Annotated in this window: 47 protein-coding genes and 1 pseudogene (1 of these 48 running past the window's edge); 41 read left to right on the top strand and 7 right to left on the bottom strand. The window is 58.6% G+C overall.

The window, feature by feature from the left end; genetic code table 11:
• Positions 1–172, bottom strand: partial view of a CBO0543 family protein gene (locus RWM61_RS06565; protein ID WP_313998718.1) — the 5' end (the start) only. 365 nt of this gene lie to the left of the window's left edge; only the first 172 of its 537 coding nucleotides appear in the window; it begins with the start codon at positions 170–172; its stop codon lies beyond the left edge, outside the window.
• A 193-nt stretch (positions 173–365) separates the two neighbouring features.
• Here RWM61_RS06565 and RWM61_RS06560 point away from each other — a divergent pair, with 193 nt between their 5' ends.
• The 9 genes from RWM61_RS06560 to RWM61_RS06520 all read left to right on the top strand — a co-directional run bounded on the left by RWM61_RS06560 (position 366) and on the right by RWM61_RS06520 (position 11825).
• Positions 366–2549 (top strand): hypothetical protein, encoded by a 2184-nt coding sequence (locus RWM61_RS06560; RefSeq protein ID WP_313998716.1) that lies wholly within the window; start codon positions 366–368, stop codon positions 2547–2549.
• Positions 2550–2658: 109 nt separating this feature from the next.
• The gene (locus RWM61_RS06555; RefSeq protein WP_313998714.1) at positions 2659–3963 is read left to right on the top strand and encodes an extracellular solute-binding protein; all 1305 of its coding nucleotides are present in this window, start codon (positions 2659–2661) and stop codon (positions 3961–3963) included.
• Positions 3964–4039: 76 nt separating this feature from the next.
• On the top strand, positions 4040–4912 hold the full coding sequence (locus RWM61_RS06550; RefSeq protein WP_313998712.1) for a sugar ABC transporter permease: 873 nt from the start codon (positions 4040–4042) through the stop codon (positions 4910–4912).
• Complete coding sequence (locus tag RWM61_RS06545) at positions 4909–5712, top strand: carbohydrate ABC transporter permease (RefSeq protein ID WP_313998710.1); 804 nt, start codon at positions 4909–4911, stop codon at positions 5710–5712. The genes RWM61_RS06550 and RWM61_RS06545 overlap by 4 nt, the downstream gene beginning before the upstream one ends.
• 35 nt (positions 5713–5747) lie before the next feature.
• Positions 5748–7340, top strand: coding sequence for a response regulator (locus RWM61_RS06540; protein ID WP_313998708.1), 1593 nt, complete (start codon positions 5748–5750; stop codon positions 7338–7340).
• Positions 7340–9049: a sensor histidine kinase gene (locus tag RWM61_RS06535; RefSeq protein ID WP_313998706.1), complete on the top strand. Its 1710-nt coding sequence runs from the start codon at positions 7340–7342 to the stop codon at positions 9047–9049. The genes RWM61_RS06540 and RWM61_RS06535 overlap by 1 nt, the downstream gene beginning before the upstream one ends.
• Positions 9050–9265: 216 nt before the next feature.
• Complete coding sequence (locus RWM61_RS06530) at positions 9266–9574, top strand: DivIVA domain-containing protein (RefSeq protein WP_313998704.1); 309 nt, start codon at positions 9266–9268, stop codon at positions 9572–9574.
• Positions 9575–9785: 211 nt separating this feature from the next.
• A complete protein-coding gene (locus RWM61_RS06525) occupies positions 9786–10916 on the top strand; it encodes a transglutaminase domain-containing protein (RefSeq protein ID WP_313998702.1) in 1131 nt (376 codons plus the stop codon).
• 108 nt (positions 10917–11024) lie between these two features.
• Positions 11025–11825 carry a DUF2935 domain-containing protein gene (locus RWM61_RS06520; protein WP_313998700.1) on the top strand — a complete coding sequence of 267 codons (801 nt, stop codon included), beginning with the start codon at positions 11025–11027 and terminating at the stop codon, positions 11823–11825.
• A 393-nt stretch (positions 11826–12218) separates the two neighbouring features.
• Here RWM61_RS06520 and RWM61_RS20230 read toward each other — a convergent pair.
• Positions 12219–13551, bottom strand: a pseudogene (locus tag RWM61_RS20230) (conserved virulence factor C family protein).
• A 285-nt stretch (positions 13552–13836) separates the two neighbouring features.
• On the opposite strand from RWM61_RS20230, the gene RWM61_RS06505 reads away from it, so the two are divergent.
• From RWM61_RS06505 to RWM61_RS06430, 16 genes are all read left to right on the top strand, one after another.
• A complete protein-coding gene (locus tag RWM61_RS06505; protein WP_313998698.1) occupies positions 13837–14883 on the top strand; it encodes an MBL fold metallo-hydrolase in 1047 nt (348 codons plus the stop codon).
• Between the two features lie 102 nt (positions 14884–14985).
• Positions 14986–16050 carry a Gfo/Idh/MocA family oxidoreductase gene (locus tag RWM61_RS06500; protein ID WP_313998696.1) on the top strand — a complete coding sequence of 355 codons (1065 nt, stop codon included), beginning with the start codon at positions 14986–14988 and terminating at the stop codon, positions 16048–16050.
• 242 nt (positions 16051–16292) lie between these two features.
• A complete protein-coding gene (locus RWM61_RS06495; protein ID WP_313998694.1) occupies positions 16293–17915 on the top strand; it encodes an ATP-binding cassette domain-containing protein in 1623 nt (540 codons plus the stop codon).
• 390 nt (positions 17916–18305) lie between these two features.
• Positions 18306–18833 carry a zinc ribbon domain-containing protein gene (locus RWM61_RS06490; RefSeq protein ID WP_313998692.1) on the top strand — a complete coding sequence of 176 codons (528 nt, stop codon included), beginning with the start codon at positions 18306–18308 and terminating at the stop codon, positions 18831–18833.
• A gap of 218 nt (positions 18834–19051) precedes the next feature.
• On the top strand, positions 19052–19945 hold the full coding sequence (locus RWM61_RS06485) for a cation diffusion facilitator family transporter (RefSeq protein WP_313998690.1): 894 nt from the start codon (positions 19052–19054) through the stop codon (positions 19943–19945).
• Positions 19946–20368: 423 nt separating this feature from the next.
• Positions 20369–21154: a C40 family peptidase gene (locus tag RWM61_RS06480; protein ID WP_313998688.1), complete on the top strand. Its 786-nt coding sequence runs from the start codon at positions 20369–20371 to the stop codon at positions 21152–21154.
• A gap of 269 nt (positions 21155–21423) precedes the next feature.
• Positions 21424–22122 (top strand): isochorismatase family cysteine hydrolase, encoded by a 699-nt coding sequence (locus RWM61_RS06475; RefSeq protein ID WP_313998686.1) that lies wholly within the window; start codon positions 21424–21426, stop codon positions 22120–22122.
• A 4-nt stretch (positions 22123–22126) separates the two neighbouring features.
• Complete coding sequence (atzF, locus tag RWM61_RS06470) at positions 22127–23878, top strand: allophanate hydrolase (protein WP_313998684.1); 1752 nt, start codon at positions 22127–22129, stop codon at positions 23876–23878.
• Positions 23879–24113: 235 nt separating this feature from the next.
• Positions 24114–25646 (top strand): ATP-binding cassette domain-containing protein, encoded by a 1533-nt coding sequence (locus tag RWM61_RS06465; protein ID WP_313998682.1) that lies wholly within the window; start codon positions 24114–24116, stop codon positions 25644–25646.
• On the top strand, positions 25643–26704 hold the full coding sequence (locus RWM61_RS06460) for an ABC transporter permease (RefSeq protein ID WP_313998680.1): 1062 nt from the start codon (positions 25643–25645) through the stop codon (positions 26702–26704). The genes RWM61_RS06465 and RWM61_RS06460 overlap by 4 nt, the downstream gene beginning before the upstream one ends.
• Entirely contained in the window at positions 26701–27612 is a 912-nt protein-coding gene (locus RWM61_RS06455; RefSeq protein ID WP_313998678.1) for an ABC transporter permease, read from the top strand. Before RWM61_RS06460 ends, RWM61_RS06455 begins: the two co-directional genes overlap by 4 nt.
• Positions 27613–27658: 46 nt before the next feature.
• Positions 27659–28834 (top strand): BMP family ABC transporter substrate-binding protein, encoded by a 1176-nt coding sequence (locus RWM61_RS06450; protein WP_313998676.1) that lies wholly within the window; start codon positions 27659–27661, stop codon positions 28832–28834.
• 25 nt (positions 28835–28859) lie between these two features.
• Positions 28860–29855: a formamidase gene (locus RWM61_RS06445; RefSeq protein WP_313998674.1), complete on the top strand. Its 996-nt coding sequence runs from the start codon at positions 28860–28862 to the stop codon at positions 29853–29855.
• Between the two features lie 4 nt (positions 29856–29859).
• Positions 29860–30306 (top strand): cupin domain-containing protein, encoded by a 447-nt coding sequence (locus RWM61_RS06440; RefSeq protein ID WP_313998672.1) that lies wholly within the window; start codon positions 29860–29862, stop codon positions 30304–30306.
• Between the two features lie 4 nt (positions 30307–30310).
• Positions 30311–30994 (top strand): isochorismatase family cysteine hydrolase, encoded by a 684-nt coding sequence (locus tag RWM61_RS06435; protein WP_313998670.1) that lies wholly within the window; start codon positions 30311–30313, stop codon positions 30992–30994.
• A gap of 33 nt (positions 30995–31027) precedes the next feature.
• Positions 31028–32650, top strand: coding sequence for a PucR family transcriptional regulator ligand-binding domain-containing protein (locus RWM61_RS06430; protein WP_313998667.1), 1623 nt, complete (start codon positions 31028–31030; stop codon positions 32648–32650).
• A gap of 77 nt (positions 32651–32727) precedes the next feature.
• Here RWM61_RS06430 and RWM61_RS06425 read toward each other — a convergent pair whose 3' ends face one another.
• On the bottom strand, positions 32728–33849 hold the full coding sequence (locus RWM61_RS06425; protein WP_313998665.1) for an MGDG synthase family glycosyltransferase: 1122 nt from the start codon (positions 33847–33849) through the stop codon (positions 32728–32730).
• Positions 33850–34021: 172 nt separating this feature from the next.
• Here RWM61_RS06425 and kapB point away from each other — a divergent pair, with 172 nt between their 5' ends.
• Positions 34022–34414, top strand: a complete 393-nt coding sequence (gene kapB, locus RWM61_RS06420; RefSeq protein WP_313998663.1) for a sporulation phosphorelay system protein KapB — start codon at positions 34022–34024, stop codon at positions 34412–34414.
• An 87-nt stretch (positions 34415–34501) separates the two neighbouring features.
• Here kapB and RWM61_RS06415 read toward each other — a convergent pair whose 3' ends face one another.
• A complete protein-coding gene (locus RWM61_RS06415; protein ID WP_313998661.1) occupies positions 34502–35845 on the bottom strand; it encodes a stalk domain-containing protein in 1344 nt (447 codons plus the stop codon).
• A gap of 318 nt (positions 35846–36163) precedes the next feature.
• Here RWM61_RS06415 and gltB point away from each other — a divergent pair, with 318 nt between their 5' ends.
• From gltB to RWM61_RS06375, 8 genes are all read left to right on the top strand, one after another.
• Positions 36164–40765 carry a glutamate synthase large subunit gene (gltB, locus tag RWM61_RS06410; RefSeq protein ID WP_313998659.1) on the top strand — a complete coding sequence of 1534 codons (4602 nt, stop codon included), beginning with the start codon at positions 36164–36166 and terminating at the stop codon, positions 40763–40765.
• Between the two features lie 295 nt (positions 40766–41060).
• Entirely contained in the window at positions 41061–41213 is a 153-nt protein-coding gene (locus RWM61_RS06405) for a hypothetical protein (protein WP_313998657.1), read from the top strand.
• Positions 41214–41459: 246 nt separating this feature from the next.
• A complete protein-coding gene (locus RWM61_RS06400) occupies positions 41460–41921 on the top strand; it encodes a PilZ domain-containing protein (RefSeq protein WP_313998654.1) in 462 nt (153 codons plus the stop codon).
• Between the two features lie 69 nt (positions 41922–41990).
• Positions 41991–43013 (top strand): NAD-dependent epimerase, encoded by a 1023-nt coding sequence (locus tag RWM61_RS06395; protein ID WP_313998652.1) that lies wholly within the window; start codon positions 41991–41993, stop codon positions 43011–43013.
• A 228-nt stretch (positions 43014–43241) separates the two neighbouring features.
• The gene (locus RWM61_RS06390; RefSeq protein ID WP_313998650.1) at positions 43242–43934 is read left to right on the top strand and encodes a sugar transferase; all 693 of its coding nucleotides are present in this window, start codon (positions 43242–43244) and stop codon (positions 43932–43934) included.
• A 12-nt stretch (positions 43935–43946) separates the two neighbouring features.
• The gene (gene galU / locus RWM61_RS06385) at positions 43947–44840 is read left to right on the top strand and encodes a UTP--glucose-1-phosphate uridylyltransferase GalU (protein ID WP_313998648.1); all 894 of its coding nucleotides are present in this window, start codon (positions 43947–43949) and stop codon (positions 44838–44840) included.
• Between the two features lie 5 nt (positions 44841–44845).
• A complete protein-coding gene (gene tuaD / locus RWM61_RS06380) occupies positions 44846–46186 on the top strand; it encodes a UDP-glucose 6-dehydrogenase TuaD (RefSeq protein WP_313998645.1) in 1341 nt (446 codons plus the stop codon).
• 85 nt (positions 46187–46271) lie between these two features.
• The gene (locus tag RWM61_RS06375; RefSeq protein ID WP_313998748.1) at positions 46272–47249 is read left to right on the top strand and encodes an NAD-dependent epimerase/dehydratase family protein; all 978 of its coding nucleotides are present in this window, start codon (positions 46272–46274) and stop codon (positions 47247–47249) included.
• A gap of 146 nt (positions 47250–47395) precedes the next feature.
• Here RWM61_RS06375 and RWM61_RS06370 read toward each other — a convergent pair whose 3' ends face one another.
• Positions 47396–47767 (bottom strand): helix-turn-helix transcriptional regulator, encoded by a 372-nt coding sequence (locus RWM61_RS06370; protein WP_313998643.1) that lies wholly within the window; start codon positions 47765–47767, stop codon positions 47396–47398.
• Positions 47768–48090: 323 nt separating this feature from the next.
• Between RWM61_RS06370 and RWM61_RS06365 the strand changes: the two genes are divergently transcribed.
• From RWM61_RS06365 to RWM61_RS06350, 4 genes are all read left to right on the top strand, one after another.
• Entirely contained in the window at positions 48091–49413 is a 1323-nt protein-coding gene (locus RWM61_RS06365; RefSeq protein WP_313998640.1) for a UDP-glucose/GDP-mannose dehydrogenase family protein, read from the top strand.
• A 298-nt stretch (positions 49414–49711) separates the two neighbouring features.
• On the top strand, positions 49712–49996 hold the full coding sequence (locus tag RWM61_RS06360) for a hypothetical protein (protein WP_313998638.1): 285 nt from the start codon (positions 49712–49714) through the stop codon (positions 49994–49996).
• Between the two features lie 210 nt (positions 49997–50206).
• Positions 50207–51157, top strand: coding sequence for an ABC transporter ATP-binding protein (locus RWM61_RS06355; protein WP_313998636.1), 951 nt, complete (start codon positions 50207–50209; stop codon positions 51155–51157).
• A complete protein-coding gene (locus RWM61_RS06350; RefSeq protein ID WP_313998634.1) occupies positions 51150–51932 on the top strand; it encodes a DUF2705 family protein in 783 nt (260 codons plus the stop codon). The genes RWM61_RS06355 and RWM61_RS06350 overlap by 8 nt, the downstream gene beginning before the upstream one ends.
• A 96-nt stretch (positions 51933–52028) precedes the next feature.
• Here RWM61_RS06350 and RWM61_RS06345 read toward each other — a convergent pair whose 3' ends face one another.
• Positions 52029–53354 carry a glutamate-1-semialdehyde 2,1-aminomutase gene (locus RWM61_RS06345; protein WP_313998632.1) on the bottom strand — a complete coding sequence of 442 codons (1326 nt, stop codon included), beginning with the start codon at positions 53352–53354 and terminating at the stop codon, positions 52029–52031.
• A 142-nt stretch (positions 53355–53496) separates the two neighbouring features.
• A complete protein-coding gene (locus RWM61_RS06340; protein WP_313998630.1) occupies positions 53497–54564 on the bottom strand; it encodes an LCP family protein in 1068 nt (355 codons plus the stop codon).
• 257 nt (positions 54565–54821) lie between these two features.
• On the opposite strand from RWM61_RS06340, the gene RWM61_RS06335 reads away from it, so the two are divergent.
• Genes RWM61_RS06335 through RWM61_RS06325 form a run of 3 tightly spaced genes read left to right on the top strand, consistent with a single transcriptional unit; the run spans position 54822 to position 57484 of the window.
• Positions 54822–55901, top strand: coding sequence for an ABC transporter ATP-binding protein (locus tag RWM61_RS06335; RefSeq protein ID WP_313998628.1), 1080 nt, complete (start codon positions 54822–54824; stop codon positions 55899–55901).
• Positions 55894–56688 (top strand): ABC-2 family transporter protein, encoded by a 795-nt coding sequence (locus RWM61_RS06330; RefSeq protein WP_313998626.1) that lies wholly within the window; start codon positions 55894–55896, stop codon positions 56686–56688. Before RWM61_RS06335 ends, RWM61_RS06330 begins: the two co-directional genes overlap by 8 nt.
• A 4-nt stretch (positions 56689–56692) precedes the next feature.
• The gene (locus RWM61_RS06325) at positions 56693–57484 is read left to right on the top strand and encodes an ABC-2 family transporter protein (RefSeq protein WP_313998624.1); all 792 of its coding nucleotides are present in this window, start codon (positions 56693–56695) and stop codon (positions 57482–57484) included.
• Positions 57485–57671: the final 187 nt, after the last annotated feature.

The raw sequence follows: 57671 nt of genomic DNA, 5'->3' as shown, positions 1-57671 counted from the left end.
CTCCCCAAAAAATCTCCTGGTACATCCACATCGGGCGATCATGAAACAGAACATTTTTTAACAGGTCGCCGACGATAAAGAATAAAACGGTGGGATAGTAAGCTCTCCAGTTCTTCCAATCTCCCCATTTCAGCGCGGCAAGAAGGAATAAGCCGTTGTAAATGAAATGCACGAATTTCCCTCCATTTCCTATTTAACCCACCTATAGTGCAAGTATTCCCAAATTTGCGCACTCATAATATTGCGGCGTAGCCGCTTGGGTTCACCATAAGCAGATTTTTATACATAAAAAGAGAGTTTAGTGAATCGACCGCCGTGCAGGGTTCCGTTACAGTAAACGTATTACTGCGGAATGAGGTGGCGGCATGGTCGAAATGACATTTATCGAAGGGCAAGGATATAGCCCGCAAATACGATGGGGGAACGCACCGTCGGAGAAGCTGATCGTTCATCAGCCCGTTACGGCTCACTATATGGATCGCTCGACAATCCGGATGAATTACGCGTCTGCCACACAGACGGAAGCTGCCCAATGGGTGGCGTCGGCGTCTTGGGAGCATGCGGGCTACCGGTTTGAAATCACGGACCGTTGGAACGCGGAGGAGAGCCGGGTCGTACTGCATCGCCATATCAAGGCGCAAGCGTATCGTCGCAACGAGGCCGGCGGCGGTGTCCAGTTTCAGCTGCAGGCCGGCATCTCGGCCGAGCCAGACGGTGAATGGCGCTTTTGCGCGCCGGCTACCCACTATTCGGAGCCGGGAACGCCGGACACATTTACGGAAGCAAAGGTGTATATGGAAGACCGCTTGACCTATCCGTTTATTCAAGGCTACCGGCCGGACAGCGGCCGTTCCGTCACATTGGGCCGCGTGAAGCTGCCGCACACGACGAATCCGCCCCGCCGGACCGAAGCCAAGGAGAACCGTTACATGCAAGAGACGGAAGCAGGCTCCGTTGGTTATGCCGTTCATAACGGGAACGAGGTCATCCTGCAAGCGTTCTGGCCTTATTACGAAGGCGAGCGAAGCGTCGCGCTGGACGCCGGGCGGACCCCGGTGTCGGCGTTTTATCCGCTCGACGGGCAATCGTTCGAAATGGAATTGGTCTATGACCTGCGCTTCGGCCATGGCGACACGTTTGCCGACGCGGTGTACGATGCTTTCCGGTCTTATGCCGATCTTCTGCCGCCCGAGCCGGTCGAGTTGCCGTTCACACTGGAGCAATCGATCGATTACCGGAACGTTTCCTTGCGCAAAAGCTACCGCGAGCTCGACAACGGCGGCGCCGGATTCTTTTTCCACTTCGATCCGAGACACGGCTACGGCTCCCAGCCTTCGGGCTTCGGCACGTCGTTTAACAACATTCCGCATGAATCGTACACGCGCATTCTCGAGTACGGCTTTACCGGGCGTCAAATCAACACAGCTTATACGCTGGCGAAATCGTACGGCGGCGAGTGGATCGAGAAAGGCCGCAAGGTCACGCAATTTTTCGTCGATCGGATGCCGATGCCGTCCGGATTTCTGTACTCGTTGTTCGATATCGAGAACGACAAGCCGTTCGCTTCGTTCGGTGAGGAAGGCGCGCCGAAGCTGCATTATATTTCGCACGGCAACATCCCGGGCAATTATTTGCGGACCATGGTCGAGCCGGCGTTCGACCTGCTGCTTAACTATCAGCTTTACGCTTCACTTGGGGTGGAACAGCCATCGTGGCGGGAAACGACGGAGAAATTCGCCCGCTTCCTGCTGCGGAACCAGAACGAAGACGGCTCATGGTACCGTGCTTACGAGCCGGACGGGACGCCGCTCAAAAACGCCGAAGGCTTCGGGAACGACGAATTTTCATCCAAGTCTGCGAGTTCGATCCCGATCCTGTATTTGATTGCGATGGGCCGGGCGGCCGAATCACACGGACAGCCGTTTTTCGATGCCGCCCGCATGGCAGGCGATTACGTGCTCGGCACCTATGTGCCGAAGGATCATTACCTGGGCGGCACGCTGGACAATCCGAATGTGATTGATAAAGAAGCCGCTCAGTACACCATGGCGGCTCTGTATGGGCTGTACAAGCTGACGGGCGATGAGCGCTATCTGCGGGGCTCCGTCCGGGCGGCCAAAATTTTTGTGACCTGGAACTATATCTGGAACGCTCCGCATTTTCCCGGTACGGACCTTGACCGTGTCGCCTTCAAGACCGTCGGAACCGGCGGCATTAATTCCATCTGGGGCGGCGGCGTTGTGGATATTTATTCGCTGTTCCATATCGAGGAGCTCGACCGCCTTGGCGCCGAAACCGGCGATTCGTTCTTCCGGGCTATGGCCGCATGGATCGCGATCGGCACACAGCAGCTGCTGTCGCATCCGGGCGATTCGATGGGCTTCACCGATCTGGGCATGCAGCCGGAAGGGTTCGGGATTTGCAGCCAGGGGAAGGATGAAGGCATGATCGCCAAGGGGGACATTTGGGGCACCCTCGGCTGGATTTATTCCGCCGGCATTTTCGGACTCGGTAAATATCTTGACAACCTTAAAAACGACGCAAAGTAAAACTGATAGATTTTCGCATGAAACCGGACAGATTCGTGAATATCGTAAAATGGCCGCATCCGGTACGCTGAAGATGCGAGGGAAACAACATCAAGGGAGGATCCTGGAGATGAAGAAAAAATGGCGCGTTATGACGACCGCACTGGTATTGGCATTATCTCTTGTCGCATCGGCATGCGGCTCCAACAATCAGGGCGGCGAAACGGCGGAAGAAGGAGAAGCCTCCGGCCGGAAGGCGGTCGAGCTGACGATGCTCAGCAGCTGGAGTACGGATACGGAGCGCGGCAAAGCGCTGCAGACGATCGTGGACAAGTTCAACCGGGAGAACGAAGGCAAAGTGAAGATGAACGTCGACATTAACCCGGACTGGCCTTCGCTCCAAGAGAAAGTGAAGACCATGATCGCTGCGGGGGAGACGCCGGATCTGTTCAACTATAATTTTAATCCGAACGATCTTTCCCGGCAGAAGTCCGGCAAGCTTCTCGATTTCACCCCTTTCATGGATGAAGCCTGGAAGTCCCGGTTTACCGAACAGGATCTGCAGGCGATGACGGTGGACGGGCAGCTGACATCGATTCCGTTCGAGAAAGCAGGCATACTGTTTTACTACAATAAAGATTTGTTCGCCAAGGCAGGCATCGAGTCTTTCCCGCAAACGTGGGATCAATTTTTTGAAGCGAGCGACAAGCTGAAGGCGGCGGGAATTACGCCGATTTCCCTGATGACGACCGATGATGCGTGGCATACGACGAACGCGTTCACGTACCTGGCGGCAAGCATCGCGGGAACCGGCGTGTTCGATCCGGGCAAATCGCTGGACACGCCCGAGGTCGCCAAAGCGGCCGAATATTTGAAAAAGCTGTTCGAGTACACGACGCCGGACGCGCTCGGCGGCAATTATTCGGTGAGCTCCAACAACTTCGTGATCGGCAACACGGCCATGATCATCGACGGACCTTGGTTGATCGGATCGATCCCGGAAGAAATGGTTCCGTCGATCGGCATCGCGGCAAGCCCGACGTTCGGAGACGGCAAGGCGCAGCCCGGCTTTACGGTAACGGATGCGTATACGCCTTGGTCTGCCGCAAAGCAGGAATCGAAGGAAAAAGAAGCGGCCGTCGTGGCGTTCCTGAAATTCATGACTTCCGAGGAAAGCTCCAAAACGTTCACGATGGACGGCCGCATTCTGCTCTCGACCAAGCTCAATCTCAGCGGGGAAGAGACGAATCAGGCAGGGCCGATTCTCGGCCAATATATCCAGACGAACAGCCGGGCGCCGGAAAGCATCGTCAACCTCGTTCGTATTCTCAAGCCTTCGGCGATCGCCAAGCTTCCATCGCTGATCGAAGGCCTTGTTCTCGACAAATATACGCCCGAGGAATTCGCCAAGCAGCTGCAGGCGGCGAACGGGTAAAGGACAGGGGAGGGGGAACCTCCCCTTTCCATTCCTTCAAGCCATGTAATCGGAAAGGGAAAGGGGCTGAAGCAAGATGACCGCCAGACAAATCTATTACTACCTGGCTCCGGCCTTGTTGTTTACGATCGTGTTTTTTATATTTCCGCTCATCTTCGTCGGGTATGTCGGCATGCGGGAGTGGAACGGAATCGGCGCCATGACCTATGTCGGGCTGGACAATTTCCGCTATCTGCTCAGCGATCCCGCGTTCAAGACGGCCATGACGAACACCGTTTACTGGATATTGGCCGGCATATTTCTGCATACGCCGCTGGGACTGCTTCTCGCGCTCATCCTGTTCAAAAAGCCTAAAGGCTGGAAGTGGTTCCGCACGCTGTTTTTCCTGCCCAACGTCATCTCCACGACCGCCCTTGCTTTCTTGTGGTACTTCGTGCTTCATGTCAGCCTCGGGCTGGTGAACAACTCGCTCAAAGCGGTCGGACTGGATTCGCTGGCACGCGCATGGCTCAGCGACCCGAGCACGGCGGTATTCAGCAGCATGCTGCCGTTTATTCTCTACGTCGGGTTTACGATGGTCATCTTCCTGACGCAGATGTCGACCATCTCCCCGGAGCTGTACGAGGCGGCGGAAATCGACGGAGCCACCGGCGTTCAAAAGGATTGGCACATCACCATTCCGATGGTGAAAAGCGCGATCGCGATCAACGTCATCTTCAATACCGCGTTCACTTTGCGCATGTTCGAATATCCGCTGCTCATGACGGGCGGCGGACCGGCCGATTCCACGCTGAACCTGTCGCTTTATATTTATCGTGAAATGATTACGGCTAACCGCTACGGCGTCTCCATGGCGGGAGGGCTGATGACCATCTTGCTCGGAACGATCGCCATGCTGCTCGTATTCGGCATTTTGCGCCTGTCGGAAAGGAGGGGGAGAAGGCTGTGAAAGGCTTCCGTTGGATCGTGATATCGCTATTCCTGCTGATTACCCTTGTCCCGTTCCTGTGGCTCATTCTCGCGTCGTTCAAGACGAGCCGTGAGCTGTTTTCTTCACCGTTCAAACTGCCCGATAAGTGGATGTGGCAAAATTATGAGAGCGTGCTGTCCAGCCATCCGATCCCGCAGTATTTTTTCAATTCGACCTTTATCGCCGTCGTGTCCACCCTGCTGGCGGTTATCGCGGCGACCTTGGTTTCCTATGCTTTCATGTACACCTTCAGGTTCAAGCCGGGCTTATTGCTTCTGATCACGTTCGGCATCTTTATTCCGACCAATGCGTTCATCGTTCCCTATTACTTTATCGTGAACTGGCTCGGCATGTACGACACGCTTGTCGGCGTAGCCCTCGTCTATGCCGGGGTATCGCTTCCGCTCAGCATCCTGATTGTAAAAACCTATATGGATTCGATCCAGAAGGAGCTGCTGGAGGCTTCTTTTATCGATGGGGCGAGCGTTCATCGGACGTTCTTGAGCGTCATCCTGCCGGTATCTTATCCGGGCATGACGACCGCGAGCATTTTCTTGATGATTACGGCATGGAACGAGCTGCTGTTCGCCTCGTTGCTTACCCAGAGCGAAGCGACCAGGACGCTTCAGGTGGCCATTCGCTTTTTCCTGACCACGTTCTCGGCGAATTATCCGGTTGCCTTCGCGGCCATGGTCATTGCGGTTTTGCCGACGATTGTCGTTTATTCCCTGCTCAGCGAGAAAATAATAGGTGGACTGACGGCCGGCGCCGTGAAATAATCGATTGAACGATCGAGTCCGGGAGGTAGAGCGGCATGAGAGTGCTGATTGTTGACGACGAATTGTTTATCCGGGACGGGCTGCGTACGTTGATCGATTGGCAAGAGGCCGGGTTTGACGAAGTGATGGATGCGAAGAATGCGATGGAAGCGATAAACGTCATCGAGCGGGCGAGGCCCGACTTGATTCTGACCGATATCTTTATGCCGGAAATGTCCGGACTGGATTTTGCCAAGAAGATTCGCGTACAGTACCCGTCCATTCGCTTCGTCATCCTGACGGGATATGAGAAGTTCGAATACGCCAGGGAAGCGATCGAGATCGGCGTGGCGAAATATTTGGTCAAGCCCGTTTTCCCGGATGAGTTGAAGGAAACGGTGGATGAACTGGTGCAAGAAATGACGCTTGAGCGCCGAAACCTGAATTGGAGCGAAATGGCGCAAAAGCGCCTGAATGAATATAAGCCCATTATCACCGAGAAGTTTTGGGGCGATGTGCTTGCGGGCGTGCTGACGGATCCGGCGGAGATGCGCCGTCGAGCGGCCGCCGCCGATATCCCCCCGACCGGCAATGAACTCCGTTGTCTTGCAGTTGAAATCCGCGGGCTGGAGAAGGTGTATGAAAGATATGGGGCAAGCGAGCTGCCGCTTGTCCGGTTTGCGATCCGGAACATGCTCGAGGAGCTGCATGCGGGCGCCATCGCGTATATCTATGACTATTCGGAAGCCGTTCTGCTGTGCTTGTTATCCGAACCTGCGGAGACGGACGATTGGAAGGCAACCGCCGAGGCGATCGAGTGCACGCTCAAGATTGACGTCGGCATCGGAATCGGGCACACCGTCGGCGATTTTTCAGTGATCCGCTCTTCCGCCCTGGAGGCGCTGGACAGCGTGAAATATTTGGCGATGCTGGAGCAGACGGGCGTTATGCGTTACGAGGATATCCCCGCATGGAAGAAGGACCACGTCGAGTATCCTTACGAGGAAGAGAAGAATCTGCTCGAGCTGCTTCGGTACCGCGACCGGATCGGCGAGCAGGCCATGGATGCGTTTATCCATCAAACGATGAGCCAGAATCCTTCGCCGAATATGAACCGTCTGGTCTTCGTCCAATTGCTTGGGGCCGTCTACCGGCTGGCCGACGAGTACGGGATTGAATCGATACCAGCCTTTCATCAAAGCGTTTCCCGGCTGGAGGAATCGCCCTCCTACGGGCAGGTCCGAAAGCTGTTTCTTGAGCTGTTCACGGAAATTGCGGCACGCCGAAGCTCGCATCATACCGGCTTCGTCAGCCAGCTGGTGGAAGGAGCGAAGCAAATCATCGACGGCCGGTATAGCGATCCGGATTTGAGCGTGGCCTCGATCGCGCAAACGCTTTGCATCTCGCCGAACTATTTGTCCCGCATTTTTCACCGGCAGACCGGGAAGACATGCGTCGAGCACATGACGGAACGGCGGCTTGAGGAAGCCGCAAAGCTGCTGCGCCTGACGACCCTCAAAAATTATGAAATCGCCGAGCAGGTCGGTTACGCCAACGCGCATTATTTCAGCTCCATATTCAAGAAAAATATCGGCTGCTCCCCCAGCGAATTTCGCGAGCGGGCCGGCGAGCGGCAGGAGCATTCCTGATGCGCTCGATCCGTACCCAAATGATGCTGTTCTTCTCCCTGCTCATCTTCGTTCCGATCGTCATCAGCAGCGCGAACGTGTATTACGCATTGGAAAACTATTTGGAGAAACAATACGTCAAACAGCAGGCGCAATCGATCGACAACCTGGCGTCTGAGCTGGGGGAGTGGCGCTTCAAGCTGCAGGATTTATCGCTGCGTTTGTTCGGCGATCGCCGTGTCCAGCAATTTTTGCGATATCCCAATACCGCCCAAACCGGCGAACAGCTCCAGCGGACGACGGACTTTCGCCAGGCTTTGCAAATCTACACGTCGACCAATAATGCCGAGGTTTCGATTTTCGTCGTCCGCGGCAACGGGACCATCTACGGCGATGGGCTGAGCGCGGCTTACAAAAGCTATATCGACTCCCGGATTGAGACGGCCAGGCGCGGCGCCGGTTTGCCGGTTTGGGAAAATGCGGGGGAGATCGGCCGAATTGCCTTGTTTCGCCAAATAAACGATAACGAGACCGATTTGAACCGTCCGATCGGTTATTTGTTTCTTCTGCTGGACAAAAGGGAAGTCGACAGGATCATCGGCAGGTACTCGGTGGACGCGGGCCAGCAGTATGCCGTATACGATGCGGCGGGCTCGCTGGAATTGTCGACGGACCCGGGCATATCCGGGGCGTTCCTGCGGCGGATCGGAAGCGAACCGCGCGTTTCGGCGCAAAGAACGATGCAGCTTGACGGCGAGTCGTATATCACGTTTGCCGAGAAGCGTTCCGATTGGACGCTGGTGTCGTGGATACCGGAGAAGGAGGTGCTGCAGCCCGCCAGAGAGCTGTTTTTCGGCATCCTTTTCATCACGGTCGCGCTTCTATGCTTCTCCGTATTCATGGTGTTGTTCCTGTCTCACCGGATTACGAAGCCGTTAAAGATGATCCAGCGGAAAATGAAGCAAATCGGGGAAGGGGTCTTCATCTTTAAAGTGCCGGTCGTCCGCAACGACGAAGTCGGCGAGCTTGCGTTCGCGATGAATCGGATGTCGGATGAAATCGTCAGCCTTATTCAGAAAAACCGCGAGGAGGAAGCGAAGCGCCGTCGCATCCAGCTGCAAACGCTGGAGTACCAGATCAACCCCCATTTTCTGTACAACACGCTGGATTCCGTCAACATGCTGGCGCGAAAGCATAAAGATCCGATCATAGCCGACATCGTCACCTATCTTTCTCGTTTGTTCCGGATCGGGCTGAACCAGGGCCGCGAGTTGATCACCGTTGCCGACGAAGTGCGGCACGTGACCTATTACTTGAAGATTCAGGAAATCCGGTTCAGCGGGCAGCTGTACTGGCAAATCCATATGGACGAAAGCATTGCGAATGTGAAAATGATCAAGTTCCTGCTGCAGCCGCTCGTGGAAAACAGTATTAACCATGGCATCCGCAAGCGCGACGAGCCCGGTCATATCGAGATTTGCGTCCGTGCGGAGCCGGATTTCATCGTGCTGGAGGTAAAGGATGACGGCGTCGGGATGAATCGGGAGCGGCTTGAACAGGTCCGTCAATCGTTGGCCGCCGGCAGCGACGATCAGGAGGCGGATCACGGATTCGGTCTGCGGAATGTCCATCAGCGGATCCAGCTTCATTACGGAGACCGTTACGGGCTGGAATTGGCAAGCGAAAGCGGACAAGGGACGACCGTTGCGATTCGGCTCCCGAATCGGTAAATGAAAACTATCAAAGCTGCAAGCTGGCGTCGGCAATCAATCGGCGCCGGCTTGTTTCGTTTTCGGATCGCAGGCGCCGTGGCCTGGTTGACAATCCGCGTGCACGCATCTTGTCGATTATGCTATTCTTAAAGCACTTCGAGCTTTATCAAATTCTACTCATATTGATGAGGTATCGTCATTTGCATTTTTTCATTGAAAGGAGAGCGATCATTCATGTTGAACCTGCAGCAATACGGACTTAAATTCAATGCGCAGGCGATCCATGCCAAAGAATTCAGAAAACGGTTTTTTCGCGGTTATGACCGGATGGAAGTGGATGAATACCTGGACGAAATCATTCAGGATTACACCCGCATGCAGGAGATCGTCGAGCGCCTTGACGAGGAGCTGGCAGGTATCCAGAGAGAATTCGCCCGCAGCGGGGAAGAGGCTTACGACAAATATATGACGAAACGCCGTCTGGAGGAGCTGGAGCTGGCCGTGTTCGGGGAGAAACGGGACAGGCTCCGGGCGCGCGTCTGACAGTCGAATTCGACAAAAAAAGGAACAGCCGCATGCGCAGGCGTGGCGGTTTGTTCCTTTTTTGTCCGGTCTGTTCATATTCCGAATCTATTTGTGCAAGCTTGTCTTGGGGGCACAGCGACCTGCATCATTCGGACGTGTGCGGAGCTTTTATACGGCAGGATAATAATGGCTATACTGTAGCTATTCGAGGTCGAGAGGAGGGACGCGGGTGGAAAGCCGTGCATTGAAATGGTTGTTGTCCGGCGCCGTTATGGTCCTGATCTGGACGTTCGGCAGCAGCGTCGATATGCAGCTGTTCACCACCGTTAAAGCCGAGGCTCGGCCTGCTTCCGGTTTATATCAGCTGGAATCGGAGATCGCGGCCGCGCTGCGAAGCAGAAACGAACAAGTGCAAATCGACTATACCGGCGACGCGAAGGAATTGTCGGACAGCATCAAAACGACAGTCAGGCAGGCAATCGCCCATGACGAGTATACCGCCTATATCGTCGACTCCTATTTTTATTCGATTCGTACCTGGAACGGCGTGTCGCGCATCAAGCTCTCGCTGCGCTATCGGGAGACTCCCGCGCAGACGGCGGAGGTGGACCGGCAGGTCGCGTCGGTTATCGGAACATTGATCGAGCCCGGCATGAACGATCATCAGAAGGTGAAAGCGATTCACGATTGGATCGTGCTGCGGCTGGCGTATGATGGGGCTTTGGCCAATTATACCGCTTACGAGGCGCTTCAGTCCGGCCGGGCCGTCTGTCAAGGCTATTCCCTGCTTGCCTACAAAATGTTGACGGCCGCCGGGATACCGTCCCGGATCGCCGAAGGCAAGGCGGCTTCCGGAGACCATGCGTGGAACCTCGTCTTGTTGGAAGGGAAGTGGTTTCACCTCGATACGACGTGGGACGATCCCGTGCCGGATGTGCAAGGCAGGGTGCGGTACGACTATTATTTGAAGACCGGCGCGGAGCTGCGCCGGGACCACAGTTGGACCCGCACTTATCCGGCGGCAACGACCGATTATGCGGGTGTAGTGTCGGCGGCGGCGCTGAACGATCCGGGAAAGGCGGCGTTCTACACCGGTTTGGAACGCGAGCTCGGGTTCGTTTGGCTGAAGCCCGAGCACACGTCGGCGTCCGCGGACGACTTGCGCGACAAGCTGCAGGCCGCCGTCTTGTCCGGCCAGACGACATTGAAGGTGCGGTATGTGGACGGAGACCGGGCGAAGGCGGATTTGCAGGAAGCTTTGGCCGGTATGGGGGAGTTTGGATTTACGTCGTATAAAGCCGCTTTCTCGCCTTTCGGAGCGGACGGCGCCGTTCTGCTGGATGTGACGCTGCAGAAATGAAGAAGACCGCGCAGCACAGGGTCGCAAGGGCCTTGCTTGCGCGGTCTTTTCTTAAGTCGTTCCGCATATACTCCTGACGTTGAAAATACGAAAGGAGTGTGAGCGGCTATGAGCGACCCGTTGTTCGAGCACCGGTTCTGGCTGCAAATCATGGGCGATCATGCGAGGATCATCCGCACCGCATTATCGCCCGCGGAGACGCGGGATGCGGCGGTTGCCGCGGATTTCATCGTGCGGTTCGACGCGGAGCTGGAAGAAGCGAGGGCATCGGGGGCGGAAATGAATTTGCCGGAGCTGAACCGGCAGGCGAGCGCCGTTGTTGCGGAATTCAAAGCATTCAAGCTGAGCTTGCTGGAACGATTGCTGCTGGGCAAGGTCGAGCTTCTGCTGACCCCCACGTTCCTCAATCATATGGTCAATGAGCTGGAGGAATATGAGCGCATTCTTGACGCGCTGGCGAACGGCCGGCCGGTGCCGGTATTTCATCCGCTTCACTACGATTTTGTCTGGCTGCTGGACGCTGCCGGGCACGCGGCGGCCATCGCGTCCGATCTGGATGCGACGGAGAAGCGCCGGATCGGGCAAAGCAAGGCTTTCCAGGAAGCGTTCGAGGCGCTTCATATAAAGGCAATCGAGATGGCTGGCTATATGCGCGCGAGCTTGTCCGAGTTTCCCGCCTTCCGCAGGTTCCACCGGGACATCGACCTGGAGATGAAGCTGTTCCAGCGGTTTCTTGCGGAGCTGGAGGAAATGCAGCTCAGCGCGGAGCTGCTGGACCGGATCAGCCCGCTCATTCCGGACCATATGTTTCGCGAGGAATGCTACTACTTGACCAAGCTGGCGCAGACGGGCATGGTCAACCTGCCGGGCTGCGATCCGGCCAAGCCGCGAGTGGAGAGAGTACGGTAGGGTAGGGTAGGGTAGGGTAGAGTATGGGCGGCAGTGGGAGGAAGCCGTAAGCGGCAGTCCATCGCTAAAGTGCGTGGCGACACTTACAGCTTCCGCAGAGCCCCGTCCTCAGCCGCCAAGGTGCGCTGCGGCACTTACAACTACCCGCCGACACTGCCCCCACGCCGAATGTCACGATGATCGCCATAGCCTGCATTTTGCAGCTTAATTGGTCGTCGGACGTCACTTTGAGTGCAATAGCCTGCTTTCTGCAGGTTATTTGCGCGTCTAACGTCACTTTGATCGCTGCAGCCTGCATATTGCAGGTTATTTGCATAGCGAGCCCGGCACCCACCAAAAAGCCGCAAAGCCGAGGCCCGCACAATGGCGGCTCCCGGCTTTGCGGCTTTTCGCTTATTCCTGCCCGGACGTGCCGCCAGCGCCGCCGCCTCGCAGCGCGGTCATCTGCTGCCAGACGGAGCCGGCGGCTTCCTCGCCGCGCTCGATCCGCTCGAGGGCGATCTGCGCCTGCAGCCGCACCTCGAATTCGTCGTCGCCGGCGGCGGCGCGCAGCGCCTCAAGCGCCGATTCGTTCCCCGCTTCGTACAGAAAGCGGGCCGCGCGCCAGCGAACCAGCTTGTTCGGGTCGCGCAGCGCCTCGATCATCGGCCCGATCGCGGCGGGATCGCCGAGATCGGACAGCGTGTCGCCGGCCGTCCGGCGCACGGCGGCCGTGCGATCCTTCAGCGCCGCGAACAGATGCGGCAGTGCCTCGGCACTGCGCAGATCGCCCAGATAGACCACCGCCAGCCTCCGGACGGAGGCGTTGTCGTCGGCCAGCGCCCGGGCGATCAGCGGCAGCATCGGCAATTCGGGCTGCGTCCGTTCGAGCGCCGCGTAGCGGACGCGCCAGTCCGGCGCGTCCAACGCTTCGGCGAGCTCCTCCGCCGTAAGCGGCCGCGGCCGGGCCGTCGGCACGGCCGCGGCCCCCCCCCCGCCCCGGCCCCCGGGCCGCGCCCCCCGCCCCCCCGACGCGGGCCGCGCCCCCGGGGTCGCCCGCCGCGCCCCCCCCCCGGGCCCCCCCCCCCCCCCCCGCGGGGGGGGGGGGGGGGGCCCGCCCCCCCCCCCCCCCGGCCCCGCTCTCGCCGGGCCCCATTGCCTTCGCCGCCGTCACCAGTTCGGCGAGCCGCTCCGCGGTGTACGCCGCCGCCAGCTCCTGAGCCACCTCTGCGGCGATTTCATCCGGCTCGCCGTAGCGCACGCCGTATTCTTCGAGCTTCCGCTCCATAATCATCGTCCCGCCGGCGGCTGCCCGAACCGCCGCCCCGAACGGCTCGGGCAGCGCGGCGCGCGCCTCGGTATCGTCCATGCGAACCCGCACCTGCATCGGAATGCCGCGGTACATCTGGACGAGCACGTGCGCTTCGCCGAAGCCGGCGCCCTCTCCGCCGACACCGCCGACACCGCCGGGGCCGGTCCCATCCGCCTCCGAGGCGTCGAACAGCCGCCTCGCCTCGCCCAGAATTCGCTGCCAGTCGGCGCCGGGCTTCCGGTCCAAGGCGATGAAGTCGGCCGTGCGGAACAGACCCCGCACCCCTTCAATCCCGAGCAGGCCCCGCAGCGGCTCGGGCGCCTCATCCCGGCGTTCAAGCGTATACGAGACGCGGCGCCCGGAAGGCCACCGCTCATCCACATTCAATTTCATCGAATTCGGACTGGGCGTCGGTTCGATCGACAACAATTTCATAGCCGTTACCTCCCACACATCTATTCTCGACACTTACGTCTGAGTGCCGCAACATCTGTACTCCGTCCGCCCTCACGTCTGTGCTTCCCCCGCGTCTTTACGCCGCATGTTTGTACGCCGCCCACATCCGTGCTTTCACACTTACTTCGTTACTCCACAGCCTCAGTGTAGCCGAACTCCGGCTGATTTCCAAATGTTTCATTGCCCCATATAACGGTTAACATTTGCGATGAAGGAGTTCAATTGGTATCTTAGAGCGTATAGAGATCTCAGGAGGGACTACAGATGCCGAAAGACCGGTTTGCCAACCTGGACTTCGTCTATACGGAGAAGGCGCTGAACCATTTCAAGCGTTGGCGCCAGGAGCGAGCCCGCAAGCTCCGGGAAAAAGATTACTCCTACATCGTTCCCACCGTGTCGCCCGACCTCACCTACCTTCACCACAATCGCACCGAGCCGACGATCACATGGATCGGGCATTCGACCTTTCTGCTGCAGCACTCCGGACTGAACATCGTGACCGACCCGGTATGGACCACCCAGATCGGCGTCCATAAGCGGATGAGCACGCCGGGCGTTCCGCTCGACGACATGCCGCCGGTCGACGTCGTGCTCGTCTCGCATTCGCATTACGATCACTTGAGCATTACGTCGCTGCGCCGCCTGCACGGACCGAAGACGCTGCTGGTCCCGGCCGGGCTGAGGCAGAAGCTGCAGCTGAAAGGCTTCATGCGCGTCAAAGAGCTGCATTGGTGGGAGTCGTGCGTCGTGCGCGGCGTGAAGTTCACGTTCGTGCCCGCCCAGCATTGGAGCCGCCGCACGCCGTGGGACATGAACCGCTCGCATTGGGGCGGCTGGGTCATCGAATCGACCGCGGCGCACGAGGCTGCCTTGCATGAGGCCGAACATGCGGTGCAGCATGCGACCGGGTATGTGCCGGACACACAGACCGAATCGCACGACGGCCGGCCCGTCGTTTCCCAAACCCACTCGCCCACCGTCTATTTTGCCGGGGACAGCGGTTATTTTCGCGGCTTCTGCGAAATCGGCAAACGGTTCTCGATCGACGTCGCGATGATGCCGATCGGCGCGTACGAGCCGGAGCATTTCATGGGTCCGCAGCATGTGACGCCCGAGCAGGCGCTGCAGGCTTTTCTCGATACGGGGGCCGATTGGTTCGTGCCGATGCACTACGGCGCGTTCAAGCTGGCCGACGACACGCCGCGCGAGGCGCTCGACCGGCTGGAGTCGGGCAGGCGCAGTCTCGGCATCGATCCGAAGCGCCTCGTCATGCTGCCTCACGGCGAAACGTGGAAGCTAAGCGGCAAATAAGCCAATTCGGCGCAAAAGGAAGCCAAAAGGCGACCTGGCGCGTGACCGGCTACAGCGCTATACTGTATGGGTAACGATTTTTAGGGGAGGCCTACTATACCCATGTCATCATCGATCCGTTTGGGCATTGTCGGGGCGGGAGGCATCGGCAACGTCCATATGAACACGTTCGGACGCATTCCGGGCGTATACCTCGCAGGCGTAACGGACGCCTATCTGCCGCAAGCCGAGCAGCGTGCCAAGGAGCATACGATCTCGGTCGTCTATCAAAGCCCGCAGCATATGTTTGAAGATCCGGCCATCGATGCGGTCGTCATCGGTGTTCCGAACAAATATCATGCGCCGCTTGCCATCGAAGCGTTGAAGCACGGCAAGCACGTCCTGCTGGAGAAGCCGATGGCGAACGACGCCGAATCGGCGAGAACGATTTTGCAGGCGAAGGAAGAGTCCGGCAAGGTGCTGATGATGGCGCATCAGATGCGCTGGAGCGGCATCGCCCGCGCGCTCAAGCATCACATCGACAAGGGAGAGCTCGGCCGGATTTACAACGCGAAGACCGGCTGGTTCCGCAAGAAAGGCATTCCGGGCTGGGGCTCCTGGTTTACCCGCATGGAGGAGTCCGGCGGCGGGCCGCTGATCGATATCGGCGTGCATATGCTGGACCTGACGCTGTACTTGATGGGCAACCCGAAGCCGGTGTCGGTGTTCGGCACGACCTACGCCGAGTTCGGCCCGCAGCGCAAAGGGATCGGCACATGGGGAACGCCGAACTGGGACGGTTATTACGACGTCGAGGATTTGGCGACCGCGCTGATCAAGATGGACAACGGCGCGACGCTGTCGCTCGAGGTAAGCTGGGCGGCGCATTCCGCCGGACTTCCGGAGGAGCCGTTCGTCAACCTGATGGGCACTGAGGCGGGCATCTCGCTGGTCGGCGAGAAGGCGACGTTCGCCACGCACGCGTTCGACCAGGTCATCGAGAGCGAGATCAAGCCGCTTGAAGGCGAGGAGGACCGGACGATGCTGAGCAAGCATTTTATCGAATGCATCCGAGAGAACAAGGAGCCGATTGCTTCCGCGCTGTCCGGCTATACGAACAACCGCATTCTGAGCGCCATCTACCAATCGTCTCGAACCGGCCATGAAGTGAAGCTGGACTGGAACTGACTTGACCGCGGCCGGCGCTCTCAAGGCGGATACGCACCGACACGTCAAGCACACCGAATGCCCGCCGTCTCCGGCGGGCGTTTTCTGCTGCCTGCGGGCCTGCGGAAACTTTCGATGCGAGCGGACTTGACCGTCCGGTCATGCTGGGAACAAGCTTGAAGCTTCCCGTCACTTTTTGGCGTCGGTATATGCTATAATGGAACGATGAGTGGAAATACGAGAATAAGGACGGGATTACGCACATGATCAGCACCAGCGGCGTTACGCTGCGCTACGGCAAGCGTGCGCTTTTTGAAGATGTGAACATCAAGTTCACGCCGGGCAACTGTTACGGCCTGATCGGCGCCAACGGCGCCGGCAAGTCGACGTTTCTGAAAATTTTATCCGGTGAGATCGAGCCGACGAACGGCGAGGTCCACATTACACCGGGCGAGCGGATTGCGGTCCTGAAGCAGAACCATTTCGAGTACGACGAATTCAAGGTGCTCGATACGGTCATCATGGGCTACAAAAAGCTGTACGACGTCATGAAGGAGAAGGAAGCCATCTACATGAAAGCGGACTTCACCGATGAAGACGGCATGCGCGCGGGCGAGCTGGAAGCCGAATTCGCCGAGATGAACGGCTGGGAGGCCGAGTCGGAAGCGGCCGCGATGCTGAACGGTCTCGGCATTCCGACGGAGATGCACGACCGCCTGATGAACGAGCTCGACGGCAACGAGAAGGTACGGGTGCTGCTGGCGCAAGCGCTGTTCGGCAACCCGCAAATCCTGCTGCTCGACGAGCCGACCAACCATCTCGATATGCAATCGATCGAATGGCTGGAAAATTTTCTGGCCGGCTACGAAGGAACCGTCGTCGTCGTATCCCACGACCGCCACTTCCTGAATACGGTTTGTACGCATATCGCGGACATCGACTTCGGCAAAATCCAGATGTACGTCGGCAACTACGACTTCTGGTACGAGTCGAGCCAGCTGGCGCTGCAGCTGATGCGCGACCAGAACAAGAAGAAGGAAGACAAGATCAAGGAGCTGCAGGCGTTCATCCAGCGCTTCAGCGCGAACAAGTCGAAGGCGAAGCAGGCGACGTCCCGCAAAAAGCTGCTCGATAAGATTACGCTCGACGATATCCGGCCTTCCAACCGCAAATATCCGTTCATCAACTTCAAGCCGGAGCGCGAGGCGGGCAAGCAGCTGCTGCTGATCGAGGGGCTGACGAAATCGATCGACGGCGAGAAGCTGATCGACAGCCTGACGCTGACCGTCAACAAGGGCGACAAGATCGCGCTTGTCGGTCCGAATACGCTGCCCAAGACAGTGCTGTTTCAGCTGCTCATGGGCGAAATCGAGCCGGATGCCGGCACGTTCCAGTGGGGCGTGACGACGACGCAGGCTTATTTTCCGAAGGATAACTCCGCTTATTTCGACGGGGTCGAATTGAACCTGGTCGATTGGCTGCGCCAGTACTCGAAGGATCAGGACGAATCGTTCATCCGCGGCTTCCTGGGCCGGATGCTGTTCTCGGGCGACGAGGCGCTGAAGAAAGCGAGCGTGCTGTCCGGCGGCGAGAAGGTCCGCTGCATGCTGTCCAAAATGATGCTGTCCGGCTCGAACGTGCTGCTCATGGACGAACCGACCAACCACCTGGATCTGGAGTCGATCACGGCGCTCAACAACGGGCTGATCGACTTCGACGGCACGCTGATCTTCACGTCGCACGACCATCAGTTCGTGCAGACGATCGCCAACCGGATCGTGGAAATTACGCCGACCGGAACGGTGATCGACCGGATGATGACGTATGACGAATATCTGCAGAGCGGCGAAATCAAGGAGCTGCGCGAAAGGGCGTACTCGGCCTGAGTAAGCGGGCAAGCGCCGGCTATAACCGCAGTAACGAGGGGCCGCGCTGGCGGCCCCTTTTTGATGGGGAATGCCGTTGGTTTATGATCCTCACGTGCTCTTGGATTTCATCCAATAAAAACCAAGCCACTCTCTTCCAAGCTTGATTTCACTGGATCTCATCCAATAAAATCAAGCATCCGGAGGGCCGCAGCGAGAAAACGGGGGTTTCACTGGAGCCTTTCCAACATAAGATCTCCTTCTAAACATAAATAAGCCGTTTGATTGGATGAAATCCACCCGAGCCTGATGCTTCCCGGCTGCTCACGGCGGCGCAACCGCGGCATTAATGAAACGTACCTTAAGTGGGTAAATAGATACATATATCGGATCTGGAAAAGGAGAATGCACATGTCAATATTCGAGCGAATGAAGCAGGGCGCCACGGAGGCCGCCCGCAAGGTGGAGCAGACGGTTGAGATATCGAAGCTGAAGTCGCAGATTTCCACGCGCGAGAAGGAGATCGACCGGCTGTACGCGCGCACCGGCAAGACGGTATACGATGCCTATTCCAGGGGCGACCTGTCACGGTCGGAGACGGAAGTGATGGACTATTGCGAGCAGCTGTCCGACCTGCATGAGGACATCAAGCTGATCCAGGAGAAAATCACGAACATCAAGCTGGAGAAAAGCTGTTCCGCCTGCGGCAAAATCGTGCCGGTCAATGCCCGGTTCTGCCCGGATTGCGGCAAAAAGTTCCCGGAGGACGACGAGAAGCCGCAGGAGTCCACCGTCGGCGAAATTCGCGTGCTGTGCGCCGTCTGCGGGACCGAGAACGACATCGGCGCCCGCTATTGCGTCGAGTGCGGCAATGAGCTGGCGCCCGCAGCCGGCGACCGTTCCAAACCGAATGATCCTGCGGGCGATCCGATCGTTTAGAGGGCTTGCCGCCCGCTGGAATATCCCGGATATATTCGCCGATTAAGGGTAGCCTAATCCTTCGCGGGCGTTCGTCCGCCTGTGTTGAGAACGGACAAACAAGTTGCGTCGGCGCATAAAAAACCGCATCGCGCCAACACTGTTTCTCTAGACCCACACGAAACGGATCGGGTATGATACCGTTATTGGTTTGAACCGGGTAAGCGGAGGTGCGGCAGTTGGATCAGTATCGGGACATCAAGGAAGGGGAGAAGGGCGCCTGGATCAGCATCGCGGCCTATCTGATTTTGTCGGGCGCCAAGCTGGCCGCGGGATACTGGTTTCTGTCGGATGCGCTTGTGGCGGACGGGTTCAATAACCTGACCGATATCGTCGCTTCGACGGCAGTGCTGATCGGGTTGAAAATATCGCAGAAGCCGCCGGATCAGGATCATCCCTACGGCCATTTCCGGGCCGAGACGATCGCGGCGCTCGTCGCCTCGTTCATTATGGCGTCAGTCGGGCTGCAGGTGCTGATCGGCGCCGTGCGTTCGCTCTACGAAGGAGATAGGGCGGTGCCGGACCTGACGTCGGCATGGGTGGCGCTTGCCGCGTCCGTTTGCATGTACGGCGTGTATGAGTATAACCGTCGCCTGGCGAAGAGGATCAGCAATCAGGCGCTGATGGCGGCGGCCAAGGACAACCTCTCCGACGTGCTGGTCGGCGTCGGCGCGGCGGTCGGCATCATCGGCTCGCAGTTCGGCCTTCCGTGGCTCGATCCGGTGGCCGCTCTCGCGGTCGGTTTGCTCATTTGCAAGACGGCATGGGAAATTTTCTACAGCTCGACCCATGCCTTGACGGACGGCTTTGACGCAAATCAGTTGAGTACGCTGCGCGGCACGATCGAGCGTACCAAGGGCGTGCGGTCGATCAAGGACATCAAGGCCCGCATACACGGCAGCAATGTGCTGATCGACGTCATCGTGCTGGTCGATCCGGGCTTGTCCCTGATCGAAAGCCACCGGATCAGCGACGAGATCGAGCGGTGCATGGAAGGCAAGCATAATATTATGAACATTCATGTTCATGTCGAGCCGTATGAGATCGAGACCATGCTGCGCCGCGACCGGTAGCGGATGCGACCTTGCGTCAAGCAGCCAAACGAGCGAAACGTCCGGAGAGGGCCATCCTCTTCGGGCGTTTTTGCGCTGCGCAATCAGAGGGGCAGGCTCTTCATGAGGGAAGGTGGTAAATTGCACCACGTCCCGGGTTTTGGACGGACGTTTGGAGCTAACGGACTAGAGGATCCCGGCGTGGTTTGGATAGGCAAGCAGAGAGGGGGCGCCCTGTTTTTCCCATAGGGGCGCGTTTTTTCGGGACCGGTCCTGGTTCGGACTGCATCGTATTGGGTATAGCGGGTACTTTTTACAGATCGGATTCCCGGCGGATATGGCGCCTGCTTTTTTGGGACCGACGATGGATGCATGCGGGTGCCTGTCCGATTAGAATGGGGGGGAGTCAGCGGAAAGTCATTATTCGACAATGGAGGTTGCATCATGAAAAAGTGGGCTGCGTTAGTTGTCGCGTCAGCGATGCTGGTTACCGCCGCGCTCCCGGGTTCGGCAGGAGCGGTCAGCAATGCCAAGCAGGCCGAGATCGTCGCCGGAGTAAGCTTCCGGGAAGCGCCTAGCACATCCGGCGGTTTTATTCGTTATCTGAAGAAGGGCGAGACCGTAACCGTCATCAGCCAACCGAACGCCTATTGGTATCAGGTGCGTTCCGAGAAGGGCGACATGGGCTATGTTTCGGCCCGAAAGAAATACATAAACGTCTCCGCGGGCGGCTCCGCGGGGTCCGGGCCTGCTCCGGCCGTGTCCAAGCCGGTCGGCGGCGCCGCGCCGTCGCAGCAGGCCGAACGGGTGATCGCGGCCGGCATGAAGTATCTCGGCACGCCGTATGAATTCGGCTCCGACCGCAGCACGACGACCACGTTCGACTGCTCCGATTTCGTCCGTCAAGCCTTTATCGACGGCGTCGGCTTGAAACTGCCGGCCGACTCCCGCAGTCAAGGGCAGTATCTGAAGAACAAGGGCGGCGTCATCACGGATTGGACCAAGCTGAAGCCCGGCGACGTCATGTTTTTCATGAGCTACAGAGGCTCGAAGCCGTCCGCATACGCCGGCGTCGACAAATCGACCGCCCGCATTACGCATAACGGCATTTATCTCGGCAACGGCAAAGTGCTGCACACTTACTCGAAGGAGGCCGGGGGGGTCAGAATCGATGACCTTGCCAACCGGCACTGGGAATACCGCTTCCTTTTCGGAGGCAGCGTCTTGTAAAGATAATAGATAACGGCACAACCGCGACCGCCGGAGAGCTTGCTCTCCGGCGGTTTTCTTCGTAGGCCGGGATTCCCGCTCATAGCGGCCGGAGATATCGATGCGGGTCGGTATCGCTGCTCCCAAGGCAAGCGGCTATTAAACAAGAACAACATAGTCTTTCATAATATGTGATCCTCTTACAATGACTCCCCCATAATGATGTTATATAATATAACAAAACCACAGCTTTCCTTACGTTCATCTAACATGATAAAGGGGTGACGGCTATGTTCATTCAAGGGAATCCGTATCCGTATCCATACAACGGAGAGTTAAAGGCGGAAAACACCGCCTTGGTCATTATCGACATGCAGACCGATTTTTGCGGGATCGGCGGGTATGTCGACCGGATGGGCTACGACATCTCCCTGACTCGCCGCGCCATCGAGCCGATCAAGCGATTGCTCGAGGCGGCCAGGGCCGTCCCGGGATTCACGATCATCCATACCCGGGAGGGCCACCGGCCGGATTTAACGGATCTTCCGGCCAATAAAAAGTGGCGCAGCAAGCAAATCGGGGCTGAAATCGGCTCCGTGGGGCCGGCCGGAAAAATTTTGGTCCGGGGTGAGCCGGGTTGGCAAATTATCGGGGAATTGTCCCCTATGCCGGGTGAGGTCATCATCGACAAGCCGGGCAAAGGAAGTTTTTATGCGACCGATCTGGACATGATTCTTCGGACCAAAGGAATTCAAAATTTGATCTTGACCGGGATTACGACGGATGTTTGCGTGCATACGACGATGCGGGAAGCCAACGACCGCGGCTATGAGTGCCTGATTCTGGAGGACTGCACGGGGGCTACGGACTTCGACAATCATCTTGCGGCGTTGAAGATGGTGACGATGCAGGGAGGGGTTTTCGGCAGCGTGTCCAGCTCCGGGCATGTACTTCCTGTCTTGCGGTCGCTTGCGGAAAGGCGGAATTGACAACATGGCAGACAAACATTTTCCACGCGCTTTGTCCATCCGATGGCTGCGGGATGCGTATTTGAAACATGAAGTTTCACCGGAAGACACGGTGCGCGAAATCGTCAACCGGGCGGAAGCGGACGCGGGCATGAACATCTGGATTACGCCGCCCCGGATGGAACGGATCCGGCCCTATTTGGACCGGCTGGCTTCGCTTGATCCGGCGGGTGCGCCGCTGTGGGGCATTCCTTTCGCGATGAAGGATAATATCGATTGGGCCGGCGTTCCGACGACCGCGGGATGTCCGGATTTCCAATACGTTCCGACGGAACACGCCGCGGTAGTCGCGCGCCTGATAGCCGCAGGGGCGATTCCGGTCGGCAAGACCAACATGGACCAATTCGCGACCGGATTGGTGGGGACGAGGAGTCCATATGGCGAGACGCATAATGCGCTTCGGGGCGACTTGATCAGCGGGGGATCCAGCTCCGGTTCCGCGGTGGCGGTGGCGCGCGGCCATGCGGCCTTCGCCCTCGGCACCGATACGGCGGGTTCCGGCCGTGTGCCCGCCGCCCTGAACGGGCTTGTCGGATTCAAACCGAGCCTTGGCGCCTGGCCGACCAAAGGGGTGGTTCACGCCTGTGCCAGCCTGGATTGCGTAACCGTCTTTACCCATGACCTGGCGGATGCGCTTGAGGTGGATCGCGCGGCGCGGGGCATCGACGATTTCGATCCCTGGTCGAAAAGCTTCCTTCCGCCAACCGCAGCCATTCCCGCGAAGCTGTGTTTGCCTAAAGAGCAGCTGCACTTTTTCGGGCCTTACGCGAAGGAATACGGCCGGGCGTGGCAGACGGCGGTCGAACGGCTCAACAGACTGGACATCGAAATCGAGTACGTCGATATCCGCTTATTTTCCCAAGCCGCCTCTTTGCTCTATGGAGGTCCGTTTGTTGAAGAAAGATGGGCGGGCTTGGGCGGTTTTATCGATGCGCACCCTGGCAGCGCTCTGCCCGTGACGGAACAAATACTGCGTTCGGGTGCGGCCGAGCAATACGACGCCGCTTCGTTGTTCAAGGCGATGCATACGCTGCAAATGCTTAAGCTCGAATCGGGCAAGCTTCTGAAAGATGCGGTGCTTGTGCTGCCGACGGCCGGGGGGACGTGGAGCCGGGATCAAGTGCGTGCGAATCCCGTTCAGACCAATAACGAAATGGGACGGTACACGAACCACTGCAATTTGCTGGATTTGTGCGCGGTGGCCGTGCCGTCCGACGCGGCGGCAATCGGCCTCCCGTTCGGCATTACGCTGTTTGCCCTGGCGGAGAACGAAGGCTTGCTGTGCGGCGCGGCGAAAGCGTTCCTGGGCGACCCGGGCGTGCATGCAACCGCGGTTTCCCGGCCAAATACGTTGGTGGCGGTTTGCGGATTGCATATGCGGGGGTATCCGTTGGAAAAGCAAATGCGGGCGTGCGGGGCGCGCTTTGTGCGGGAAGACCGGACAGCGGCGAAATACCGAATGGTCAGGCTGCCGACAACGCCATCCAAACCGGGATTGGTCAAACGACCGCAGGGGGGTTCCGCGATCGGTCTCGAAGTCTGGGAAATGCCCATGGAGGCATTCGGCCTGTTCGTCGCCTCCATTCCCGCCCCGCTGTGCATCGGCAAAGTCGAGCTGCGGGACGGAACGGAAATCCCGGGCTTCGTGTGCGAGGATTATGCGGCTGCGGAGGCGGAGGATATCACGGCTTTCGGCGGCTGGCGAACGGCAAAGTAGACGGCATGCATCAGGGGCTACCTGCAGGGTAGCCTTTTGCGTTGAACGGCAAGGGGTGCCGCGCCGATCACCATGTTAGATTTATGGAGATTTTATCTCCTGATCACAATAAATTTATTTCATTTATATGAATAACGAATAAAGATTATCGCAAAAAAGTGTATTATAATTGGATATGTAAACATTTATGATCTGTAGTGTTATTTTAATTGACATTAAAGGGGGCGGATCGATCATGCCGATGAGTATCGATAAGGTTTCCTGTCTTCTGCAGGCGAAAGGGCTGACGAAGCGTTTCGGTTCATTGACCGCAAATCAAGGGATCGATCTCGAAGTCAGGCCCGGGACGATCCATGCCATTCTCGGAGAGAACGGAGCGGGCAAGAGTACACTCATGAAAATGCTGTACGGCGTGTACGAACCGGACGAGGGGGCGGTTTATATGGAGGGCGAACCGGTAACCCTTCATCCTCCGACCAAGGCGCGAGCAAGAGGGATCGGCATGGTGTTTCAGGATTTCCGGCTCATTCCCGCCATGACCGTACTCGATAATATCGCGCTGGCCGTAGAGAGGGGGTGGCGGCTGCGGAGAAAAAGCCTCCGTCAACGCATAGTGGAGATTTCCGCCAAGTACGGCTTGTCGGTGGATCCCGATGCATACGTCTGGCAGCTCGATCTTGGACAGCGGCAGCGTTTGGAAATTGTGAAAGTGCTGCTCGTTCCGGAAACGCGGATCATTATTTTCGACGAGCCTACCAGCGTGCTTGTTCCCCAGGAAGTCGAGGCTTTCCTCCATATGCTGGTTCTGCTTCGCGAGGACCGATACGGCATTCTTCTCATTACCCATAAAATCAACGAAGTGCTTGCCTGTGCGGATCAAGTAACCGTCCTGCGGGCCGGACAAATCACCTACACGGCGAACCGCGAGGAGGGCTTGGAAGGGAATGCGCTGATTTCCGCCATGATAGGGGAGAAGTCCTTGACACCCGTCGTAAAGCCCGTCTCCGATTCGGAAAGGGAGCCGTCCGCGGTTTTGCAAATCGAACGGGGGACAATCGATGGGGATCATGGGGAAACGGTGCTCGCCGATGTGCGGCTGACGCTTCGGAAAGGCGAGATCGTCGGCGTTGCGGGGATATCCGGGAGCGGGCAGCGCGAGCTGGCCGAGGTGCTCTTCGGGCTGCGCGCGCTGTCGTCCGGGTCGCTGGCGATTGGCGGAAAAGAAATCAAGGGAGGCACCAAAGCGTTCATGGATGCCGGCGTCAGCTTCGTTTCCGAGGATCCCGTCAAGGAGTCCGTCATCCCCGGGTTTACCATCCTCGAGCATATGCTGTTGGACGGAATCCCTCTTCGGCCCAAAGGCGCGGGAATCGACTGGCGGCACATGAGAACCGAATTGGAGCAAAGCGCGGAGGCGAAGTCGCTCGCACTGGCGGGGGCGGACCGGAGAGCCGATCAATTGTCCGGAGGAAATATCCAGCGCATGGTGCTGTCCCGGGCGTTGATCCGAAAGCCGGAAATCCTCATCGTCAGCTATCCGAGCCGCGGGCTCGATATCGGAACCGCCCGCACGATCCAGCAGCACTTGATCGAGTTGGCTGAACAAGGCACGGCTGTCCTTTTGTTCTCGGAAGATCTGGATGAGCTGTTCAAGCTGTCCGACCGTCTGGTCGTTCTGTCCGGCAAGCGGTTGTTGGGACCGTACCGTCCTGCGGAAACCGATGTTGCGCAGATCGGCCGCCGCATGCTGAAAGGAGAATCCGCATGAAGCAGCCAGCGAGTGTTGCCGCGCTGCCGGCGGGGACGGTATCCTTTCGGGGCAGATTGAAGCCGTTCGGCATCCGGATGGGAATCCTGATGGCCCCCTTCGTGATTTACGGGGTGTTCCTGTTTTTCTACGGCGTGAATCCGTGGGAATTGTATGTGTCGATGGTGAAGTCGACCTTCGGCGATTTGTACGGCTTCGGGGAAGTTCTGCTCAAAGCCACGCCGATCGTTCTTACCGGTCTGGCCGCCGTGCTTCCCGCCAAAGCGGGTCTGGTCAATGTCGGGGGAGAGGGGCAGCTGGCCCTCGGAGCTTTGTTTTCCACATGGTTTGCCGTATTTTATCTGAACGGCCTGCCCGCTTGGCTCGGCATTCCGCTGATGCTGCTTGCCGGTGCGTTGGGCGGAGCCGTCTGGGCCGCATTAACCGCCTTCTTGAAGGTGAAAGGCCGCCTCAACGAGACGATCACGAGCGTGCTTCTCAATTATGTCGCCACTTTCATGATCGGATACTTCGTTCATGGAATCCTGAAGGATCCCGAATCGTTCAACTGGCCGTTCTCTCCTGAAATTGCCTGGACATTGAGACTGCCGATCCTTAACGGTACCCGGCTTCATATCGGTTTTGCCGTTGCGATTGCGATGACGGTTCTCGTGTGGTTTGCGTTGGCGAAAACGAGAGTCGGATTCCGCCTCCGCGTGCTCGGAAGCAACCGTTTGGCGGCGGAGCGGGCGGGCTTTGCCGTCAACAACATGTATTTCTGGGTTCTGATTGCCGGAGGGGCGCTTGCGGGTATTGCGGGGATGATCGAGATTGCCGGGATCGAGGGGCGGCTCCGTCCGACAACAGGCGCCAATTATGGTTACCTTGGCTTCCTGGCGGCGATGATGGCCTGGAATCATCCCCTTCGGCTCATCGTGACGGCATTTATTCTCGGCATGATCGGCGTAGCGGGCAATACGCTTGAAATCGACTCGGGCCTGCCTTCATCCTCGGTCCATATTCTGATGGCGCTTGTCCTGTTCTTCATCCTGGGCGGCGTAAGGAGGGGGAAACGATGATTGCGGATATATTGACGGGAGCTATCCGCTCGGGTACCTCCGTCATGCTGGCCAGCCAAGGGGAGCTGCTGTCGGAGAGGGCCGGCGTAATCAATCTCGGCACGGAAGGCTCCATGCTCGGCGGCGCGCTTGGCGGCTTCGCGGTGACGGCATGGACCGGCAATCCGTGGCTGGGCGTGCTCGCAGGCGGCTTGTGCGGATTGCTTATCGCGGCGATTCACGCTTTTCTCGTACTGACCTGCCGTGCGAATCAGTTGGCCACCGGGTTGACGATCATGTTTTTCGGAATGGGGATCACGTCCTTCTTCGGCCGCGGTTTCGTCAGCGAACAAATTGTCGGGTTCAACCCCGTGCCGATTCCCTTGTTGTCCGACATTCCGTTCGTCGGCGGCATTCTCTTCAATCATGATCCGCTGACGTACTTGTCGATTCTGGTTGTCCCTTGTTTGTGGTTCTTGCTGTTCCGCACCCGGATCGGCATCATGCTTCGGGCGGCCGGCGAGCGGGAAGAAGTGCTGTTCGCAAGCGGCATCAATCCGCAGCTGGTCCGATATTTGGCGGTGCTGGCGGGAGGATTTCTGGCGGGGGTAGGCGGGGCGCAGCTGTCTGTGGCCTACACGCACAGCTGGGTGGAGAATATGACGCAAGGCCGCGGCGTGGTCGCGGTGGCGCTTGTAATCTTCGCCTCATGGAAGCCGGCGAGGGCCATGATCGGGGCCTACCTGTTCGGCGCGGCCCAGGCGCTTCAGCTGACTGTTCAGCAGCAGGGGCTGCCGATCTCGCCGTTCTTCCTGTTCATGGTTCCGTACCTTCTGACGCTGGCGGCGCTGTTGGTTGTCGAGCTCAGAAAGCAAAGTCTGATCCCTGAAGCGCTAGGTAAAGCGTTCAGGGGAGACGGCGCCGGGTGAGAATCTGCGGCATCAAGCAACTCTAAATATAAGGAGAGAAACCGGTATGAGGAAAAAAGTGGAGAGAGTGGCCAAAAGGTTCGCGTTTCTGATGTTGGCTTCTGTGATTTTCATCGCCGCGTGCAGCCAGCCCGGTGTGACCCGGAAGAACGATTCCGGCGGCGCCGGGGGAACGGCCGGCTCCGGCAGCTCCGGGGCCCCGGGAACGGGCGGCACGGCGGTAGGATTCATCTTTGTCGGAACCAAGGACGATTACGGATACAACCAGGCCGCGTATCTCGGCAGCGAAGCGGTGGAAAAAGCATTCCCCGACCTGAAGGTGCTTCGGGCCGAGAACGTCCCGGAAACGGCGGAAGCCGAGCGTGTTATGGAGCAGATGATCAAAGACGGCGCAAAAATCATTTTCCCGACGTCCTACGGTCATCTCGATCCTGCGCTGAATGTCGCCAAGCGCTATCCGGACGTCGTCTTTTTCCACCAGGGCGGCTTGAAAACCGCGGACAATCTCGGCACGTATTTCGGCACCATCTGGGAGCCGGTTTATCTGGCCGGCGTTGCGGCGGGGAAAATGTCCAAGACAGGCAAGCTGGGCTATATCGTCTCGGTGCCGATTCCGCAGGTTCTGCTGAACGTCAATGCGTTTGAACTCGGGGCGAAATCCGTGAATCCGAACGCGACGACTTCCGTGGTCTTTACCGGAAGCTGGTGCGATCCGGGGCAGCAGGCGAATGCCGCGAACTCGCTGATCGACAGCGGGGTCGACGTATTAAGCCAGCACCAGGACTGCACGAAGACGGTTATTGAAACGGCCGAGCGGCGGGGCGCCATGTCGGTAGGCTACCACGCGGACGCTTCATCGCTCGCTCCGAAAGGCTGGATTGCCGGTTCCGTATGGAATTGGTCCGATCTGTACGTGGATATGGTAAGAACGGCGGTTGAAGGCAAATTCAAGGGCAGCGAGTACGACGGCAAATACCGCGGCACGCTCGCGGACAATGTCGTTCAGATGACCGGCTTCGGCGCGGGTGTGCCGGACGATGTGAAACAGTTCGTGGAACAGAAAAAGGAAGAGCTGTTAAACGGAACGCTGCAGCCGTTCAAGGGGCCGGTCAAGGACCAGGCGGGGCAAGTGCGGATCAAGGACGGTGAAACGCCGACGGTCGAACAGCTGGAAGCGGCCGATTATCTCGTCGAAGGCGTCATCGGAAACATTCCGCAATAAGCCGCAGGAAAAGGGGAGGATGCGCATGAGTGGTCTGGGAGGACTGAATAAGTCTCCGGGCGGCGTGGTTGTCGGTCTGGTGCAGATGAATCTGTCTGTCGTGGAGACGCCGGCACAGCTTGCGGAACAGACGAAAAGAATTGCCGCCATGACGGCAAAGGCCAAACGCGGACTCCGCAATATGGATCTTGTGGTTTTCCCGGAATATTCGCTGCACGGGCTGTCCATGAATACGGATCCGGCTCTGATGTGCCGGATCGACGGTCCGGAGGTCGGGGCGTTCCGGGCAGCTTGCCGGGAAAACCGGATTTGGGGCTGCTTCTCGATCATGGAAGCGAACCCGCACGGAAATCCGTACAATACGGGTCTGATCATCGACGACCAAGGGGAGCTCCGCTTGCATTACCGGAAGCTGCATCCCTGGGTTCCCGTGGAACCGTGGGAACCGGGCAATCTGGGAATTCCCGTCTGCGGCGGGCCGAACGGAAGCAAGCTGGCGCTGATTATTTGCCATGACGGGATGTTCCCCGAAATGGCCAGGGAGTGCGCGTATCTCGGCGCCGACATCATGATCCGGACCGCAGGCTACACGGCGCCGATCCGCCATGCGTGGCAAATTACGAATCAAGCCAATGCTTTCTGCAATCTCATGTATACCGTCTCGGTGTGCATGAGCGGAAGCGACGGGACGTTCGATTCCATGGGCGAGGCGATGATTGTCGGCTTCGACGGGGTGCCGCTGGTCACGGGCGGGGGCCGGCCGGATGAGGTCGTGTCCGGGGAGGTGCGGCCCTCGCTGGTCCGCGAAGCCCGCCGCCTGTGGGGCGTGGAGAACAATATTTATCAGCTCGGCCACCGCGGGTATGTGGCGGTAGACGGCGGGGCCAGAGACTGTCCTTACACGTATATGAAAGATCTTATGAATGAAAAGTACCGGCTGCCGTGGGAGGATGAGGTTGCCGTCAAGGACGGTTCGACCGAGGGCTTCCCGAAACCGGCGCGGAAATACAAGGATGGGTGAGTCGATGAATACGGCCGTGCAGACCTGGGTGAAAACGGCGGATACGATGGAGTGGTCGCCGATGCCGGATCATGTATCCTTGTTCCATCGCGAGATTGTTTCGGCGGCGGAAGCGGATGCGCTGCGTGTGCGCGCAAGCTCGGTGCTGTGGGAAAAAATCGGCGTCGGAGGCGCGGTGCTTCCCCACTTCCACAATGTGGCGGAAATCATTCATATTACCGCGGGCAAGGTTCGTCTGCTGTGCAACGGCGAATGGAAATCGTATCAAGCGGGCGACACGTTTCTCGTTCCCGCGGGAGTCGTCCATTCGGTTGCGAACGATGATGCGTCTCCGACCGAGCAGATCAGCATCTTTCTTCCGGTGGAAGAGGACGCGCCGCGCAACCGTTTTTTTGAAACGATTCGGGTTCCCGTGCCGACGGAGCGGCCGCTCACGGAAGGAAACGGGTGAGGAGATGAATTACCCGCTAATCGAACTGGGTGAAGCCTTGCCGTATCCGTTCGGCTTTCGTCCGGCCGGCACGGCCCTCATTGTGATTGACATGCAGAACGACTTCTGCGCGCCGGGCGGGTTCGGGGAACGGCTCGGGAACGACATTGCCCCTGCCCGGGCCATAATACCGGTGATATCGGGCGTTCTGGACGCCGCCCGAATGACCGGTCTGCTGGTCGTGCATACGAGGGAAGGGCATCTGCCGGACCTTTCCGACTGTCCGCCGTCCAAGCTGGAACGGAGCAGGCGGCAAGGAGCCGGGATCGGCGATATCGGCCCCATGGGACGCATACTGATCCGCGGGGAGCGGGGGCACGAGATCGTTTCCGAGCTTGCGCCCGTCCCGGGAGAGCCGGTCATCGACAAGCCGGGCAAAGGCGCGTTCTACCGGACGAATCTCCGGAACATTTTGGAAGAGAGCCATATCGAATCATTGATTCTGTGCGGGGTAACGACGCATGTGTGCGTGCATACGACGCTGCGGGAGGCGAATGACCGCGGATACCGCTGTCTCGTGCTGGAAGACGCGACCGCCGCTTTCGATCCCGCCGATCATGAGGCGGCCATTCATATGGTGCGGCAGCAAGGAGGCATCTTCGGATGGACGTCGGCTGCCGCGCCGTTCATCGCAGCTTTGCAAACGTAAATAGCGGACCGCCATCAGGAAAGGAAGGAAGCTATGGAAGACAACATGAGAGAGGGGTTTGCGGTTAAGGATCTGTTCGCCGTCCCCCATTTCAAGGAAGCGGTTCTTCTTGGCGGCGGCTCGGGCTTGGAAAGAACGATCAGCCGCATCAACGTAATGGAAGTTCCGGATGTCGTGGATTGGGTGCGGCCCGGAGAATTTCTGATGACGACCGGCTACCCGTTCAAGGATGATCCGGAAGTGCTGGTGACGCTGATTGCGCAGCTTGCCCAGAAAGGCGTCGTCGCCTTGGGCGTCAAAACGAAACGCTTCTTTGATGCGGTGCCGGCCGCCGCGGTTCAAGCCGCGGATCATTACGGCATTCCATTGATCGAGCTTCCGCCAAGCACGACATTTTCCGATGTGGTCCGCGAAGTGATGGAACGGGTACTCGTGTCGGAATCCAGAGATCTGACCATCCTGCAAGGCCGGGTTCAACGCCTGTCTCACGTGCTGCTGCACGGAGACGGGCTTCCTGCTTTTCTGCATCACCTTCAGCTGATGATTAAAAATCCGGTCGTGCTGCTTGATCCTCACAACCAATGGATCGCGTCGTCCGACGCGGAGCGGCTGTGTGTCCGGATGGGGGATGCCGAATGGGAACGAATTCGCGCGGACCGCGCCCCGGAAACGAGTATTGTGCCGATCGGAGACGAGACCGTCCGGGTTCACGTGACCACGGTGCCCGGCGGACAACCCGGGTCCTATCTTTTGCTGATATTGGAATACGCCAACGAGAACGGAATCGTCGATTCGTTGACCGTGAACTGGGCCGGCCGTTTGCTCGGCTTTGAAATCAGCAACATGCAGGCGCGAAGAAACATCGAGGCGAAATATTTTGATCAATTTTTGCAGGATTGGATGGCGGGGCGGATCGTTTCGGAGGTCGATTTGCGGCTCAGGGCGGAAGCCTGCGGATGGCCTTTGGCCCAAGGGGCGGCCTATTTGGCGGGCGTTGTCTCTTTCCGGGATACAAGAGCGGAGGTGAGAGAGCTTCAGGAACTGGCGAGGCGATTGAATGGGGAGGGCGCGCCGCGCAAAAGCGGAGTGAAATGGACCGTTCTGGAAGGGGAACTCGCCGCCCTTTTCACACTGGGGAGCGCCGAAAAAGGAACGGGCGGCGACATTGTCGGTCATGCCTGGTCCATCCTGCAGCCGTTGCTGCAGGAACGGCGGGCGTCTCTTTGTCTGGGGCGGGAAGCGGCCTCGCAAGGCGAGGTGCACGCCAGCTTTCGCGATGCGAAAAGGGCTGCGGAAATCAGAAGCATCTGCCGGTTGCAAAGCGACATTGTGCGCTACGCCGATCTCGGGATTTATTTGCTGCTGTATCGTTTGCAGGGCGCCGGGGAGCTGGAAGAATACAAGCGTCTGTATTTACAGCCTTTGCTTGAATTGGACAGGAAGCAGCAAGGCGCGCTGATGAATACGCTTCGCACCTATTTTCATTGCAATTGCAACGCGAAAGAAACGGCGGAACGAATGTTCGTCCATTACAACACGGTCAGTTACCGGCTGGACCGAATCAAAAACGAACTCGGCCTGCGTCTGGACGATCCGGAAACCAAATTGCTGCTGCAGTTGGCGATCAAAATACATGAAATCAACGAGTTGAAGTGAAGTCGGGTGCTCCGTTCCCGGGAATTATGATTCCCATTCAAGGCGGGCGCAATTCGGCGGCGGAAAAAAAGCGCCGTTCACTGCATCATCTGCAGCACGGCGCGGGAGCATTGCTCGGGGTTGTATTGCTGGTTCCGTTTGGTCATCAGCGTCCGGCGGTATTGCACGGTCGTGTAGGGCTGCTGAATGAGCGTGAACCATTTGTCTATGGACGATTCGTCCGCGAGCATTTCGCCGAAGCCGTTTCGTACGAAGTATTCGCAGTTCTCTTCTTCCTGCCCTGGAATCGGCTCGTAGAACAGCATCGGCATGCCTTTGCTGAGCCCCTCCGTGCACGTCATGCCGCCCGGCTTCGTGATCAGCAGGTCGGACGCGTCCATCAGCTTGCTTACCTCGCGGGTGAAGCCGAGAATCCGGATGTTGGGGTGCCGGAAGGAAGGATTCGATTCCAGGCTTTCCTTCGCCTTTTCGTTGCTGCCGACGCAGAAAATCATCTGGACCTGCTCGCGGTAGGTTTTGGCCATGTACTCGAACAGATCGTTGTCGTCGTTCAGCAGCCCCCAACCGCCGCCCATGACCAGCACCGTCGGCATCGGCTTGAGGCCGAACTGCTTCTGCATGTCCTTCTTGTCATAGGTCATCCAGAAATTCGGGTGAACCGGGATGCCCGTCACCTCGATCCTCGCTTCCGGGATACCGTGCTCGATCAGCTTGCGTTTGACGACGGGGGTGGAAACCAGATATTTGTTCACCTCGGCGTTCGTCCAGGTGCCGTGCGCGTCGTAATCGGTAATCAAGGTGTACAGGGGCACGTTCAGCCCGAGTCTCTTCAGGCGGGCAACGACCGCGTTCGGCACGGGATGGGTGCAAATGATGAGATCCGGCTTCAGCTGCGTGATCACCTGGGAGGTTTGCGTATAAAAAATGCGATGAAGCGCAAGCTGGGTGAATCGGTTGAGGGATCGCTTGTAGTTCGTCCGGTACATCATGCCGACCAGCTTCGGCTGCTTGCTGACCGTTTTGCGATAGGCCGATACAATCCAGGGCCCAAGCACCGGATTCAGAAATTTCCCCAGCTCGATGACCCGGGTCCGGATGTCGGGGTTGAGCTGTCGTATGCCGACGGCCAGCGCGTAGGCGGCTTGGGTATGTCCGGACCCGAACCCTTCCGATAGCAGAAGCACTCGTTTCTTACGCATCGTCTCACCTACTTTTCCTAATACCATATTACGAAAGGTGGATACCGGTTGACAAGGCAGGCGGGAGTCCGAAAGCCTGTCCTTATCTTAAGTTATCCTAAAGAAAAACGAAATGTGCGGTATAATGGGTAAAGATTGAACGATATACCAGACGAGTCGGAGGTCGAAAAAGTTGAACGAGATCGAAATCGGGAGCGTCGGCGTCCAGGCCGGGCAGCTGGCGAGAATGGCGTATAAGTCGGGCGTCTATGTCGGTGAAGTGGTGGAATTCAACGGCGCGCGCGCCTTGATGAAGACGCTGGCCGTGCTGAAGCATCCGGAGCAGGGTGACCTCCATCACCCGTACGATCCGGATGTTCCGATGTTCCATCAGCGGCGCGCGCTGAGCCATACGGAGAAGGTTAATGTGCCGACCCGTGAGCTGCAGCCTTTCGCGGGTGCCGTTCCGGAGTACCGGGAATCGCTGCTGCGGGCGCTGGATGAGGAATGGAACCGGCTGGACCGGCTGAAGCGCTGGGCCGAGCAGGGCATCCGCCACCTTGACGAGCTTCGCGGCGAATATTGAAGGGCCCGTGACGGAAGGGCTGTCTCCGAAAGCAGATGACTCTGCTCTCGGGGACAGCCCTGTGCCGTCGTTCCTGAATAAATAGAATTACTCGTTGATAAATGCTGCTTTCAGCTTGGCGCGGTATTCGACCTGGAAGCCCAGGCCGTCGGAGAGCGCGGCAAGCGGCACATAGGTCTTGATCTCGCTGCCTGACCGCTGCAGGAAAGCGGGCACATCGACCGGCACGCTTCTGCCGTTCACCCGCATCGTCTTCGCGCCGATCGTCAGCTCGACCGTTGTGCCGCCCAGCGAGACCGTCGCTTTCTGCGTCTTGCCTTCCCATCTTGTCGTCGCCTTCACGGCGTCGGCGATATCGCGAAGCACCAGGAAGGTGCGGTTGTTCTTCACGACCGGTTTGAACTCCGACAGAACCTCGCGGCCGCCTACGATGACCGATATCGGCGTTGTTGCGTCTCTCGGCGCGACGGCGCGCGTCTCGCCCCAGACCGCCTCGGCGAACGCTTCTCCGATCGCCTGATAACCGGACTGCGACGGGTGAATGTCCTGGCCGCGGGAGGCGACAATCGCCGTAAACGCGGCTTCGCGTCCGACGAATGCCTTGGACGGAAAAGCGGGCTTCACCTGCAAGCCTTCCATCGACAGCCGGGCCGTTACCGCCTCGAGACGCTCCCTGACGCGTCCCGCCACAGCCTGCAGCCTGTCATACACTTCAGGCTCGACGCCGATCAGCCCGGTTTTCTTCGGCACCGGCGAATATACGTCGCCGACCACGATCCGAGCTTTCGGGTTGACGGCCGCGATCGATCGGATCGAAGCTTCCAGCGAGCTTTCGTACGCTTCCAATGCGCCGGTCAGCCAGAGCTCGGCTTCGGCCGGATTGCCGATCAGCCCGATCACCGGGCTGAAGTCGTTGCCGCCGATCATCACCGCGACCAGATCGGCGCCCGACAAAGCGGCCCGCGTCTCGGGCACGGCTTTCAGCATGGCGGCTGCGCGAGGGTCGGGAAGCGGCTTCTCCTGTCCGAGCTCCGCCTCCGTAACCGGCGTGTCCCGCTCGACGGCCGCCAGGAAATTTTTCAAGCCGATCGTCTGCAAGCCCAGGATTCCGTAATTGTACATTTCCGCCCGGCCGCGGAACAGCGCCTGCTCGAACAGCCTGTCCACGTAGCCGTAAGGCACAGGCATCACGTCCATTTGGTCCATGCCGTATTCGTATCCGGCCGTGAGCGAGTCGCCGAACGCGACGATGCGGTAGGCGTCCTTCGCCCGTACGCTTGCCGCGGCGTCCATTTTTGTCTCCGCCCCCGCGGCCGCATAAGGAACCCGCGGAATCTCTTCCGCCGAAACCGCCGCCATGCCGGCGAGCAAAGCGGCCGCAAGTGCCGCCGCCAGCGTATGCGCTGCCCTTTTCCCGAATTTTCCGTTCAATGACCCCACATCCTTTGCATGTTGGAATGAGCAAAAAATCACTTATCGCGACCATAAAAAAGATTAAATAGATATCGGTAAAGGGGGATGGTAAAATAATATGGTGAAAATGCAAATGATGCGCGAAATAATCCATTTCTGACGGACAGGGAATGGGCTATACTAGAGTACTATGATGCAAACTTCAGCTGTTTCCGGCCCGAGCCGCTTCCGCGCGCTCGCTGTTACCATTCTATGACAAAAGCCGCTGGAAATGAAGCATTTTGTTCTCTACATGAGCGGCTTGCACAAAATCTTTTGATAGAGAGGTTGCACAACATGAAAGTTAATCGTTTGGGATTGCCGCCGAAGCAAGGCCTGTACGATCCGCAGTTCGAGAAGGACGCCTGCGGCATGGGCTTTGTGGCGAATATCAAAGGCATCAAGTCGCACAAGATCATCCGGCAGGCGCTTACCGTCCTTGAGAACATGGAGCACCGCGGAGGTCAAGGCAGCGAACCGAATACGGGCGACGGCGCCGGGATCATGATACAGATTCCGCACGCTTTCTTTTCGAGGGAATTGAAAGGGTTGAAAATCCAGCTTCCGGCAGAGGGCGACTATGCCGTAGGCATGCTTTTCCTGCCGCATGACGAGAAGCTTCGCGCGGAGCATGAACGCCGCTTCGAGGCGATCGTGCGCGAGGAAGGCCAGACCTTCCTCGGTTGGCGGACCGTGCCGACCGACGACGAGAAGCTGGGCGAATCGGCGAAGGCCGTGAAGCCTTTTGTCCGCCAGGTATTCATCGGCCGCGGAGCGGGCGTGGAAGGCGAGCTTCCTTTCGAGCGCAAGCTGTACGTCATCCGCAAGCGCGCCGAGCTGGCGATCCGTTACGGCGGCGTCGAGGGCGGGGACATGTTCTATTTCTCGAGCCTCTCGAGCAAGAAGATCGTATACAAAGGGATGCTTACGACCGAACAGGTGCGTTCCTTCTATATCGAGCTGAACGACGAAGCGATGGAAACCGCGATTGCGCTCGTCCACTCGCGTTTCAGCACCAACACGTTCCCGAGCTGGGAGCGCGCTCATCCGTACCGCTACCTGATTCATAACGGCGAGATCAATACGCTGCGCGGCAACATCAACTGGATGCATGCCCGCCAGACGCTGTTCGCGTCCGAGCTGTTCGGCGAGGACATGGAGAAGATCAAGCCGGTCGTCAATCCCGACGGCTCGGATACGGCGATGTTCGACAACACGCTGGAATTCCTGTATCTGGCCGGCCGGTCGCTGCCGCACGTGGCGATGATGATGGTGCCGGAGCCGTGGTCGGGCCACGAGAGCATGAGCGAAGAGAAGAAGGCGTTCTACGAGTATCACAGCACCCTGATGGAGCCGTGGGACGGACCGGCCGCGATGGCGTTTACCGACGGCACGCAGATCGGCGCTATTTTGGACCGGAACGGCCTTCGTCCGGCTCGTTACTACGTGACGAAGGACGACCACATCATTCTGGGCTCCGAAGCCGGAACGGTCCCGATCGAGCCGGAAAACATTCTGTATAAAGACCGCCTCCGTCCGGGACGGATGCTGCTTGTCGACACGAAGGAAGGGCGCATCGTCTCCGATGAAGAGGTGAAGGCGCGCATCGCGTCCGAGAAGCCTTACCGCGAATGGCTTGACGAGCATCTCGTCGGCCTGGACGATCTGCCGGAAGCGGTCGAGCTGCCGGAACCGGACCACACGACCGTACAGCGCCGCCAAAGGGCGTTCGGCTATACGTTCGAGGACCTTCGCAAGGTGCTGGAGCCGATGGCCGGCAGCGGCGTGGAGCCGATCGGCTCGATGGGCTACGACGCGCCGCTTGCGGTGCTGTCGGAACGTCCGCAGCGTTTGTACAACTACTTCAAGCAGCTGTTCGCCCAAGTGACGAACCCGCCGATCGACGCGATCCGCGAGGAGATCATCACGGCGACCGGCACGACGATCGGTCCCGAGCGCAACCTGCTCGCGCCGGAGCCGGAAAGCTGCCGCCATATCAAGCTGGCGTCGCCGGTGCTCTCCAACGAGGAGTTCGCGAAGCTGCGCCACATCCGCCGTCCGGGCTTCAAGTCGATCACGATTCCGATCTTCTTCCCGGCGGACGGCGGCGAGGCCGGCCTGCGCGATGCGCTCAAGACGATGTGCGAAGCGGCCGGCCGCGTCATCGCGAAGGGCCATAACATCATCATTCTGTCCGACCGCGGCATCGACAAGGACAATGCGGCCATCCCGGCGCTGCTTGCCGTATCGGCGCTGCATCACCATCTGATCCGGCAGGGCACGCGGACGAAGGTCAGCCTGATGCTCGAGTCCGGGGAGCCGCGCGAGGTGCATCATTTCGCCCTGCTGCTCGGCTACGGGGTCAGCGCCGTCAACCCGTATCTCGCGTTCGAGACGCTGGACGACATGATCCGCCAGGGCTTGCTCCGCGGCGTTACGCACGAGAAGGCGGTTAAGAACTTCATCAAGGCCGCCACCAAAGGCGTCGTCAAGATCCTGTCCAAAATGGGCATTTCCACGGTGCAATCGTACCGCGGCGCCCAGATTTTCGAAGCGGTCGGCCTGCGCGAGGACGTCATCGACGAATTCTTCACTTGGACGCCGTCCCGCATCGGCGGCATCGGCCTGGACGTCATCGCCGAGGAAGCGCTCAAGGCGCATAACTATGCGTTCGGGGACAAGGAGGGCGCCATGCTGGAGCTGGACTCCGGCGGCGAGTATCAATGGCGCAAGGACGGGGAGGAGCACCTGTTCAACCCGCAGACGATCCATACGCTGCAGATGTCGACGCGCCAGAACGATTATAAGCTGTACAAGAAATATTCCCATCTTGTGCAGGGCGAAGACCGCAAATACGCGACGCTCCGTTCGCTGCTCGAGTTCAGGAAAGGCAATGCGGTTCCGCTTGATGAGGTGGAGCCGGTAGAGTCGATCTTTAAACGGTTCAAAACGGGCGCCATGTCCTATGGCTCCATCAGCAAGGAAGCGCATGAATCGCTCGCGATCGCGATGAACCGGATCGGCGGCAAGTCGAACACCGGCGAGGGCGGCGAGGACCCTGCGCGATTCATTCCGGATGCCAACGGCGATTCGCGCCGCAGCGCGATCAAGCAGGTCGCTTCTGGGCGCTTCGGGGTCACGAGCAACTACCTGGTGAACGCCGACGAGATCCAGATCAAGATGGCGCAGGGCGCCAAGCCGGGCGAGGGCGGCCAGCTGCCGGGCCGCAAGGTTTACCCGTGGATCGCGGAAGTGCGCGGGTCCACGCCGGGCGTCGGCCTGATCTCGCCGCCGCCGCACCATGACATCTATTCGATCGAGGACCTGGCGGAGCTGATCCACGATCTCAAGAACGCGAATCCGCGGGCGCGGATCAACGTCAAGCTCGTCTCCGAAGTCGGCGTCGGCACGATTGCGGCCGGCGTTGCCAAAGGACGCGCGGACGTCATCCTGATCAGCGGCTACGACGGCGGCACCGGCGCTTCGCCGATGGCCTCGATGCGCCATGCGGGCCTGCCGTGGGAGCTGGGCCTGGCGGAAACGCATCAGACGCTCATGCTCAACAACCTGCGCGACCGCGTCGTCGTGGAGTGCGACGGCAAAATGATGAACGGCCGCGACCTGGCGATCGCCGCGCTGCTCGGCGCCGAGGAGTTCGGCTTCTCGACCGCTCCGCTCGTCGTTCTGGGCTGCGTGATGATGCGCGTCTGCCAGCTGGATACCTGTCCGGTAGGGGTGGCGACGCAAAACCCGGAGCTGCGCAAGAAATTCATGGGCGATCCGGCTTACGTGGTCAACTACATGCGTTTCGTTGCGGAGGAGCTGCGCGAAATTATGGCGGAGCTCGGCTTCCGTACCATCGACGAGATGGTCGGCCGCTCCGATATGCTGGAAACCAAGCAGGCGATCGACCATTACAAGGCCAAAGGCCTGGACCTGACGCCGCTGCTGTACCAGCCGGAAGTGCCGGCGAACGCGCCGCGCTATTGCGTGCAGGAGCAGAATCACGGGCTGGATGATTCGCTTGACGTGAAGCAACTGCTTCCGCTGGCGCAGCCGGCGCTGGAGAAGGGCGAAGCGGTCAGCGCGACGCTGCCGGTAGCCAATACGAACCGCGTGGTCGGCACGATTGTCGGCAGCGAAGTGACACGCCGTTACGGCGCCGCGGGGCTTCCGGAGGATACGATCCGGTTCCATTTCGTCGGTTCCGCCGGCCAAAGCTTCGGCGCTTTCGTACCGAAGGGAATGACGCTGTCGCTTGAAGGCGATTCGAACGACTACGTCGGCAAGGGCCTGTCGGGCGGCAAAATCATTATCGCGCCGTCGCCGAAGGCGACGTTCAAGGCCGAAGAGAACGTCATTATCGGCAATACGGCGTTCTACGGCGCGACCGGCGGGGAAGCGTACATCCGCGGCATCGCGGGCGAGCGCTTCGCGGTCCGCAACAGCGGCGTGAAGGTCGTCGTCGAGGGAACCGGCGATCACGGCTGCGAGTATATGACCGGCGGGCGCGTCGTCGTGCTCGGCGCCACCGGACGCAACTTCGCCGCGGGCATGTCGGGCGGCATCGCGTACATCTATGACGCGGCGGGGGACTTCTATCGCCATTGCAATATGGAAATGGTCGGCCTCGAGCGCTTGGAGGATGAAGCGGAAATCGAGGAAGTCCAGACGATGATCCGCCGCCACGTCGAGTACACCGGCAGTGCAGTCGGCAAAGCGGTGCTGAACGATTGGCCGAACGCCTTGCCCAAGTTCGTGAAGGTTATTCCGAAGGACTTCAAGCGGATGCTGGAGCAAATCGAGAAAATGCATGACTCGGGCCTTGAGGGCGAAGCCGCCTTGCTGGCGGCATTCGAGGCAAACATGCGGGATTTGGCCCGCGTGGGCGGAAACTGATTCCGCGAATATAGATAACCGCAACCGGAGGTTTCGTGTCGAAACCTCCGGTTTTTTTGTGTGGATCGGGTGTTTTATTGTCTGATGCGAGTGGTAAATACCCATTCTTCAGGAAAACGAATCTGAGATTTTTTTAAGCGCAAATCGCACCTTTTCGACAAAAAACTACGCTGGGTTCGCACATTAATCGACAGACAGCCGAGGTTCAACCCATTATAATAAGCCATATCGATGCCGCCGAACCAGATGCGATCCATAATTGATTAGAGAGATATTTAAGGCTGGGAGTGTGAGTATGATTAACGATGGAAGTATCGAGCTGACGACTGTCGAAACGGAACAGGTGCAACTCGACGTATATCTGCTGTTAGAGCAGCTGGGCATTTCGAAGGCGAAGTGGGTAGAGCATTCCATGTCGGTCATGCAAGACGCGGTCTCGGGAGAGTAGGAGATTCGTGCCGCAAGGTTCCGGCTCGGATCGGCGCCGGATCGGCGCTTCGCGCGGCCGGTTTCTTTACTTGTCCTCCATGCCGGGCGTTCCCATGAACTTTTTGACCGCTTGCATCCTTGTGAACGCACCTGTAAAAGAGACATCAGGCTTGCTACGCCATACAGCTTATCATAAACCTTTTTATGATACGAAATGTATCATTCGGGTTTACAAAATGAAGCGAAAGAGCGAGGTCGGTGCAGGGTGAAAACGTGGGAAGTTACGCAAGAGCGTCGTCAATTGCGGCTGAAGTACCCGGGGATGACATGGGCCAGTCTGTCGGTCGTCAGCGTCGGGGGCAAGCAGGTGCGGTCGGGCGTCCGGCCGGTGCTGATTATGAACCTGAGTACGGACGGCCTTCATTTCGCCAGTTCTTTGAAGTTTCCGGTTCGGCAAGATTACCGGGTCGGCTTTGATTTCGATCTGGACGGCCGGCGTCTCAGCTGCAGCGGCGAGATCGTATGGCAGAACATCGAAGAGAATCTGTATGTATACGGCGTCCGCCTGATTCTGAATGAGCGGGAGATGGAGGAACTCCTGGCGGCTATGGAACGCAAGCTCCTGGCGGCGGCCGCTGAAGCGAAAATGCACGATACGTACCGCAGGATGTCCGAATATGAAACGCATATCAGCGATGTCGCGCCGTTTCTTGATCTTTGCAGGTAGGGCATAACCTTGCTGGAAATAGTGAATATGATACAATCCATAAAGAGAACGGTCATGGAGGATGCTGAGATGAAAATACTGGTTACGGGAGCGGCGGGATTCGTCGGCTTCCATACGGTGAAAAGGCTGCTGGAGGAAGGACACCTGGTGGTCGGGGCCGACAATTTTAACGATTATTACGAGGTTCGCCTGAAGGAAGACCGCGCGGCGCAATTGCTCGGCTGCGACGGGTTCGAGCTTGCGCGCATTCATCTGGAGGATTCGGCCGCGGTGCAAGGGCTGTTCGCCGGACATTCGTTCGACCGGGTGATTCATCTGGCCGCGCAAGCGGGCGTACGGTACAGCCTGCAAAACCCTCACGCCTATGTGGCGTCGAACGTCGCCGGCTTCACGAATATTCTCGAAGCCTGCCGCTATCAAAAAACGCCGCATCTCATCTACGCTTCTTCGAGCTCCGTCTATGGCGCCAACGCCAAAATGCCGTTCTCGGAGGGGGACGCGGTCGATCACCCGGTCAGCCTGTACGCGGCAACGAAAAAGGCGAATGAGCTGTTCGCCCATACATACAGCCATCTATACGGCCTGCCGACGACAGGGCTTCGTTTCTTTACCGTCTACGGACCGTGGGGCCGGCCGGACATGGCTTACTTCTCGTTTACGCGCAAAATGATGGCGGGCGAGAAAATCCAGGTGTTCAACCACGGCGACATGCGCCGCGATTTCACTTACATCGACGATATCGTAGAGGGCATCGTCCGGCTGATGGACTATATTCCTCAGGGCGATCCGTCCTGGGATCGGCTGCATCCCGATCCGGCCGCAAGCTATGCGCCGTACCGCGTTTATAATATAGGAAACAACCGGCCCGTTGAGCTGATGCATTTCATTCGGACGCTGGAGGATGCGATCGGCAAAAAGGCGGAGATCGAGCTGCTGCCCATGCAGGCTGGAGACGTGGCGGAGACGTTCGCGGATATCGATGCGCTGCAGGCTGCCGTCGGCTTCAAGCCTTATACGCCGATTGAAGAAGGGCTGCGCAGGTTTGCGGCCTGGTACATCTCGTATTATGCCGACCAACAGGCTAACGTGTAAGAAGGATGAAAGCGGACGGAAAGCCGGTTGGAGAACCGGCTTTGTCGTTCGACAAAGGGACGGGCTTTGTTAAGGAAATATGTTGGAATATAGGACTAAGGATAGGTTCATTTTTTTTGGAAAGTACGATACAATATGTATCACAATGTCGGAAGTATAGATACATTTAGTAACTGTCCGACAGGTATAGTCGCAAAAAAGAAAACGATTTGCGGAGGAGTGACGGCCTTGAGTTCGAACACGCAGCAGCGGATGTCGATGGAGATCGAATTAACCCGGTCGCAGGCGCAGCCGCTGCCGTACCGAAAGGTAAAACGAATGCTGGATATCGTATGCAGCGTATGGATTCTCGTATTCATTTCGCCGCTATTGCTGCTTGTTTACCTCGCCATCGCGATCACGGACGGCCGCCCGGTCGTCTTCAAGCAGCAGCGGACCGGTGTGAACGGCATGCCGTTTACGATCTACAAATTCCGCACGATGAAGCAGGCCCATAGGCAAGTGGCCGCGCCGAACCAGGCGAAGACGAATTACGACGAATGGAAGGAAGGAGTGCCCGACGATTTCGTGTTCAAATCGGGCTTCAATCCGAATGTGACGCGCCTGGGCGCTTTTCTGCGGAAGACAAGCATCGATGAGCTGCTGCAGTTCTACAACGTGCTCAAGGGAGACATGAGCATCGTCGGACCGCGCCCCGAGGTGCCCCAAATCACGGTTAAATACAATGCGCTGCAGCGCCAGCGGCTGCTGGTCAAGCCCGGCATCACCGGCTGGGCGCAGGTGAACGGCCGGTCGGACATTGCGCACGGCGAGAAAATCCGGCATGACCTGCACTACGTCGATCATTGCTCGTTCGCGCTGGACTTCAAGATCGTGCTGAAAACGGTTCGGATGGTGCTGCTCAACAAAGGTTCCTACTAAGGAGGATGACCCATGAAGGTTAAAAAAGCGATTATTCCCGCCGCCGGACTCGGCACCCGTTTCCTGCCGGCCACCAAGGCGCAGCCGAAGGAAATGCTGCCGATCGTCGACAAGCCGACCATCCAATACATTATCGAGGAAGCCGTGGCCTCCGGCATCGAGGATATCATGATCGTCAGCGGACGCGGCAAACGGGCGATCGAGGATCACTTCGACAAATCGTTCGAGCTGGAAGAGACGCTGGCGAAGAAAAACAAGTGGCAAGAGCTGGAGGAACTGGCGGCAATCAATGAGTTGGCGCAAATCCATTACATTCGCCAGGGCGAGCCGAAAGGGCTGGGACATGCCATCTGGTGCGCGCGCAAGTTCGTCGGCCATGAGCCGTTCGCGGTGCTGCTCGGCGACGATATCGTGCAGTCGGAGGTTCCCTGCCTGAAGCAGCTGATCCATGTATTCGAGACGTTCGAGTCGTCCGTTGTCGGCGTCCAGGCGGTGCCCGACGAGGATTTGCCGAAATACGGCGTCATCGATCCGCACGGGTTGGAAATCGCGCCGAACGTCGTGCGCGTGGCGAACTTCATCGAGAAGCCGAAGAAGGAGCAGGCGCCGTCCAACTACGCGATCATGGGCCGTTATGTGCTCCGCCCCGAAATTTTCGATATTCTCGGCAATCTTGCGCCGAGCGCGGGCAATGAAATCCAGTTGACCGACGGCATCCAGGGGCTGAATGCGATACAGACCGTATTGGCCTACAATTTTACAGGCGTCCGCTATGATGTCGGCGATAAGTTCGGCTTTATCAAGGCCCAAGTGGACTTCGCCCTGCAGCGTGACGATCTGAAGGCGGACATTCTGGCGTATTTGCACGAGCTCTACCAAAACCAATTGGTGATCAGCGGGAGGTAACGGCGATGAAAAAAGTAGCGGTTGTGGGAACGGGATACGTCGGCTTGGTATCCGGCACCTGCTTTGCACAGGTCGGACACCGGGTCGTCTGCTGCGATATCGACCGTCGTAAAATCGATCTGCTGAAATCGGGCGTCATTCCGATTTACGAGCCGGGCCTCGAAGAGCTGGTGTCCTCGAATGCCGAAGCGGGCAGGCTGTCTTTCACGGACGACGTCGCCGCGGCCATCCGGGAATCGGAGGTCGTGTTCATCGCGGTCGGCACGCCGATGTCGGAGACGGGAGAGGCGGATTTGACCTATGTGAAAGCGGTGGCGAAGACGATCGGAGAAAACCTGAACGGCTATAAGGTCGTGGTGACGAAAAGCACCGTGCCGGTCGGGACGGGCCGCATCGTTGCCCGGACGGTAGCGGACAGCCGTCCCGACGCGGGCGTGTCGTTCGACGTCGTTTCCAACCCCGAATTTCTGCGGGAAGGCTCCGCGATTGCGGATTGCATAGGCATGGAGCGGGCCGTTATCGGCGCGAGCAGCGACAAAGCGGCGCAAATCGTCGCCGAGCTGCACGAGCCGTTCGACACGGCGATTTTCATTACCGACCTGGAGAGCGCGGAAATGATCAAATACGCGGCCAATGCTTTTCTTGCCACGAAAATTTCCTTCATCAACGAGATCGCGAACCTGTGCGAGCGCGTCGGCGCCAATGTGTCCGAAGTGTCGGCGGGCGTCGGCCTGGACAGCCGGATCGGCTCGAAGTTTCTGCAGGCGGGGATCGGCTACGGCGGCTCGTGCTTTCCGAAGGATACCGAGGCGCTTAAAGCGATCGCGGCCGGCAAAGGCTATGAATTCAAAATTATCGACTCGGTTATCGAAATCAACCACCGCCAGCGGATGGTCATGCTGGACAAGCTGCTGGAAGCGCTCGGCGGCCTGAAAGGCAAACAGATCGCCGTCCTCGGGCTTGCTTTCAAGCCGAACACCGACGATATGCGTTATGCGCCTTCGCTGGACCTCATCCCGGCAATGATCGGATTCGGCGCGTCCGTCAAGGCCTACGATCCGGTTGCCATTCCGGAGGCGAGCAAGCTGCTGCCGGACGACACGGAATACGGTGCGGGCGTGTACGACACGGTGCGCGGCGCGGATGCCTGCCTGATTCTGACCGAATGGAGCGAGATCAAGGAGATGGACCTTGCCCGCGTGCGGGATCTGCTGCGCAATCCGGTCATCGTCGACGGCCGGAATTGCTTTGATCTGAATGTCATGGAGGCGCTCGGCGTGACGTATTACAGCGTAGGCCGACCGGTTGTAGGCGCGGACAAGCATGCGGAGCAAGCGGTGGTATAGCGCGTTTCGTCCGCAAAATCCGCAAAATCCGCAAAGCCGTATAGAATTCGAAATACGAATAAAGGAGTGGAAAGCGTTGGTTAAAGTGTTGGTAACCGGCGGAGCGGGCTTCATCGGCTCCCACATCGTCGACCGCTGCCTCGAACGAGGCTGCGAGACGGTGGTTGTCGATAATCTGTCCACCGGCAAACGCGAGCATATTCACCCGGACGCCGCTTTTTACCATGCGGATATCCGGTCCTGCGAGCTGCACCGCATTATGGACGGCGAGCGTCCGGATGTGGTCGTTCATCATGCGGCGCAGATCGACGTTCAACAGTCGATCGCGAATCCGTTGGAGGATGCGGCCATCAACATCTCGGGGACCATCAACCTGCTGAAGGCGTCCGTTTCCGCGGGGGCGGGCAAATTTATTTATGCGTCCTCGGCGGCGGTGTACGGAGCCCCGGCAGCCCTGCCGATCGCCGAGGATCACGCCAAGGCGCCGGCTTCGTTCTACGGCGTATCGAAATATGCGCCCGAGTATTATATCCGGACCTTCTCTTCGTTGTACGGCATTGACTGCACGATCCTGCGCTACGCGAACGTGTACGGCGTCCGGCAGGACCCGAAGGGCGAGGGAGGCGTGATCTCGATCTTCCTCGACCGGATGCTGCGCGGCTTGCCCTTGCGCGTATTCGGAGACGGGACGCAGACGCGCGATTTCATTTATGTAGGCGACGTGGCCGAGGCGAACGTCCAAGCCATGAGCCGGGGCGGAGGCCGGGTCATCAATATCGGCACATCGGCAGCGGTCAGCCTGAACGGGCTGATCGAGGCTTTTGAAGCCGTGCTGGGGAAAAAGCAGGAGGTGAGCTATGAGGATGCCCGCGCCGGCGATATACTTCATAGCAGCCTGGACAATCGATTGGCGCGGGAGCATCTGGATTGGACGCCGAAGGTTGATCTGTCCCAAGGCCTGAAGCTTATTTACGACTACTATGCGCCGCGTTATGCCGCGAACAAGATCGAAGAGGCCGTGCGTGCGGTGAACGGCCGGCAGACGGCTCTCGCCGCCACGTGAGATAAACCCCTTCGACCGAGAGAGGGGAAAAGAAGCTCTGCAGGTATGCCGGTTGCTTGTCGGGAACCCGGCAAATGGTCGGATAAAGTCAAAACGGCTGCTCCGATCAGTATCGGGGCAGCCTTTATCGGTTGTGGGGATCAAACCTATCCCTGCATCATTCGCTCCGCCCGGACGAAGGCGATGAAACGCCGCGCCTCATCGGGCGACAGCTTCCGCCCGTCCACGGTCAGCGCGAACCGCTTCAGCAGTTCCTCGTCCGACAGCTCCAAGGCGTCCGTAAAATCGCGCACTTCGGGGTCGAGCGTCATGTGCGGGTTTTCCGTTCTTCCCACCAGAAAGTCGATCGACACTCTGAACAGGTCCGCGAACTTGGTGAGCGTTTCCGTATCGGGCTCCCGGCGGTTTTTTTCGTAATGGGACAACGCGGCCCGGGAGATGCCGAGCGAGGAGGCGGTCTGCTCTTGCGTCCATCCCCGTTGCTCTCTACATTTTGCGATGCGGCTGCCTATGCTCATCATAATCCTCCTATTCCCATCTATCTTCATATTAATACGGATAACCGGCAATTGCATAGAGGACGGGGGCAAAATGCCGCAAATTTGTCGGCTTTCCGTTCCCGCAAACGATTAGATACATTCTGTATCTTATGATATTCAAGATTGCCTGTCCATACCCCTTTAATACTTTAAGTCAACTGAATTTTTTGCGGAGGTCCTGAAAGCCGCACGGGCATGAGCGCCGCTGTCGTGGCGGAATTGTAAAGACGTCGATTTAGAGGAACACCCGGGTGCTTAGGTGTATAATAGGAGACAAATGACACGGCCCGGAGGGAATTGTTGTGGAAATCGCCATTATCGGTACAGGATATGTCGGATTGGTTACGGGCGCTTGCTTTGCCTCGCTCGGTCACAGGGTCGTATGCATAGACCGGGATCAGTCGAAAATCGGCAGGCTGTCGCGGGGAGAGTCGCCGATCTACGAGCCGGGCTTGGAGGAACGAATGGCCAGGCTTTCGGCTGAAGGCAGGCTGCGTTTCTCCTGCGACGCGGGCGAGACGGCCTGCGTCGATGTGGTGGTCGTCGCTGTCGGCACCCCGCAGAAGGCCGGCGGGGAGAGCGATCTGTCGGACTTGGAGTCCGCGGTGCGTTCGTTTGCGCCGCTGCTGAGGGGGTATACGCTTATTATGCTGAAGAGCACCGTGCCGGTCGGGACGAACGAGAGGGTCAAAGGCTGGATCGCAGAGGGAACCGCCGCCCCTTTCGACGTCGTATCGGTGCCGGAGTTCATGCGGGAAGGCTCCGCCCTTCACGATACGCTGCACCCCGACAGAATCGTCATCGGCTCCGATAGCGAAAAGGCCGCCGCATTGGCGCATCGCTTGCATGAGCCGCTAACCGACCGGATCGTCCATACCGACCTTCGCACGGCGGAAATGATCAAATACGCCTCGAACGCTTTTCTGGCGACCAAAATATCGTTTATAAACGAAATGGCCAATTTATGCGACAAGGTCGGCGCGGACGTTGCGACCGTCGCGCTGGGCATGGGCCTCGATCCGCGGATCGGCCCCGCTTTTCTGAAGGCGGGCATCGGCTACGGCGGCTCCTGCTTCCCGAAGGATACCCATGCCTTGCTGCAGATCGCCGGCAACGTCGACTACGATTTTAAACTGCTGCGTTCGGTCATCGAGGTGAACCGGGGCCAGCGCGAGCTCGTGCTCCGTGCGCTGCTGGAGCAGCACGGCAGCCTTGACGGCTTGACGGTCGCCGTATGGGGCGCCTCCTTCAAGCCTGGAACCGACGACGTCCGTTCCGCGCCGTCGCTCGATATCGTCCCGGCGCTGCTCCGTGAGGGCGCGCGGGTGCGGATGTGCGACCCGGTGGCGGAGCCGAGTTTTCGCCAAATCCTCGACCATCCGAACATCGTCTGGTACGCCGACCCGCTTGAATCGGCGCGTGGCGCCCATGCGGTGTGCCTGCTTACGGAATGGCCGCTTTTCACGGCGGTCCCGCTGGCGGATCTGCGGGAGGCGATGGCCGTGCCCGTTTTAATCGACGGACGCAATGCGTACGATCTCCGGCCGGTCGCCGAATCCGGCTTGTTCTATACCGGTGTCGGCCGGCCCGCCGGGAAAAAGCGGTTCCGGGGAGGGACGTTCTGACGAGCGTCCCTTTGGTTTGCCCGGATGCTTGCGAAACCTCGCGCAGCGGCGTCGACGGCATGGTCGAAAAATGTTTCGGAATAAATCGAATTTTGATGAATAAACTTAGTGCAAACGGGGTATATACGTTATACCTGTTGCTGTTTATGACAAGAGACAACAGTGAGGTGGGAAAATCACGGGTTGACAGGCATCGATATTTGTCATAAATTAGAGGTAGATTGGATACGTAATGTAACAAAATTCGATAAAAATGATACAAAAGGTATAATTCATGCGAGAAGGAGTGAACGAACCGATGACGGGAACCGGCCGGTTTTACTGTGTGGGCTGCAATCGTTTGGAGGAATTGGCGGAAGCGGAAGTATTGTTCAAAACGGGTTATTTCAAGGTGGTTCATCCGCTCGGCTGCTGCACCTCCGCAATAGAGGCGAGCAAAAGCGCCGAAGCGCCGTTTGCGGCGGGATTAACGGAAACCGGGGCGGACATCATGCCGGTTTTCGATGCGATGGAGATGCCGGAAGCGGGAAGAGAATTGCATGCCGCGCAGAGCTGCACCCCGCTCCAATGGTCGCTTATATAGACTCGCGTCGGATGCCTGCCGCAAGCCCGGTCAAGGGATGGGATTCCCTGCCGGGCTTATTTGCCGTCGCGGGCGGGCGCGGTTGTCTGAAGTTTTGCTAAAGTCCCTTCCATTCCTTTCCTGTGCTCGTATATAATGATAGGGATCAAGTGCGGCTGAACCCACACGGGAGGAAACCGCAGGAGAAAGCAGCATAGAGGGAGGAAGGGAATGACTCAGCAGGCGGAAAGACAAGCGGGCATTTCCGGCGAACCGGTCGTCCGGCTTGTGAATGTGACGAAACGGATCGGCAAACGGACGATTATCGACAAGCTGACGCTGGATGTGCCGCAAGGCGAGGTTTTCGGTTTTCTGGGGCCGAACGGCTCGGGCAAAACGACGACGATCCGGATGATGGTCGGACTGATGGCGCTTACCGAAGGCGAGATCACGATCAAGGGCCACAGCATTCGGCGCAGCTTCGAGAAGGCGGTGCGCCAGGTCGGCGCGATCGTGGAAAATCCGGAGATGTATAAATATTTGACCGGTTATCAGAATTTGCTTCACTATGCCCGCATGATTCCGGGCATCACGCGGCAGCGTATCGACGAAGTGACGGAGCTGGCAGGTCTGACGGCGCGGATTCACGACAAAGTAAAAACGTATTCGCTCGGCATGCGGCAGCGTCTGGGCGTTGCGCAAGCCATCATGCACAAGCCTTCGCTGCTCATTCTGGACGAGCCGACCAACGGCCTCGATCCCGCCGGCATCCGGGAGCTTCGCGATTATTTGCGGCTGCTCGCGCGGAACGAGGGCATTACCGTATTCGTATCGAGCCATCTGCTGTCGGAAATGGAGCTGATGTGCGACCGCGTCGCCATCATCCAGAACGGACGCCTGATCGATATCCGGCCGATTGAGCGGTACACGGGCAAGGATGCAACCGCGGCGGCGCGGGTGCAATTCGAGGTCGACCGTCCGGACGACGCGGCCGTACTGCTCGACGGCACGGTCGTCCAGGTCAAGGGGATGACGCTGACGCTGTCGGCCGACCGCGAGACGGTGGCGGACCTGAACGCCCGGCTCGTCGCGGCAGGCATCCGCATCTACGGGATCCGGGCCGTGACGAAATCGCTCGAGGACCAGTTCCTTGAGGTTACGGGAGGTGAAACGCGTGTTTGATTTCATGCAGCTCGCCGCCAACGAGAATATGAAAATTTACCGGAGGCCGCGCACGTGGATCATGCTGGGGCTGCTGCTGCTGCTCGCCGGAGGAAGCAGCGTCCTGGGGTATGCTTTTTCCGATATGAAGCCGTCGATGTGGGAGATCATGTCTTTTCAGAGCATGCTTCTGTTCCCGCTCGTCACCATCTTCACCGTCGTCATATCGGCGGACAGCGTAGCGGGCGAGTTCTCCTCCGGCACGATCAAGCTGCTGCTGATCCGCCCCTGGAGCCGCTCGAAAATTTTGCTGTCGAAGTATGCGGCGCTGCTCTTGTTCGCCCTGTTGTTCTCGGCTGCGCTGTTTCTTTTTACGGTGCTGGCGAACGGGGCGCTGTTCGGCTTCGACGGCGATTACCGGTTCGACGTCAGACCGGATATGCCGCCCTATGCCTATATGTTTCTTATTTATGTCAGCATGTTTGCCGGCCTGATCGTCATCGTGACGCTGTCCTTCATGATCTCGACCGTGTTCCGGTCGGGCGGTCTGGCTATCGGGCTTTCGATCTTCATTTTGCTGGGCGGAAGCCTGGTAACGGGCATTCTGAGCGTGTTCGATTACGAATGGATCAAGTATTTGCTGTTCTTCCATACGGACCTGACGCAGTATCTGAACAAGCGGCCGATGCTTGAAGGCATGACGCTCGGCTTCTCGCTTGCGGTGCTGGCCGGCTATTACATCGTGTTCGTGGCCCTTACGTGGTTCGTGTTCAATAAGCGCGATGTTGCGGCTTGACGGCTGCCCGGCATGCGCGACATCGGAAACGGCGATGCGGGAGCCTGCGGTGAGGCTGCCCGAATCGCCGTTTTTCTGTTCGTATGTCATGGACTGTCATTGACGCATGGAGCGGAAAACGGCCTTGGCCGCCTCGAGCGTTTCGTCTGCGTCCGCGCGCGTGTGAGCCGCCGTAAGGAACCACGCTTCGTATTTGGACGGCGCCAGGCAGATGCCCCGCCCGAGCATGCCGCGGAAAAACGCGGCGAACGCATCGCCGTCCGTGTGCTGAGCCTCATCGTAGTTCGTTACCGGATGCGCGCAGAAGTGGGTCGAGAACGAACCGCGAATCCGGTTGACGGTGAGCGGCACGCCGGACTCGGCCGCCGCTTCGGCAAGGCCGTCCGCCAGCAGGGCGGCGAGGCTGTCCATCCGCTCGTACAGGCCGGGCTCGCTCAGCACCTCCAGGCAAGCGATGCCCGCTGCCACCGAAGCCGGATTGCCGGCCATCGTGCCGGCCTGGTAGGCGGGGCCGAGCGGAGCGACCTGCTCCATGACGGCTTTGCGGCCGCCATAAGCGCCGATCGGCAGGCCGCCGCCGATAATTTTGCCGAGGGCGGTCAAGTCCGGTTCGATCGCCGCCGGGTCCGGAAAGGCGCCGAAAGTCTGCGCGGCGCCGTAATGGAACCGGAAGCCGCTAATCACCTCGTCGTAAATGACCAGCGCGCCGGCCGAGCGGGCCAGCCTGCACAGCCCCTCCAGGAAGCCCGGCTCAGGCATGACCATGCCGAAATTGCCGACGATCGGCTCGACCATAACGGCGGCAACGTCGTCGTCCCAGCGCTCAAGCGCCGCCTGAAGGGCGGGAAGATCGTTGAACGGGACCGTGATGACCTCCTGGGCGATCGTGACCGGGATGCCCGCGCTGTCCGGAATGCCCAGCGTGGAGGGGCCGGATCCGGCGGCGACGAGCACCAGATCCGAATGCCCGTGGTAACAGCCGGCGAATTTGATGATTTTCGTTCGTTTCGTATATGCCCGCGCCACCCGGATCGTCGTCATTACGGCTTCTGTGCCCGAATTGACGAAGCGGACCTTATCCAGCGAAGGGATGGACGCTTTCAGCTTCCGGGCCAATTCGATTTCGAGCTCGGTCGGCGTCCCGTAAAGCGTGCCGCCGCGCGCGGCTTTGACGATCGCTTCCGTAATATGGGGATGGGCGTGGCCGGCGATAATCGGTCCGTAGGCGGCCAGGTAATCGATGTACCGGTTCCCGTCCACGTCCCAGAAATAGGCGCCTTCCGCCCGGCGCATAAATACCGGCGCGCCGCCGCCGACCGCCTTGAACGAGCGGGAGGGACTGTTGACGCCGCCTGCGATATGCCGAAGCGCTTCTTCATATAACCGCTCCGATTGCGGCCTGTTCGAGGTAGTGGTTGCCACGCTTAAATCGCCTGCCTTCCAAACGTTTATTCGACGCTCGCCCGCCTGTCTTGCAAAATGACAGAGGGCGAACGGAGCATCCGCTCCTGTTCACCCTCTCACGATAGCCGATTTCATGGGAAGCGGCAAGCAGGGCGGCCGTTTATAGGCCGCCTTCGTCATCGTTCCCGCTGCTTGAAGTCCGGTCGGAAGCCTGGCCGGCTGCTCCGTCCGCGCCGCTGGCGGCGCCTTCCGCCGGTGCGGGCGCCGTCGTGTCCACCGACAGCACCTTCCGCACATATTCACGCAGCTTGTCCTCGTCCCGGATGTCGAGCACGGCGCCGAGTCGGGAGCGATTTTCATACAGCAAATCCATCGGGGGCACCTGGGCCGATCCGGCAACGCGGACCTTGAGTCCGAGCTGTCCAAGCTTCAGCATATCGGACACTTGCAGGTTCGTTTCGATATAAGGCTGCACCTGTTCCAGAATCGTTTTCATCCGGACCAGGTTCCATGTCGATTGCAGTTTTTTGGCGACGGCCGCCATAAAGTTCCGCTGCCGCTCGGTACGCGTGAAGTCCGACATGGCGTCATGCCGGAAGCGGACGTATTGCAGCGCCTTGTCGCCGTCCAGCCGCTGGTAGCCTTTTTTGAGATCGATATCGTACCGGTTCCCGTCCGCGTTGTCGACATATTTCATATCCTTCTCGACTTCGTAATCGACGCCGCCGATCGCATCGACCAGCGCCTTGAAGCCTTCAAAGTCGGCGTAAACGTAATATTGGATATCCAGGCCCAGCAGATCTCCGATCGTCTGCATCGCCACGTTCGGCCCGCCGAGCGTGATGGCCGTGTTGACCCGATTTTTGCCATACCCCGGAATATTCGCGTAGGTGTCCCGCAGAATCGACAGCAGGTGCGCCTGCTTCGTAACCGGATCGATCGATGCGACGAGCATCGAGTCCGACCGGGCCACCTCGCCTTCCTTCAAGCCCCGCGCATCGGCGCCGAGCAGCAATACATTGACCCGTTCCCGGCCTTCCCACTCCGGCGGCTTCTCCGCGGCTTGGTCGACGACGCCTTTGAATCGGGAGGAATCGTTGTTTTTCTCGAACCCGTCCAATGCGTTGTATATGCCAATGCCTTGATAGGCCACATAAACGACGATTATCGCAACCAGCGATACAGCTCCGTATAAAGCCAGTTTCCACGGTTTTTTCTTTCTCTCCATTCGGCTTTGATCATCCTTTCTTCCGGGTAACTTCCCAAACGCCCGAATCCATTGTATGATTACCTATCATCAAACGCATGCGCGATGAAAGCAAACTTTCATATGGAGACAAACGGATTTCGAGTTGCACCATTGCTCAGGTACGCATCTATAAAATTATAAATTGTCAGCCGCTGTCTTACAAGTGGTATACTAATGTCGGAAAACAAGCGGCATTTCCCGGGAAATGTCGAGCGCGAGAGGAGACCGATCCATTGATGCCGGCTATTGACGTGCAGCAGTTGAGAAAACAGTTTAACGTGCAGAAAAACCGCGAAGGCCTGTCGGGAGCCTTTAAAGACCTTTTCAAGCGGGAACACATCGAGGTGACCGCCGTCAAGGATATAAGCTTCACCATACCGCGGGGCGAAATTTGCGGTTATATAGGCGAGAACGGCGCAGGCAAATCGACGACGATCAAAATGCTGACCGGCATTCTTGTCCCGACTTCGGGCATCGTGCGCGTCAACGGGTACGTGCCGTATGAGGAACGGGAAAAATTCGTCCGCGAAATCGGCGTCGTCTTCGGACAGCGCAGCCAGCTGTGGTGGGACATCGGCGTCATCGAGTCGTTCCGGCTGCTTCGCAAAGTATACCGGGTGCCGGAGGAGCCGTTCCGCAAGCGGCTGGACGAGCTGGTGGAACGTCTGCAGCTCGGCGATCTGCTGAACCGGCCTGTACGGAAGCTGAGCCTGGGGCAGCGGATGCGCTGCGAGCTTGTCGCTTCGCTGTTGCATAATCCGTCGATCCTGTTTCTGGACGAGCCGACGATCGGGCTCGATATCGTCGTCAAAACCGAGATCCGCGAGTTTCTGAAGCAGTTGAACCGGGAGCACGGCACGACCATTCTGCTGACGACTCACGATTTGCAGGATATCGAGGCGCTGTGCACCCGCGTCATTATGCTGGATGACGGACGCATCATCTATGACGGGGGCCTCGACGAACTGAAAACACGCTGGAGCAAAGGGCGCGAAATCCGTTTCCAGTTCGGCGATCATACCGGACGGCCGTTCCTCGAGCGGCTGACCGAAGGCCTGGCCGGCGTGGAGTGGTCGACCGGCGAGAGCGATCTGGAGGCGAGCCTGTGGGTGCCTCATTCGATCAATGTGTCGGATGCTTTGTCACGCGTCGTCGGCGCCGCCGATATTCGGGACATCAAGATCATGGAGACGAACACCGACGAAATCGTGCGCGAGATTTACCGGTCGGGCTCGGCGTCCGCGCCGGACCTGATGGCCGGCGGGCAGTCCGAGGCGGCCGCGGAGAAAGACAAGGAGCCGGTCAGCCATGCTTAGCGCTTATGTCGATCTGATCCGCATCCGCTTTCTGATGATGCTCGCTTACCGCGTTAATTATTACAGCGGTATCGTTATTTATGCCATTAATATCGGGGCTTATTATTTTTTCTGGAACGCGATCTACGGGGACCAGGACGTCATTCGCGGCTTCACGCTCGCCCAGATGACGACGTATGTCGCCGTCAGTTGGATGGCGCGCGCTTTTTACTTCAACAACCTCGACCGGGAAATCGCGAATGAAATCAGGGACGGCAGCGTCGCGATCCAGTTCATACGGCCTTATGTGTACCTGCTCGTCAAAATGATGCAGGGCTTCGGCGAAGGTTTGTTCCGGCTGCTGCTTTTTATGGTGCCGGGCATGATTGTGGTCTGGCTCATCTTTCCGGTCGAGCTGCCGCGTGAGCCGCAAGCGTGGCTGCTGTACGGGGCGATGCTCTTCCTCAGCTTTCTGATCAATTCGCAGATTAATATTTTGACCGGTCTGAGCGCGTTTTTCGTGGAGAACATTGAAGGGATGATGCGGATGAAAAGGGTGCTCGTCGACCTGTTCTCCGGCGTCGTCATTCCGATCGCGTTGTTCCCCGGCTGGCTCGCCGCGGTCGTCCAATGGCTGCCGTTTCAGGCGATCGCCTATTTGCCGAGCTCCGTATTCACCGGACGGAGCGCGGGCGAGGCCGCTTGGTTCGCGTTCGGACTGCAGGGCATTTGGTTCGCCGCCCTGATCCTGCCGATCTGGGCGCTGTGGCGCGCCGCGCGCCGGCGGCTGTTCGTGCAGGGAGGGTGAGCGGATGTTTTATGGAGGCTTGTTTTGGGAATATTTGAAAAACTACGCGAAAACGCGTTTGGCCTACCGAGCCGATTTCTGGGTGGAGGTGTTGTCCGACCTCCTGTTCCAGGGGATGAATCTGATCGTCATCCTGATCGCCTTCCGGTATACGCCTACTCTGGGCGGATGGACGGAGGCGGAGGTCGTGTACGTGTACGGCTTCTTTATGGTACCGTTCGGCATTTTCGGCTGCTTCTTTAATTTGTGGAATTTCAGCGACCGCTATATCGTGAAGGGCGAGATGGACCGGGTGCTGACCCGGCCGGCGCACAACCTGTTCCAGGTTTTATTGGAGAATATGGATCCGCCGTCGTTATTCGGTTCCATCGTGGGCGGTATCATCATGACGATCACCTCCATCCAGATGGGCATCACCTACGGGCCGGTCGATATACTCGTGCTGGTCCTGCTGGTCGCCGGCTCCGTCGCCATCTATTTCGGCGTATATACAGCACTGACGGCCATCGCCTTCTATTCGGATGCGCCGACCGGCATTTTGCCGCTGATGTACAATATCCAGAACTACGGCCGCTATCCGGTCAACATTTATAACAAAGCGATGCGTTTCCTGCTCACGTGGGTCGTGCCGTTCGCCTTCGTCGGCGTTTACCCGGCCGCGTATTTTCTGGAGCGCAGCGGTCCGGACGACATCCTGATGGCGTTCCTCACCCCGGCCGTAGGCCTTGTCTTCGCCGGCATCGGGCTTGCGGTGTGGAACCACGGCGTCAAGCGCTACCGCGGGGCGGGATCGTAGCAGGGCGCAGGTTCCGCCGGCCGGGCGGCTGCAAAGGCGGGCTAACGGAGGAAATGCCGAGGTTCGGCGGGTAAAAAAGGCGGGCTAGCGGCATGAGATGCCGCAAACCGGCGGTTGAGGCGGCCAATGGGGGAGTTAGCGGCACGGCGTGCCGCTAACGGATGAAATGCCGAGGTTCGGCGGCTGC

Origin of the sequence: uncultured Paenibacillus sp., from assembly GCF_963515335.1 — a bacterium.
Taxonomy (GTDB): Bacteria; Bacillota; Bacilli; order Paenibacillales; family Paenibacillaceae; genus Paenibacillus_I.
The sequence above is the reverse complement of the archived record's forward strand: the minus strand, read 5'-3'. Positions and strand labels throughout refer to the sequence as shown.

Excerpts from the sequence above, each read along its gene's own strand:
- atzF (WP_313998684.1), top strand. The coding sequence starts at position 22,127 with ATGGCAGACAAACATTTTCCACGCGCTTTGTCCATCCGATGGCTGCGG.
- RWM61_RS06435 (WP_313998670.1), top strand. The coding sequence starts at position 30,311 with ATGAATTACCCGCTAATCGAACTGGGTGAAGCCTTGCCGTATCCGTTC.
- RWM61_RS06475 (WP_313998686.1), top strand. The coding sequence starts at position 21,424 with ATGTTCATTCAAGGGAATCCGTATCCGTATCCATACAACGGAGAGTTA.
- RWM61_RS06460 (WP_313998680.1), top strand. The coding sequence starts at position 25,643 with ATGAAGCAGCCAGCGAGTGTTGCCGCGCTGCCGGCGGGGACGGTATCC.
- RWM61_RS06540 (WP_313998708.1), top strand. The coding sequence starts at position 5,748 with ATGAGAGTGCTGATTGTTGACGACGAATTGTTTATCCGGGACGGGCTG.
- RWM61_RS06455 (WP_313998678.1), top strand. The coding sequence starts at position 26,701 with ATGATTGCGGATATATTGACGGGAGCTATCCGCTCGGGTACCTCCGTC.
- RWM61_RS06355 (WP_313998636.1), top strand. The coding sequence starts at position 50,207 with ATGACTCAGCAGGCGGAAAGACAAGCGGGCATTTCCGGCGAACCGGTC.
- tuaD (WP_313998645.1), top strand. The coding sequence starts at position 44,846 with ATGAAAAAAGTAGCGGTTGTGGGAACGGGATACGTCGGCTTGGTATCC.
- RWM61_RS06450 (WP_313998676.1), top strand. The coding sequence starts at position 27,659 with ATGAGGAAAAAAGTGGAGAGAGTGGCCAAAAGGTTCGCGTTTCTGATG.
- RWM61_RS06495 (WP_313998694.1), top strand. The coding sequence starts at position 16,293 with ATGATCAGCACCAGCGGCGTTACGCTGCGCTACGGCAAGCGTGCGCTT.
- RWM61_RS06535 (WP_313998706.1), top strand. The coding sequence starts at position 7,340 with ATGCGCTCGATCCGTACCCAAATGATGCTGTTCTTCTCCCTGCTCATC.
- RWM61_RS06425 (WP_313998665.1), bottom strand. The coding sequence starts at position 33,849 with ATGCGTAAGAAACGAGTGCTTCTGCTATCGGAAGGGTTCGGGTCCGGA.
- RWM61_RS06555 (WP_313998714.1), top strand. The coding sequence starts at position 2,659 with ATGAAGAAAAAATGGCGCGTTATGACGACCGCACTGGTATTGGCATTA.
- gltB (WP_313998659.1), top strand. The coding sequence starts at position 36,164 with ATGAAAGTTAATCGTTTGGGATTGCCGCCGAAGCAAGGCCTGTACGAT.
- RWM61_RS06325 (WP_313998624.1), top strand. The coding sequence starts at position 56,693 with ATGTTTTATGGAGGCTTGTTTTGGGAATATTTGAAAAACTACGCGAAA.
- RWM61_RS06405 (WP_313998657.1), top strand. The coding sequence starts at position 41,061 with ATGATTAACGATGGAAGTATCGAGCTGACGACTGTCGAAACGGAACAG.
- RWM61_RS06335 (WP_313998628.1), top strand. The coding sequence starts at position 54,822 with ATGCCGGCTATTGACGTGCAGCAGTTGAGAAAACAGTTTAACGTGCAG.
- RWM61_RS06445 (WP_313998674.1), top strand. The coding sequence starts at position 28,860 with ATGAGTGGTCTGGGAGGACTGAATAAGTCTCCGGGCGGCGTGGTTGTC.
- RWM61_RS06490 (WP_313998692.1), top strand. The coding sequence starts at position 18,306 with ATGTCAATATTCGAGCGAATGAAGCAGGGCGCCACGGAGGCCGCCCGC.
- RWM61_RS06430 (WP_313998667.1), top strand. The coding sequence starts at position 31,028 with ATGGAAGACAACATGAGAGAGGGGTTTGCGGTTAAGGATCTGTTCGCC.
- RWM61_RS06505 (WP_313998698.1), top strand. The coding sequence starts at position 13,837 with ATGCCGAAAGACCGGTTTGCCAACCTGGACTTCGTCTATACGGAGAAG.
- RWM61_RS06340 (WP_313998630.1), bottom strand. The coding sequence starts at position 54,564 with ATGGAGAGAAAGAAAAAACCGTGGAAACTGGCTTTATACGGAGCTGTA.
- RWM61_RS06480 (WP_313998688.1), top strand. The coding sequence starts at position 20,369 with ATGAAAAAGTGGGCTGCGTTAGTTGTCGCGTCAGCGATGCTGGTTACC.
- RWM61_RS06330 (WP_313998626.1), top strand. The coding sequence starts at position 55,894 with ATGCTTAGCGCTTATGTCGATCTGATCCGCATCCGCTTTCTGATGATG.
- RWM61_RS06520 (WP_313998700.1), top strand. The coding sequence starts at position 11,025 with ATGAGCGACCCGTTGTTCGAGCACCGGTTCTGGCTGCAAATCATGGGC.
- RWM61_RS06465 (WP_313998682.1), top strand. The coding sequence starts at position 24,114 with ATGCCGATGAGTATCGATAAGGTTTCCTGTCTTCTGCAGGCGAAAGGG.
- RWM61_RS06395 (WP_313998652.1), top strand. The coding sequence starts at position 41,991 with ATGAAAATACTGGTTACGGGAGCGGCGGGATTCGTCGGCTTCCATACG.
- RWM61_RS06370 (WP_313998643.1), bottom strand. The coding sequence starts at position 47,767 with ATGAGCATAGGCAGCCGCATCGCAAAATGTAGAGAGCAACGGGGATGG.
- galU (WP_313998648.1), top strand. The coding sequence starts at position 43,947 with ATGAAGGTTAAAAAAGCGATTATTCCCGCCGCCGGACTCGGCACCCGT.
- RWM61_RS06360 (WP_313998638.1), top strand. The coding sequence starts at position 49,712 with ATGACGGGAACCGGCCGGTTTTACTGTGTGGGCTGCAATCGTTTGGAG.
- RWM61_RS06440 (WP_313998672.1), top strand. The coding sequence starts at position 29,860 with ATGAATACGGCCGTGCAGACCTGGGTGAAAACGGCGGATACGATGGAG.
- RWM61_RS06530 (WP_313998704.1), top strand. The coding sequence starts at position 9,266 with ATGTTGAACCTGCAGCAATACGGACTTAAATTCAATGCGCAGGCGATC.
- RWM61_RS06500 (WP_313998696.1), top strand. The coding sequence starts at position 14,986 with ATGTCATCATCGATCCGTTTGGGCATTGTCGGGGCGGGAGGCATCGGC.
- RWM61_RS06560 (WP_313998716.1), top strand. The coding sequence starts at position 366 with ATGGTCGAAATGACATTTATCGAAGGGCAAGGATATAGCCCGCAAATA.
- RWM61_RS06550 (WP_313998712.1), top strand. The coding sequence starts at position 4,040 with ATGACCGCCAGACAAATCTATTACTACCTGGCTCCGGCCTTGTTGTTT.